General features: G+C 65.8%; 43 protein-coding genes and 1 tRNA gene (2 of these 44 cut by a window edge). 17 read left to right on the top strand and 27 right to left on the bottom strand.

Annotated features, from left to right (window positions below; all coding sequences use genetic code 11):
* The 4 genes from CYJ22_RS05755 to CYJ22_RS05740 all read right to left on the bottom strand — a co-directional run.
* Positions 1–1,279, bottom strand: partial view of a sugar porter family MFS transporter gene (locus CYJ22_RS05755; protein ID WP_101601737.1) — the 5' portion only. Its footprint begins 188 nt before the window's first position; only the first 1,279 of its 1,467 coding nucleotides appear in the window; it begins with the start codon at positions 1,277–1,279; its stop codon lies beyond the left edge, outside the window.
* Between the two features lie 220 nt (positions 1,280–1,499).
* Positions 1,500–2,522: a GNAT family N-acetyltransferase gene (locus CYJ22_RS05750; RefSeq protein ID WP_101601734.1), complete on the bottom strand. Its 1,023-nt coding sequence runs from the start codon at positions 2,520–2,522 to the stop codon at positions 1,500–1,502.
* Between the two features lie 18 nt (positions 2,523–2,540).
* The gene (locus CYJ22_RS05745) at positions 2,541–3,479 is read right to left on the bottom strand and encodes a GNAT family N-acetyltransferase (protein ID WP_101601732.1); all 939 of its coding nucleotides are present in this window, start codon (positions 3,477–3,479) and stop codon (positions 2,541–2,543) included.
* 185 nt (positions 3,480–3,664) lie between these two features.
* Positions 3,665–5,785, bottom strand: coding sequence for a DNA gyrase/topoisomerase IV subunit B (locus CYJ22_RS05740; RefSeq protein ID WP_007590499.1), 2,121 nt, complete (start codon positions 5,783–5,785; stop codon positions 3,665–3,667).
* Positions 5,786–6,020: 235 nt separating this feature from the next.
* Here CYJ22_RS05740 and CYJ22_RS05735 point away from each other — a divergent pair, with 235 nt between their 5' ends.
* From CYJ22_RS05735 to CYJ22_RS05725, 3 genes are all read left to right on the top strand, one after another.
* Positions 6,021–6,236: a DUF7455 domain-containing protein gene (locus CYJ22_RS05735; RefSeq protein WP_007590381.1), complete on the top strand. Its 216-nt coding sequence runs from the start codon at positions 6,021–6,023 to the stop codon at positions 6,234–6,236.
* Between the two features lie 256 nt (positions 6,237–6,492).
* On the top strand, positions 6,493–7,593 hold the full coding sequence (locus CYJ22_RS05730; RefSeq protein ID WP_007590460.1) for an FtsX-like permease family protein: 1,101 nt from the start codon (positions 6,493–6,495) through the stop codon (positions 7,591–7,593).
* 1 nt (position 7,594) lies between these two features.
* A complete protein-coding gene (locus CYJ22_RS05725; RefSeq protein WP_101601730.1) occupies positions 7,595–8,278 on the top strand; it encodes an ABC transporter ATP-binding protein in 684 nt (227 codons plus the stop codon).
* Between the two features lie 20 nt (positions 8,279–8,298).
* On the opposite strand, the gene smc is transcribed toward CYJ22_RS05725, so the two are convergent.
* The 6 genes from smc to CYJ22_RS05695 all read right to left on the bottom strand — a co-directional run bounded on the left by smc (position 8,299) and on the right by CYJ22_RS05695 (position 16,575).
* Complete coding sequence (gene smc / locus CYJ22_RS05720) at positions 8,299–11,886, bottom strand: chromosome segregation protein SMC (protein ID WP_101601728.1); 3,588 nt, start codon at positions 11,884–11,886, stop codon at positions 8,299–8,301.
* 20 nt (positions 11,887–11,906) lie between these two features.
* Complete coding sequence (gene ndk, locus CYJ22_RS05715) at positions 11,907–12,377, bottom strand: nucleoside-diphosphate kinase (protein ID WP_003792595.1); 471 nt, start codon at positions 12,375–12,377, stop codon at positions 11,907–11,909.
* Positions 12,374–13,126: a dihydroxyacetone kinase phosphoryl donor subunit DhaM gene (gene dhaM, locus CYJ22_RS05710; protein WP_101601725.1), complete on the bottom strand. Its 753-nt coding sequence runs from the start codon at positions 13,124–13,126 to the stop codon at positions 12,374–12,376. Before dhaM ends, ndk begins: the two co-directional genes overlap by 4 nt.
* Complete coding sequence (gene dhaL, locus CYJ22_RS05705) at positions 13,123–13,764, bottom strand: dihydroxyacetone kinase subunit DhaL (protein WP_101601723.1); 642 nt, start codon at positions 13,762–13,764, stop codon at positions 13,123–13,125. Before dhaL ends, dhaM begins: the two co-directional genes overlap by 4 nt.
* Positions 13,765–13,792: 28 nt before the next feature.
* Complete coding sequence (gene dhaK / locus CYJ22_RS05700) at positions 13,793–14,785, bottom strand: dihydroxyacetone kinase subunit DhaK (RefSeq protein ID WP_101601720.1); 993 nt, start codon at positions 14,783–14,785, stop codon at positions 13,793–13,795.
* A gap of 119 nt (positions 14,786–14,904) precedes the next feature.
* Positions 14,905–16,575 (bottom strand): bifunctional folylpolyglutamate synthase/dihydrofolate synthase, encoded by a 1,671-nt coding sequence (locus CYJ22_RS05695; protein WP_101601718.1) that lies wholly within the window; start codon positions 16,573–16,575, stop codon positions 14,905–14,907.
* A gap of 233 nt (positions 16,576–16,808) precedes the next feature.
* Between CYJ22_RS05695 and CYJ22_RS05690 the strand changes: the two genes are divergently transcribed.
* Positions 16,809–17,183, top strand: coding sequence for a 50S ribosomal protein L7/L12 (locus tag CYJ22_RS05690; protein WP_207760514.1), 375 nt, complete (start codon positions 16,809–16,811; stop codon positions 17,181–17,183).
* Between the two features lie 314 nt (positions 17,184–17,497).
* Positions 17,498–17,977: a hypothetical protein gene (locus CYJ22_RS05685; protein WP_007588590.1), complete on the top strand. Its 480-nt coding sequence runs from the start codon at positions 17,498–17,500 to the stop codon at positions 17,975–17,977.
* Positions 17,978–18,098: 121 nt separating this feature from the next.
* Here CYJ22_RS05685 and ileS read toward each other — a convergent pair whose 3' ends face one another.
* Positions 18,099–21,374, bottom strand: a complete 3,276-nt coding sequence (gene ileS / locus CYJ22_RS05680) for an isoleucine--tRNA ligase (protein WP_101601716.1) — start codon at positions 21,372–21,374, stop codon at positions 18,099–18,101.
* A gap of 364 nt (positions 21,375–21,738) precedes the next feature.
* Here ileS and CYJ22_RS05670 point away from each other — a divergent pair, with 364 nt between their 5' ends.
* From CYJ22_RS05670 to CYJ22_RS05645, 6 genes are all read left to right on the top strand, one after another.
* Positions 21,739–22,740, top strand: coding sequence for a permease (locus CYJ22_RS05670; RefSeq protein WP_101601712.1), 1,002 nt, complete (start codon positions 21,739–21,741; stop codon positions 22,738–22,740).
* Positions 22,737–23,588: a TIGR03943 family putative permease subunit gene (locus tag CYJ22_RS05665; RefSeq protein WP_101601709.1), complete on the top strand. Its 852-nt coding sequence runs from the start codon at positions 22,737–22,739 to the stop codon at positions 23,586–23,588. Before CYJ22_RS05670 ends, CYJ22_RS05665 begins: the two co-directional genes overlap by 4 nt.
* Positions 23,589–23,717: 129 nt before the next feature.
* The gene (locus tag CYJ22_RS05660; RefSeq protein ID WP_101601707.1) at positions 23,718–25,238 is read left to right on the top strand and encodes a sulfatase-like hydrolase/transferase; all 1,521 of its coding nucleotides are present in this window, start codon (positions 23,718–23,720) and stop codon (positions 25,236–25,238) included.
* A 155-nt stretch (positions 25,239–25,393) separates the two neighbouring features.
* Positions 25,394–26,611 carry an ROK family transcriptional regulator gene (locus CYJ22_RS05655; protein ID WP_101601704.1) on the top strand — a complete coding sequence of 406 codons (1,218 nt, stop codon included), beginning with the start codon at positions 25,394–25,396 and terminating at the stop codon, positions 26,609–26,611.
* A complete protein-coding gene (locus CYJ22_RS05650; protein ID WP_101601701.1) occupies positions 26,608–27,867 on the top strand; it encodes an anaerobic sulfatase maturase in 1,260 nt (419 codons plus the stop codon). Before CYJ22_RS05655 ends, CYJ22_RS05650 begins: the two co-directional genes overlap by 4 nt.
* Positions 27,868–27,870: 3 nt before the next feature.
* Positions 27,871–28,671, top strand: coding sequence for a sulfite exporter TauE/SafE family protein (locus CYJ22_RS05645; RefSeq protein ID WP_101601699.1), 801 nt, complete (start codon positions 27,871–27,873; stop codon positions 28,669–28,671).
* Positions 28,672–28,712: 41 nt separating this feature from the next.
* On the opposite strand, the gene CYJ22_RS05640 is transcribed toward CYJ22_RS05645, so the two are convergent.
* Complete coding sequence (locus CYJ22_RS05640; protein WP_101601697.1) at positions 28,713–29,435, bottom strand: hypothetical protein; 723 nt, start codon at positions 29,433–29,435, stop codon at positions 28,713–28,715.
* Positions 29,436–29,634: 199 nt separating this feature from the next.
* Between CYJ22_RS05640 and CYJ22_RS05630 the strand changes: the two genes are divergently transcribed.
* Positions 29,635–30,744, top strand: coding sequence for a hypothetical protein (locus CYJ22_RS05630; protein WP_133124157.1), 1,110 nt, complete (start codon positions 29,635–29,637; stop codon positions 30,742–30,744).
* A gap of 105 nt (positions 30,745–30,849) precedes the next feature.
* On the opposite strand, the gene CYJ22_RS05625 is transcribed toward CYJ22_RS05630, so the two are convergent.
* The 4 genes from CYJ22_RS05625 to glpA form a co-directional block, all read right to left on the bottom strand.
* On the bottom strand, positions 30,850–31,605 hold the full coding sequence (locus tag CYJ22_RS05625) for an SDR family oxidoreductase (protein ID WP_101601691.1): 756 nt from the start codon (positions 31,603–31,605) through the stop codon (positions 30,850–30,852).
* Positions 31,606–31,668: 63 nt separating this feature from the next.
* Positions 31,669–32,952 carry an anaerobic glycerol-3-phosphate dehydrogenase subunit C gene (locus CYJ22_RS05620; protein ID WP_007589857.1) on the bottom strand — a complete coding sequence of 428 codons (1,284 nt, stop codon included), beginning with the start codon at positions 32,950–32,952 and terminating at the stop codon, positions 31,669–31,671.
* Entirely contained in the window at positions 32,949–34,199 is a 1,251-nt protein-coding gene (glpB, locus tag CYJ22_RS05615; protein WP_101601689.1) for a glycerol-3-phosphate dehydrogenase subunit GlpB, read from the bottom strand. The genes CYJ22_RS05620 and glpB overlap by 4 nt, the downstream gene beginning before the upstream one ends.
* A complete protein-coding gene (gene glpA / locus CYJ22_RS05610) occupies positions 34,196–35,782 on the bottom strand; it encodes an anaerobic glycerol-3-phosphate dehydrogenase subunit GlpA (protein ID WP_101601687.1) in 1,587 nt (528 codons plus the stop codon). Before glpA ends, glpB begins: the two co-directional genes overlap by 4 nt.
* Before the next feature lie 266 nt (positions 35,783–36,048).
* Here glpA and CYJ22_RS05605 point away from each other — a divergent pair, with 266 nt between their 5' ends.
* Together CYJ22_RS05605 and pepN are read left to right on the top strand one after the other, a co-directional pair.
* Complete coding sequence (locus CYJ22_RS05605) at positions 36,049–38,070, top strand: M13 family metallopeptidase (RefSeq protein WP_101601685.1); 2,022 nt, start codon at positions 36,049–36,051, stop codon at positions 38,068–38,070.
* A 115-nt stretch (positions 38,071–38,185) separates the two neighbouring features.
* Positions 38,186–40,750: an aminopeptidase N gene (gene pepN, locus CYJ22_RS05600; protein ID WP_101601683.1), complete on the top strand. Its 2,565-nt coding sequence runs from the start codon at positions 38,186–38,188 to the stop codon at positions 40,748–40,750.
* A 361-nt stretch (positions 40,751–41,111) separates the two neighbouring features.
* Here pepN and CYJ22_RS05595 read toward each other — a convergent pair whose 3' ends face one another.
* The 11 genes from CYJ22_RS05595 to CYJ22_RS05545 all read right to left on the bottom strand — a co-directional run bounded on the left by CYJ22_RS05595 (position 41,112) and on the right by CYJ22_RS05545 (position 53,097).
* Positions 41,112–43,097: a CAP domain-containing protein gene (locus CYJ22_RS05595; RefSeq protein WP_101601681.1), complete on the bottom strand. Its 1,986-nt coding sequence runs from the start codon at positions 43,095–43,097 to the stop codon at positions 41,112–41,114.
* A gap of 266 nt (positions 43,098–43,363) precedes the next feature.
* A tRNA-Ala gene (locus tag CYJ22_RS05590) sits at positions 43,364–43,436 on the bottom strand.
* Between the two features lie 136 nt (positions 43,437–43,572).
* Positions 43,573–44,307: a histidine phosphatase family protein gene (locus CYJ22_RS05585; protein ID WP_101601678.1), complete on the bottom strand. Its 735-nt coding sequence runs from the start codon at positions 44,305–44,307 to the stop codon at positions 43,573–43,575.
* Positions 44,304–44,729, bottom strand: a complete 426-nt coding sequence (rsfS, locus tag CYJ22_RS05580; protein WP_007588685.1) for a ribosome silencing factor — start codon at positions 44,727–44,729, stop codon at positions 44,304–44,306. Before rsfS ends, CYJ22_RS05585 begins: the two co-directional genes overlap by 4 nt.
* Before the next feature lie 13 nt (positions 44,730–44,742).
* On the bottom strand, positions 44,743–45,453 hold the full coding sequence (nadD, locus tag CYJ22_RS05575) for a nicotinate-nucleotide adenylyltransferase (protein ID WP_101601676.1): 711 nt from the start codon (positions 45,451–45,453) through the stop codon (positions 44,743–44,745).
* The gene (locus CYJ22_RS05570; protein ID WP_007588687.1) at positions 45,450–46,730 is read right to left on the bottom strand and encodes a glutamate-5-semialdehyde dehydrogenase; all 1,281 of its coding nucleotides are present in this window, start codon (positions 46,728–46,730) and stop codon (positions 45,450–45,452) included. Before CYJ22_RS05570 ends, nadD begins: the two co-directional genes overlap by 4 nt.
* Positions 46,731–46,767: 37 nt before the next feature.
* Positions 46,768–47,895, bottom strand: a complete 1,128-nt coding sequence (gene proB / locus CYJ22_RS05565) for a glutamate 5-kinase (protein WP_101601674.1) — start codon at positions 47,893–47,895, stop codon at positions 46,768–46,770.
* Positions 47,892–49,415, bottom strand: a complete 1,524-nt coding sequence (obgE, locus tag CYJ22_RS05560; protein ID WP_007588672.1) for a GTPase ObgE — start codon at positions 49,413–49,415, stop codon at positions 47,892–47,894. The genes proB and obgE overlap by 4 nt, the downstream gene beginning before the upstream one ends.
* A 75-nt stretch (positions 49,416–49,490) precedes the next feature.
* On the bottom strand, positions 49,491–49,748 hold the full coding sequence (rpmA, locus tag CYJ22_RS05555) for a 50S ribosomal protein L27 (protein ID WP_003792637.1): 258 nt from the start codon (positions 49,746–49,748) through the stop codon (positions 49,491–49,493).
* Between the two features lie 34 nt (positions 49,749–49,782).
* Complete coding sequence (gene rplU, locus CYJ22_RS05550) at positions 49,783–50,103, bottom strand: 50S ribosomal protein L21 (RefSeq protein ID WP_003796298.1); 321 nt, start codon at positions 50,101–50,103, stop codon at positions 49,783–49,785.
* A gap of 219 nt (positions 50,104–50,322) precedes the next feature.
* Positions 50,323–53,097: an Rne/Rng family ribonuclease gene (locus CYJ22_RS05545; protein ID WP_101601671.1), complete on the bottom strand. Its 2,775-nt coding sequence runs from the start codon at positions 53,095–53,097 to the stop codon at positions 50,323–50,325.
* 363 nt (positions 53,098–53,460) lie between these two features.
* Here CYJ22_RS05545 and CYJ22_RS05540 point away from each other — a divergent pair, with 363 nt between their 5' ends.
* The 3 genes from CYJ22_RS05540 to cydD all read left to right on the top strand — a co-directional run.
* Entirely contained in the window at positions 53,461–55,008 is a 1,548-nt protein-coding gene (locus CYJ22_RS05540; RefSeq protein WP_101601669.1) for a cytochrome ubiquinol oxidase subunit I, read from the top strand.
* A 14-nt stretch (positions 55,009–55,022) separates the two neighbouring features.
* Entirely contained in the window at positions 55,023–56,144 is a 1,122-nt protein-coding gene (gene cydB, locus CYJ22_RS05535; RefSeq protein ID WP_101601668.1) for a cytochrome d ubiquinol oxidase subunit II, read from the top strand.
* A 120-nt stretch (positions 56,145–56,264) separates the two neighbouring features.
* A protein-coding gene (cydD, locus tag CYJ22_RS05530; protein ID WP_207760513.1) for a thiol reductant ABC exporter subunit CydD crosses the window boundary here: on the top strand, positions 56,265–57,671 show its 5' portion. Its footprint extends 270 nt past the window's final position; the window shows 1,407 of its 1,677 coding nt (coding positions 1–1,407); the start codon lies at positions 56,265–56,267; its stop codon lies beyond the right edge, outside the window.

The raw sequence follows: 57,671 nt of genomic DNA, 5'->3' as shown, positions 1-57,671 counted from the left end.
AGTGCGTGAGGGATCCCAGGGACTGGCCACGGGCACGCACGCGGTTCGGGAAAATCTCCGAGATGAACACCCAGATGACGGAGCCTTGGCCGAAGGCGTGCGAGGCGATGAAGCCGAGCAGGCCGAGGAGGATGAGCCACACGGGGGCAGCGCTGCCTTCCTGGAAGACGCCGCCCTCGTATGCGAACATCATGCCGGCGAGGAAGCCGAGGGAGATCAGGTAGCCGATCGATCCGACGATCATGAGCTGGCGGCGGCCGAGCTTGTCGATGACGGTCAGGGCGGCCATGGTGGCGATCAGGTTCATGAGGCCGACGATGACGGAGCCGATGTAGGGGAAGGCGTCACCGAGCACCTCGGCGCCGCCGGCGAGCTTCATGACCTTGGGCGCGTAGTAGAGGATCGCGTTGATGCCGGAGAGCTGGTTGAACATCGCGATGCAGAAGGCCATGAGGATGACCTTGCGGTAGCGGCGCGTGAAGAAGGCGACCTTGCCGCCGGTGGCGTCCTCGGCGATCTGCGCCTTCATCTCGGCGATCTGCTCGCTGCTTTCTTCCTGCGTGGAGGTGAGGCGCTCGGAGATCTTCACGGCGCGTTCCTCGTGTCCGTGAGCCAGCAGCCAGCGCGGCGTCTCGGGGACGGTGGCCAGGAAGATGAGGAAGAAGACGGCGGGGACGGCCATGACGCCGAGCATCCAGCGCCACGCGGTGTCTTCGTGCGCAATCTCGCGGATGACCGCGTTGGAGGCGTAGGCCAGGAGGATACCGAAGACGATGTTGAACTGGACCAGGCCGACCAGGCGTCCGCGCACGCGGGCGGGGGCGATTTCGGCGGTGTAAATGGGAGCGACCACGGAGGACAGGCCGACGCCGACGCCGCCGAGGAAGCGGAACACCATGAAGAAGGTGATCGGGAAGGCGGACGAGGCCGAGACCGTGCCGTCAGCAGCTGTCACCAGGGTGGGCACAGGCGCCAGGGCCGTGGCCAGTGCACCCACGCCGAAGAGGATGCCGATCCAGAAGAGAATGGGTTTACGGCCAAAGCGGTCGGCGAGTTTTCCGGCGACGATTGCACCGACGATAGTGCCAATGGTTGCAATGGCAACGATCATGCCCTCACCCATAGAGGAGAGCGCGTAGAGCTCGGTGAGCTTTTCTTCCGCGCCGGAAATGACCGCTGTGTCAAAGCCGAAGAGCAGGCCGCCGAGGGAGGCAACGATGGCGCTTCGAATGACCAGAGGCGGAATGGATGTGGATGATGCTGACGACTTGGAAGTCATGCTGGCTCCGCACTGTGGGGAAGGGACGCGCGTGGCGCCGAGGCCGCTCGTGGCCTCTGCTGGGAGCCTAAGAAATTAATTGGTCAGACAATTAGGACCTAGGAAGCAGTTATGCGAAAACTGAAAAGAAAACGAGAGGAAAACCGCCCCACAGGAGAAGAAAAAGTAACGACGCTAACACAAGAGGATGCGCGCAACCATCCGCCATGTGAAACGACGATCAAATCTCGATCGCGTAGAGCCTGGTCTGGCCGACCGTGCGGAATCCGAGGTAGTCGTAGATGGCGAGAGCACCCGTATGGTTCGCAGACCCCACTCCCGTACCCGCACGATCCATACCGTCGCGCTTCTGCGCCCACATCGACGCCAGGATCAGGGCATCCGCAACACGGCTCTCACGCCACTGGGACAGGACGCACAGCTGGTCGATGTACCCCTCGCGCCAGCCCAGAGCCGCCCAATCCTGCTCGTACCGCGATGCCAGCAGGAAACCGGCGACACGGGGACGATCGCCCGTCCGGTCGACGGCGACGAACGACCATTCGGGAGCGAAGGCCGTGCGCCCCTGCATCCACTGCTCCTGGGTGAGCGGAGGCCGACCCCACTCGGACTCGTTGAGGCGGTTCGCCGCGCGCAGGGCGGGTTCCTCCCACTGGGGGCCCCAGGCCTCGACACTCATGTACGAACCCAGGGCAGGAACCGGCGGAAGACTATCCAGGGAGGCACGCAGCTCGTAGTAGGTGCGCGCCCAACGGAAGCCGTGCACCTTCAGCTGAGCCTCAAGATCGTCCTGGCCGGCCTCGACGTGGCAGGTGATCTGAGCCGAGGCATCGCCCTCAACACCAGCGAGCATCTGTCGGGCGGTACCCTCCTGCCAGTCGACGATCGCATTGCCGAGGCCGATGCGCCGGAAGTCGGGATCCACTCCCCCGACGCACACGCACTCCACGCGCCCGGGGAAACGAAGGACCACCTGCGCAAAGGCGACGATGCGACCGGCCGCGATACCCTTGCGGGCGATGCCGACGAGGCCTCGCCACTGCGATGCACCCGAGAGCATCTCCTCAACCTCGTCGGGGCTAGTGCGATACGGCGGGTTGTCGCGAGCCTCCATGCGGGCGAAAAGAGCAGAAAGACCGACGTGGTGAGCTGCCGTCAGCTGCTCCCACTCGATCCCATGATGCTCGCCCGGGAAGGGGACGAACTCGGGGGCATTTGCTCGCTGCGCGAGAGGAATGCTCATGCTCGCCTCCTTCCGTCTCTACTGGTCGATCGTGTAATAAACCTCGGCGGCTTCATCGACGAAGCCCAGGTGCTCGTAGATATTATGCGCGCCATCGGGACTCGACATGTCGACATCCAGGCCAATACGGCACGCTCCCGAGGCCGACGCTGCCGCGACCGTGTGCCCCACGAGGGCCGTCGCCACAGAACGACCGCGGTGAGCCTCGGCGACGCCCAGCAGGTAGATGTAGGCCTCCGGACGTCCCGTTGCCACCCAGCGCTGCGCGGGGCGACCCGTGATCGCGTAGCCGACCACCTCGCCTTCAGAATCGACGGCGACGAAAGACCACCTCGGGTCGAAGTGGTTCATCGCGTCGTCCCACCACAGGGCACGCAGTGGGGAACGGAACGCCTGCTGGAAGGCCTCCATGTGGATGGCACGAATCTGATCCTGCGGAACCTGATTCCACGGCAGGATCCCGTAGCCGTGGCGCGGCTGCGGTGCGACTTCACCGCCGGCAAGGTCGCGGTACATCACCTGATAGGTGCGCTTGGCGAAGAAACCGGCCGCGATGTAGAGGCGGCGACGGTCGGTCATGTGCGCGTCGACGAGATTCGAGATAGATACCGGCACCTCGGACTCGGCGCCGAATTCCTCGACGAGCATCTGGCGGGCACGCCCGTCCTGCCAGTAGAGCAGGGCGCGTCCCACGCCCCGACCACGCCAATGCGGGTGAATGAAGGCGCTGACGACGGCGGTCGCAGCCTCATGGATACCGCGCAGCACGCGCACGGACGCCACCGCGCAGATGTTTCGTTTCGCGTCGAGGCCAACGATCGTGTCGACCCAGTCGCGTCCGTTCTCGCCCTCCATCATGTCCGCGATGTCCTCGACGGAGGTGCGCCGAATGGCGTTGTCGTCGTCTTCAATCAGGGAGATGAGTGCGTACACGGCGGGCGCGTCGCGGCCAATCATGGGCCGCCAGCGCAACCCGAGGTGATTGCCCGGGTACGGGACGGACCCGGGCGGCGTGAGTCGCTGCGCAAGTCCTGTCATGCGTAACATCCTACCGGCTGATAGGGCCTTTAGTCACACTGATGCTTGACATATGGTCAACACACATGAACGTTTGTGCAGCACGCGGGCAATTATGCCCGTCATTACGCGTCGATGCGCGTACGATCCAGCCCCGCGGACTCCTCGACGATAAACTCCTTGCGCGGCCCCACGGTCGAGCCCATGAGCAGCTCAAACACGTCCTCGGCCTGACGCAAGGCTTCCTCGTCGGCCAGCGTGATACGACGCAGCGACCGGTGCGCCCGATCCATCGTGGTCTCCGCCAGCTGGTCAGCGTCCATCTCACCCAGACCCTTGTAGCGCTGAATGGGTTCCTTCCAGGTACGGCCCGAGCGACGCAGGGCGGCGAGCTTACGGTGCAGCTCATCCTCGGAGTAGGTGTAGATGTACTCGCGCTTCTTGCGTCCCTTGCCCGCGACCTCAATGCGGTGCAGGGGCGGGACGGCGGCGTAGATGCGGCCGGCCTCGACCATGGGGCGCATGTAGCGGAAGAACAGGGTGAGCAGCAGGGTGCGGATGTGCGCGCCGTCGACGTCGGCATCGGTCATGAGGATGACCTTGCCGTATCGAGCCTGAGACAGGTCGAAGGTACGGCCCGAGCCCGCGCCGATCACCTGGATGATGTTGGCGCACTCGGCGTTGGCCAGCATGTCCGCGGTCGAGGCCTTCTGCACGTTGAGGATCTTGCCTCGAATCGGGAACAGCGCCTGGTAGTGGGAGTTGCGCGCGGCCTTGGCCGTGCCCAGGGCGGAGTCGCCCTCGACGATGAAGAGCTCGGTCTCCTCGACGTCCTCGAGGCGGCAGTCCGCGAGCTTGGCGGGCAGCGAGGAGGTTTCGAGCGCGTTCTTCTTGCGCGAGATCTCCTTGTGCAGTCGCGCGGAGACGCGCGCCTTCATTTCGCCGACGACCTTCTCCATGAGGAGGGAGGTCTGCTGCTTATCATCGCGCTTGGAGGAGGCGAACTTCGCCTTCAGCCAGTCGGAGACCACGCGGTTGACGACGGTGCGGATCTGGGGCGTGCCCAGTGTTTCCTTGGTCTGGCCCTCGAACTGGGGCTCGGGGAAGCGCACGGTGATGACGGCGGTCATGCCGGCCTGGACGTCGTCCTTTTCGGGGCGCCCGTCCTTCGCGCCGACCTTGAGCTTACGGGCGTTCTTGTCGATCGCGGCGCGCAGGGTCTTGAGGACCGCCTGCTCGAAGCCGGTGACGTGGGTGCCACCCTTGGGGGTGGCGATGATGTTGACGAAAGACTGGACGGTCGTGTCGTAGCCGATGCCCCAGCGCAGCGCGATGTCGACCTCGCAGGTGCGCTCGACCTCGGTGGCGCGCAGGTGCCCGGTCTCGGAGTCCAGAGCCTGCACGGTCTCGTTGTAGGTACCCTCGCCCGTGATGTGCCACGTGTCGGTGACGGGGCCGTCGGAGGCGAGCCAGTTCGCGAAGTCGACGACGCCGCCGTCGAAGCGGAAGCTCTCGTGGAGTTCCTCTTCGCCGCGCTCGTCGTAGCAGTTGATGGTCAGGCCGGGCACGAGGAACGCGGTCTGGCGGGCGCGCGCCAGCAGGTTCTCCCAGGAGAAGCCCTCGGTGGACGGGAAGATCTGGAAGTCCGCCCAGAAGCGCACACGCGTGCCGGTCTGGGTTTTCTTCACCTTGCCGACGGTCTTGAGGGTCGAGCCGTCCACGAAAGGCTTGAAGGGCGAGTTGGGGGTGCGCTGCTTCGAGTCGTCGAATTCGCCGGGTTCTCCGCGACGGAAGCACATCTCGTGGGTCTTGCCACCGCGGTCGACCTGCACGTCGAGGCGGGCCGACAGGGCGTTCACGACGGAGGCGCCGACGCCGTGGAGGCCGCCCGAGGCTGCGTAGGAGCCGCCGCCGAACTTACCGCCGGCGTGGAGCTTGGTGTAGACGACTTCGACGCCCGTCAGGCCCTGTCCGGGCACGATGTCAACGGGGATGCCTCGGCCGTTGTCGGCGACGGAGGCGGAGTGGTCGGGGTGCAGGCGCACGTCGATCGTGTCGCAGTGGCCTTCCAGGGCCTCGTCGACCGCGTTGTCGATGATCTCCCAGAGGCAGTGCATGAGGCCCCGGTGGTCGGTCGAGCCGATGTACATGCCGGGGCGCTTGCGCACGGCCTCGAGCCCCTCGAGGACCGAGAGGTGCCGTGCGTTGTAGTCGGATGCGTCGGTAGGAGTCACGATGTGCATCATATGTGGGTGGGCGCTCGTTTGTGGCCAACGGTGCGCGTGGCGCGGGTTCTGGGACGCTTTCCACGATTGACGAGGCCGGGGCACGATCGCGCTAGTGGGCGCGCTTTCCGGGTCCGTTGGGGCTTATTGAAGGAGGGTTTGCGCTCCCCGTTTCGTTGTATCGGCGTGCGGGCGGTCGATTGCGCCCCGGGTGAACAGGGGTGCGCGGGGCGGAGTGATGGTGTGTGATGGAAGCATGAACGCACAGACTCTTGAACGCCCCGTACTGGACGAGCCGCAGCTGAATGCGGCAAATCGTTGCGATGCCTGCGGCGCTCGCGCCTGGGTTCGTGCGACGATGCCTTCGGGTGGCCAGCTCTACTTCTGCGGCCACCACGCAAACGAGCACCTGCCCTCGCTGGTGGGCGGCGGCGCGCAGATCCTGGACGAGCGTCATTTCATGAACGACTGATAGCGAGCTTCCCGCAGCGGCGGGACGCACGGCGTGAAGGCGCGGGCGGGGACCGACGGGGTCCCCGCCCGCGTTTTTCTTGTGCACATCATTGACTCAGCCCTCCCTGATGACTACGTCACGAAACCACCCCTGACCCGCTCTGTCGCACATCTCCCTCGCGCGCCTGTCAAAAACCGCGTGGTACAGTTGCGAGCCGCTTTCGGGCACAAAAGGTGGCGAACTGACATACTTTCGCCCGCATTGGAGCATAGCCATGAAAATAGCGTGGAACGAAATTACATATCAACCAAAGAAGTTCGTTCTCATCGAGTTCCTGATCGCCACGCTCATGTTCATGGTCGTGTTCCTCTCGGGCCTCACCAACGGCCTCGCCGCCTCCGTGTCCGCGCAGATCGCGAACTACGGTCCCCTCACCTACGTCCTGTCGACGGACTCCGATGGCGTCATCCCCTATTCGTCGGTGACTTCCGACGACATCGACGCCCTCGAAGCGGCCGGGATGCGCGACTACGCGAGCCTCGTCATCCAGCGCGCGACTATCACCCAGGGCGACGACTCGAACACCCTGGACATCACGTACTTCGCGACGGATCACAACGACGGTAACGTTCTCCAGCCGACCCTCATCGACTCCGACCTGACGATCTCCATGCTCGGGGATAACGAAGTCATCCTCGACAGCGCGTTTGAAAACGAGGGCGTCCGCGTCGGCGATCGAGTGATTGACAAGATCTCGGAGCAGGAGCTCACGGTCGTCGCCTTCGCCAAGAGGGCTAACTACGGATACAGCGACATCGGCTTCGTCAGCTCGCAGACCTACGCGGGTATGCGTACCAAGACGGATCCGAACTACCGGTGGCAGGCCCAGACGGTCGTGACCTCGGATGAGATTGCGGAGGACGCCCTTCCCACTCACCTGATGACCGCCGACCGCCAGCAGGTCATCGACAAGATCCCCGGCTACAAGGCCCAGAACCTCACGCTCAAGATGATCACGTGGGTACTCCTCGTGGCCTCGTCCGCGATCCTGGGCGTCTTTTTCTACATCCTCACCCTGCAGAAGCTGCGCCAGTTCGGTGTCCTGAAGGCGATTGGCATGCCGATGCGCACCATTACCTACATTCAGATCTCCCAGCTGACGATCATCTCGATCATCGGCGTCGTGATCGGCCTCGGCCTCGCCGCCGCCATGGCGCCGTTCCTGCCGAGCACCGTCCCGTCGATCATGACTCTCGCAGACAGCGTCACCGTCGCGATCAGCTTCGTCGTGACGTCGATCCTGTGCGGCGCGCTGTCGCTGCTGAAGATCAAGAAGGTGGATCCCATCGAAGTCATCGGCGGAAACGGAGAATAAAGTGGCAATCATCGAATTGGATTCGATCGGAAAGTCCTACGCCGACGGCGACCAGACGCACCGCGTGCTGAGTGGCCTGAGCCTGAGCGCCGACGCCGGTGAGTTCGTGGCGATCCTGGGGCCCTCAGGTTCCGGAAAGTCGACGCTCCTGTCCATCGCTGGCCTGCTGCTGTCGGCCGACGAGGGGCGCATTTCCATCGCCGGCCAGGACCTCACACAGCTGAGCCAGAAGCAGTGGACGCGCAAGCGCCTGGAGCTGCTGGGCTTCATCTTCCAGGACCACCAGCTCCTGCCCTACATGCGCATCGGCGACCAGCTCGAGCTGGTCGCGAAGCTCAAGGGCGAGAAGGACAAGGCCGCGCGTCAGGCCGAGGTCCGTTCCCTCATGGAGGACCTGGGTATTGAGGCTTCCTACGTCAAGTATCCGCGCCAGATGTCGGGTGGCCAGAAGCAGCGCGCGGCGATCGCTCGCGCCTTCATCGGCAACCCGCAGCTGATCCTGGCAGACGAGCCGACCGCGAGCCTGGACCCGGATCGCGGCCAGGAGATCGCCCAGCTGATCTGCAAGGAAGTGAAGTCAAAGAATAAGAGCGCCATCATGGTGACGCACGATCGCTCGATCCTGCCCTACGTGGACACGATCTATGAGCTCACGCACGGGACGCTGACCAGGCTCGAGGCCTGAGAGCGGCCTGAGTATAAGGTCTAGTCCGCCAAGCGCTGGGACACCACCGTCGTGACGCCGTCGCGCATCGTGACGCCGTAGAGGGCGTCCGCGATCTCCATCGTGCGCTTCTGGTGGGTGATGACGATCAGCTGCGAGGTCTCCTGCAGTTCCTTGAAGATGGCGAGCAGGCGCGTCAGGTTCATGTCGTCCAGGGCGGCCTCGACCTCGTCCATGACGTAGAACGGGGACGGGCGCGCCTTAAAGATCGCCACCAGGAACGCGATCGCGGCCAGGGAACGCTCGCCGCCCGACAGCAGCGACAGGCGCTTCACCTTCTTGCCCGCAGGCCGAGCCTCGATCTCGATGCCCGTCGTCAGCATGTCGTCCGGATCAGTGAGCACCAGGTCGCCCTGTCCGCCCGGGAACAGCACGCCGAACACGTGCTCGAACTGCTCGCGCGTCTCGGCGAACGCCGACGCGAAGGCCTCCTCCACCAGGCGATCCACGTCCTGCACGATACGCAGCAGATCCGCCTTCGAAGCTTTGAGGTCCTGGACCTGATCCACCAGGAACTTGTGCCGCGAGGCCAGCGCCTCGTGCTCCTCGAGCGCCAGGGGGTTCACGCGCCCCAGCTTCTCCAAGTCCTTCTGCGCCTTCGCAAGGGCACGCTCCTGCTCGGCGCGCACGTACGCGCTCGGCTCGGCGGCCGCAGCCTTCTCGACCTGGTCGGGGTCGAGCGGCAGCATTGGCACCAGCGTCTCCGGACCAAACTCCGCGAGCAGCTGCTCGGGTTCGAGGGACAGCTCCTCCAGGGCGCGACGCTGCAGGTCCTCGACGCGCAGGCGCGTCTGTTCGGCGGCGATCTGCCCCTGGTGGGCCGAGGCCGTGGCCTCCGACAGCTCCGCGCTCAGTCGGTCCAGGGCGCGGCGTGCGTCCGAGACCTCCTGGGAGACCTGGGAGCGACGCTCACTCAGGCGATCGCGCTCCGCGGCGGCCTGAGCGAGGGCACGCTCGGCGGCCTCAAGGGCGAGGCGGGCGGCTGCCTCCACGTCCGAGGCCGTGGCCAGCTCCGTCTTGCGCGCAGCCTCGCGCCGGGCGTAGCGGGCGCGCTCCTCGCGCTCGGCGGCGGCGGCCTGGCGCAGGGAGCGGGCGCGGGATGCGGCGCGCCGCGATTGTTCTTCGAGGGCGCGCAGTGATAGGCGCGCCTCGTTTTCGGCCTCGCGGGCCTCGCGCGCGGCGCGGGATGCGGCGTCCGCGCGGGCCTGAGCGTCTTCGAGGGACTCGGGCGGGGCGATGGTGTCGGCGCCGTCGAGGCGTGCGCGCGCGGCAACGTCCTGCTCGCGGGCCCAGGTCACCTGCTCGTCGGCTCGGCGGGCCACGTCGTGGGCGCGCTCGGCCTCGGCTCGGGCGGCCTGCGCGGCCGACTGGGCGCGGGCGAGTTCCTGGGCTTCCTTGGCACGCTGCGCGTCTTCCTCGCGCAGGGCCTTCAGGGCGTCGTTTGCCTCGCGAATGCAGCGGTCCAGGTGGGCGTTTGCCTCGCTGAGCTGCTCGGAGACCTCGGCCATGCGAGCCTGGGCGGCCTCAGCCTGCGCGCACGCCTCCTCGTAGTCTGCGCGCACGGAGAGCACGGAGGAGGCCTGGCGCCCACCCTCCACCGACCACGAGCGCAGCACATCGCCGCCCGACGTGACAACGGCGCGCACGCCGGGCACGCGCAGCACCTCAGCCGCGGCATCGAGGGAGCACGAGACGACCCCTTCCAGCAGGGACGCGAGGGCCGCGGCTGCGCCCTCGCAGGTAACGACATCGGACAGCCACGTCGCTCCCTCGGGCAGGTCGGCGCGGACGGCCCCGCTGGTCCCATCCGCGGAACCGTCGGAAGGGCCGGAAGAATCAGATGCCACGACGAGCCGCAGCGAGCGCCCGGCCGCGCGGGCGGCGTCCAGCTCGCCCAGGCCTCTGGCCAGGGAGTCGACGACGACTGCGTCGGCGAAGGGGGCGAGCGCGGCGGCGACGGCGTCCTCGAAACCGGGGGTGACGTGCAGGAGGGGCGCGACCTGGCCGAGCACGCCGGGGCGTCCCAGCAGCTCGGCGGTGCCGTCCTCGCGGGCGAGCAGCTGCTCGAGGGCGTCGCGGCGCGCCTCCCAGCGCGCGCGGTCGGCCCGTGCCTCGCGTTCGACGCCGAGCAGCTCGTCCACGCGGGCGCGCGCGGCGTCGCGGCGGGAGGAGGCCTCGGCGTGTGCGCGGGCTGCTCCCCCGCCGGCTTCTTCCTGGGACAAAGACCCCTCAGCAACAGAAGCGCCCGCACCAACAGAGCCCACAGACGACGCGGGCACGGCCTTCTCGGCGGCCTCGGCACGCTCCTGAGCCGCACGGTAGGCACCCCACGCGCGGTCGGCCTCGGCGATCGCGGCCTCCAGGCGAGACGCGGCCGTGGAGGCGTCGCCCGTCAGGCGCGCGACCTTCTCGCGGTGGTCGGCGATCACGCGGTTGACGCGGGCCAGCTCGCGGGACGCGGAATCGTCGGCGTCCTCGGCGGCCTCGCGCGCACGAGTCGCTGCGGTGAGCGCAGAGCGCGCGGCTTCAACCTGGCCGGCCAGGGCCGCGTCCTCGGCCCCGGCGACGCGGGCGCGCTCGTCGAGCACATCGGGGTCCTCGCCGCCCGGGGGCAGCTCGGGAGTCGCGCGCAGGGAGACCTTCTGGGTCGCGGCCATGAGTGTGCCGCGCAGGCGCTCGGTGATCGTGGTCAGCGCCTGCCAGTCGGAGGATGCCTGCTCGAGTGCCGGCGAAGACGCACGTTCCGCATCCTCCAGGCGCGCAAGCTCGGCGCGCGCGGCAGCTATCTGTTCCTCGAGCGACGCGCGGCGGGCTTCGGCAGACTCGTCCGATGCCTCAAGCACGGACAGCTTCGACAGCGCAGAGGCCAAGTCGTCGGCCAGCAGGCGGGCCTTCGCGTCACGCACGCGCGCCTGAATGAGGGACGCGCGACGAGCAACCCGCGCCTGGCGGGCCAGAGGCCCCAGCTGGCGGTGAATCTCATTCGTCAGATCCAGGACGCGCACGAGGTTCGCGTCCATGTCGGCCAGCTTCTTGAGCGCGCGCTCCTTACGCCGACGATGCTTCAGGACGCCCGCGGCCTCCTCGATGAACCCGCGACGCTCCTCGGGCGTCGAGGACAGAATCGCGTCGAGCTGCCCCTGGCCGACGATGACGTGCATCTGACGGCCCATGCCCGTGTCGGAGAGGAGCTCCTGCACGTCCAGCAGCCTCGCCGGAGTGCCGTTAATGGAGTATTCGGAGCCGCCCCCGCGGAACAGGGTGCGGCTGATCGTCACCTCGGAATACTCGATGTCGAGCAGCCCGTCGGTGTTATCAATCGTCAGGTCCACCTGGGCGCGCCCCAACGCCGCGCGCCCAGATGTCCCCGCGAAAATCACGTCCGCCATGTTCCCGCCACGCAGCGCGCGGGCACCCTGCTCGCCCATGACCCAGGCGAGAGCGTCGACGACGTTGGATTTACCCGACCCGTTGGGGCCGACGACGCACGTGATGCCCGGTTGGAGGGCGAGCGTGGTCGCACTGGCGAAGGACTTAAAGCCCCGCAGCGTCAGGTTTTTGAGGTACACCCTTGCAGGTTAGCCGTGTCTCAGTAAATCTCCGGGAACCACAGGGAGATTTCGCGCGTTGCGTTGTCCACAGAGTCCGAGCCGTGGATCAGGTTCTCCATGTGGGGGCTGTTCCACGCGCGACCCAGGTCTCCGCGGATCGTGCCCGCGGGGGCCGTCGTCGGGTCGGTCGACCCCATGAGGACGCGCATGCCCTCGACGACGCGCTGGCCTTCGACGATGATGGCGACGACCGGGCCGGAGCTCATAAACTCCAGGAGGCCCTCGAAGAAGGGCTTGTCCTTGTGGTCGGCGTAGTGCTCGGCGAGCAGCTCGCGGGAGGCGATCATGAGCTTGAGGCCCTTGATCGTGTAGCCTTTGGCCTCGATGCGGCGCAGGATCTCACCGGTCAGGCCGCGGGCGTAGCCGTCGGGCTTCACGACGATGAGGGTGTGCTCCAGGGTGGGGTCGAGAAGGTGCTGGGGCTCCAGCAGAACACTCTTAGCGCTCACATTGTCTCCTTTGATTCTGGCGTTTGTGGTGTTGCGCTTTCCAGCATATCTGTCAGCGCCGCGACCGCCGCTGTGGCGTCTGCCCCATTGGCTTCGATGTGGACGCTCTGACCTTGGGTGATACCCAGGGCCATGAGCTCCAGGACCGACCCGCCGTCGGCCCCGTTGACAGTGACCTCGGCGTCGAAGGTGCCCGCCAGGCGCACGAAGGCGGCGGCGGGTCGCGCGTGCAGACCGACGGGGTCTGCGACGACCGCGTCCCCCTGCGCCCACGTCGACGAGGCCGGGGCCCCTCCCCCGCTGAGCTTCGCGGGAGCGGGGCTGGGCGCCTCCTGGGCGGGCACGTCGTCCACGCGGGGGGCCAGGGCGGCTGCAACGTCGGCGACCTGGTCGAGGTCTTCGCCAAGCTGGGCCCGCACGGAGGATGCCACAGCTCCTTCGACGAGGCAGGTGTCGACGAAGCGCACGCGCTCGGGCTCATCGCTCATGTCGATGACGGATTCGACGGTCATCGTGGCCGAGCCGAGGTCGGTCAGGACGATGACGCCGCTTCCCTCACCGTCCACGGCAGCAAGGGCGGCCTCGACGGCACGCTCCACGAGGTCGTAGGAGGTGCCGATGCGGCCGTCGTCCGTACCCCCGGCGGCCTCGAAGTGCACGTCGGGGGCCATCTGGGCGGCCAGCTCGCAGACTCCGTTGGCCAGGGAGGCCGAGTGGGAGACGATGACGTAGGAGACGCGCACGCTCATGCCGCGCCGGCCTCGCCCGCTGCGCGCACGGCGGCGCGCAGGATGAGGGAGGTGGAAACCGCGCCCGGGTCGAGGTGTCCGATGGAGCGTTCGCCCAGGTAGGAGGCGCGTCCCTTCGTGGCCCGCATGGGTTCCGTCGCGGCGGCGCCGGACTCTGCGGCGGTGGCGGCGGCCTCGAGGACGGCCGCAGGATCGCTACCGGCCTCGGCGGCCGCGCGGGCGGCCTCGAGGGCCGGAGTCCACGCGTCCACCATGGTTTTTTCGCCCGTGGTGGCCTTGCCTCGCGCCTGGATTCCGTCGAGCGCGCCCGCGATCACCGCAGCGACGCCCGCGCCGTCGAGTTCACCGTCACCGGCGGCCTTCGATGCGCGCAGGAACGCGGTCCCGTACAGGGGTCCGGCGGCGCCGCCGACCGTGGACATGAGGGTCTTGGCGACCGTCTTGAGGACCTCGGCGACGCTGCCCGGCTGGGCCTGTCCCAGTGCCTCGACAGCGGCCTTGAATCCGCGGTCCATGTTTTCGCCGTGGTCGCCATCCCCGATGGCTCGGTCCAGGTCCACCAGGTAGTCGCGCTGCTCAGCGACCTGCGCCGCCGCCAGCTCGATCCACCGCAGTGCCCACGCTGCATCTAGGCTCATCGTGTTTCTCCTTGTTCTGCCTCGTTGCTTACTTCCAGGCGACCGTGTTCACGGGCGCGTCGAAGAGCTCGAGGAGCTCATCGTCGGCGCGCATGAGGGTCACGGACACGCCGGGCATCTCCAGGCTGGTGACATAGTTGCCGACCATCTGGCGGGCGATCTCGATACCGTCCTTCTTGAGGAGGGCAGCGAGGGCGCGGAAGCAGATGTAGAGCTCGGAGACGGGGGTGCCGCCCATGCCGTTGACGAGGGCCACGACGCGCTCGCCTTCAGTCAGGCCGAGGTCTTCACGCACGCGCTCGTAGAGTTCGGCGACGAGGCTGTCTGCGGTCTCCATGGAGCCGCGGCGGTATCCGGGCTCACCGTGGATGCCGATGCCCAGCTCGATCTCGTCCTCACCCAGGTCGAAGGAGGGCTTGCCGGCGTGGGGCACGGTGCAGGGGCCCAGGGCCAGGCCCATGGAGCGGGTCTGGTCGTTAACCTTGGTGGCGATGCGGGTGACTTCCTCGAGGGAGTCTCCGCGCTCGGCGGCAGCGCCCGCGATCTTCTCCACGAATATCGTGCCGGCGACGCCGCGGCGCCCCGCTGTGTAGAGGGAATCCTCGACGGCCACGTCATCGTTGACGACGACCGATGAGACCTTAATGTCCTCCATGTCGGCCAGCTCGGCGGCGGTCTCGAAGTTGAGGACGTCGCCCGTGTAGTTCTTGACGATGTGCAGGACGCCCGCACCGTGGTCGGCGGCCTTCGTGGCCTCGAGGATCGGGTCGGGGGTGGGCGACGTGAAGACCGCGCCGGGCACGGCCGCATCCAGCATGCCTTCGCCGACGAAGCCCGCGTGCAGGGGCTCGTGTCCGGATCCGCCGCCGGAGACGAGGCCGACCTTGCCCTCAGCCTTGGGGACGTGACGGGTCACGAAGTCGGGCGAGTAATGGACATCGACGAGGTCGGGGTGGGCCAGGGCGAAACCTTCGAGGGTTTCGCGGACGACGGCGTGGACGTCATTGACGAGCTTCTTCATGATGCCTCCTTGCACATTGCTCATCTGTACTTGTATGCGTGATCAATCGTGCCACCTTTGAGCACGAAATCCCAACCGTGGCGGCCGCCACGATGCGGCCGCCTTGGTTGGGTTACATCCTAGCGTGGGCTGTGACCGGCGAGGGCCAGCATTTCCCCGGCCAGCATGACCGAGCCAAACACGAGAACTCCGCTACGATCCGCGGGTTCAGCCCCGGCCTCGGCGACCTCGGCTGCACGATCGACCGCGTCGGCCAGCGACTCGCGCACGTCTACCCGGTCAGGACCGAAGACCTCCTCGGCGATCTCAGCCAGGCGCGCGATGTCGGCTGCTCGCTCGCCCGGCATCTGCGTGACGACGAGGTGATCGATGAAGGGTTCGACCTCGGACAGGACGCCTTCGACGTCCTTGTCCCCCATCGCCGCGTACACGCCCGCGATGCGCGCGAACCCAAAGGACGATTCCACGGCCTCGCGCAGGGTGGCCGCACCCGCAGGGTTGTGCGCGGCGTCCACGATGATCGTGGGCGAATGACGCACGACCTGCATGCGTCCCGGGCTGGAGGCGTTCATGAGGCCCTGCTCGACGATGCGACCGTCCAGGCCGCGGCCGCCCATGAAGGCCTCGACGGCGACGAGGGCCGCCGCCGCGTTATGGGCCTGATACTGGCCAAACAGCGGGACGAACACGTCCTCGTAGACCGCGGATGGCGTGCGGATCGTGACCATCTGGCCGCCGACCCCCATCTGGCGATCCACGACCTCGAAGTCGCGGCCCTCGACGCGGGCGATCGCGTCGACGGAGCGGGCCTGCTCGAGCAGGATGTCGAGGACTTCCTCCTCCTGAGCCATGATGACGACAACCTGGCCGGGCTTGATGATGCCCGCCTTTTCGCGCGCGATTTCCTCAATCGTAGAGCCGAGCCACTTCGTGTGGTCCAGGGCGATCGGCGTGATGACGGAGACGCCCGCGTCAATGACGTTCGTGGCGTCCCAGCGCCCGCCCATGCCGACCTCGACGACGGCGGCGTCGACCGGGTAGTCGGCGAAGGCCGCGTACGCCATGATTGTGAACACCTCGAAGAAGGACAGACGGGGGCCGCCCTCCTGCGAGCTGCGCTCGTCCACCATGCCGATGTAGGGCTCGGTGTCCTCCCATGCGCGCACGAAGCCCTCGCGCGTGATCGGGTGGCCCTCGAGCGAGATGCGCTCGCGCACGTCGAGCAGGTGCGGGCTCGTGAAGCGGCCCGTCTTCATGCCGAAAGCGGTGAGCAGCGAGTCGATCATGCGCGACGTGGAGGTCTTACCGTTCGTGCCCGTGATGTGGATCGACGGGTAGGAGTTCTGCGGGTCGCCCAGGATGTCCAAGGCGAGCTTGACGCGATCGAGCGTGGGGTCGATGTCGTGCTCGGGGGCGCGCGCGACGATGGACTGGTAGATCTCCTGCACGCGGGCATCCAGGGCGACGTCCTCCTCGGCCTTCGCCAGCGCGGCCTCGTGGGATGCACGCTCGTCGCGTGCCTCGGCGGCGTCGTCGGCGAAGTCCTCGTCCACCTCGCCCTCGATCTCGGCGAGGACGGACGGGTCGGGGCCGAGCAGCAGCGAGTGCTCGACGAGTGCGCGCAGCGCGGCCTCGCGTTCGCCCTCCTCAGCCTGAGGGTCGACGCCCTCCCCCGCCTCGGTCTCCTCGACCTCGTCGGCCGCTTCCAGGTACGGGATCAGGTCGGCCGGGATGCCGCCCTGCTGGTCCTCGTGGGTGGGGTCTTGTCCGAAGAACGATTCGCCTGCCATGTTTCCTCCGCTGCTCGCAGTGTCTTCGCTATTTTACCGGGCAAGGCGCGGCGGGCGGCTTGTTCCGCCGGTCACGGCGCGTTGTCGCGCACAGTCCGCGCGTCGTCATCGACGAGGCCGGGGCGGGTGTCTCCGGGAACCTTCGTATTCGCCGCAGGCCGATCGACGGCACCGGGTCGGCGAAGACGGATAGGATTGCTTCCATCAAGGTTTTCCCCTCAAGGAGGCAACACGTGGGTAAGTGGTTTGGTCAGGCCAGCGAAATCGAAGAGCTGCGCGCCGAAAACCGCCAGCTGAAGGAACAGGTCGCGAACCTCGAGGCGCGACTGCGTGCCGCTTACGCGGACGCTGGGGTCACGGCTCTCGCCGGCTCCTCCTCCCCCGCCCCCGAGGCAGCGGTCCCGCAGGCCTCAGGTCCCGCCTTTCCAGCCGGTGCACCCAACCCGGCCTCGGCCTCGTTCCCGGAGCTGAGCGCAGCCGAACTCCAGATGATCGCCGAGGGCAGGACTCTCTACGCCGTCAAGGCCTACCGGGACCGCACCGGCGTCGGCCTGAAGACGGCGAAGGCAGCAATCGACGCCGCCCGCAGCGCGTCGGCACATAGGTGACCGTTTCTCCGGTGACGCTCGCTCATGCGGATAGGTTGTGCGCTTGCGGATAGGTTATGCAGATACGGATAGGTTATTAACCTATCCACATGCTCGTAACCTATCCGCATCATCGTCACCACCACTTTCCGGAGGCACTGCAGCACTCCGAACGACAAAATGGCCACGAGGATACCTCCACATTCTCAGACTGCTTCACGGGTAAGAACAACACGCCGTCACAACAGTAATTACACATTAACTATTCAGGTTAGGGTGTCATCATCCACGCAGGCGCGTGACCCCATCACGCATCAATTGCCACGGAGGCACCCATGAAACAAGCGATCATTGCTGGAGCGTGCATCATTGCACTCGCTACCCTCGGAGCATGCTCAAACACTACTGAAAGCTCGGCTTCGAACACGCCAAACCAGCCAGTTAGCTCGGCCGCACCTACTACCGAATCCCCGGCCACACCGGCGAACCTGACGGGCACCTGGAAAGAAAAGAACCCGAACGAAGACAGCTACCAGATCGCTAGAGTCACCGCTGACACCATCGAGATCTACTGGCACACGTCCGACAGTGACGCTCTGTACTGGGCGGGTAGCTACATTGCCCCGACAGATTCGAAGACACCGTACACGTGGGATTCCGTCAACGATACAGAAAAAACCGGATCTGCAATTCTTGCATCCTCTGACGAGACCAAGACCTTCACCTACTCCGACGACACTATCTCCTACAGCGTGACAGCGCTGGGAGTCACCAAGAAGGTCATCTTGGAGCGTGCTGACATCGATGTTCCCTAACGAAATTTCCATCTGATCAACGCACAAGGTTGGGGCCGGGAGATTTTCCTCCCGGCCCCAACCTATGCATGCGGGCGGGCCGCGCTTTCGCGCAGCCCGCCCGCCTGAGTAGCGACAGCACTCAGTGCTTGGCGACGCTCACGGTGAGCTTGTCGCCGGCCTCGACCTCAAGCGACAGAGCGAGGGTCTCGGCGGCGATCATGTCGCGCCAGGTCTCCACGTCGGCCACGTGATCGGCGGGAACCGTCAGCGACAGGTCGATGCGGTCCGCGATGTGCAGGCCGGCGTTCTTACGCTCGTCCTGAACGGCGCGCACGACGTCGCGGGCGTAGCCCTCGGCCTCGAGCTCAGGGGTCAGCTCCGTATCGAGCACGACGAAGGTGCCCGACGCCAGAACGTCCGCGACCTGGCCCTCGGCGGCGTCCACGGAGGTGGACACGGAGAACATGTCGCCCGTGAGCACCAGCGGCGCCCCATCCAGCTCGACGGAGGCGAAACGGCACTCGCCATCCACGACCTCCCACTCGCCGGACTTCTGAGCCTTGAACAGCTGGCTCGTCAGCTTACGGACAGCCGGATCGAAGGCGCGCGGGTTCAGCGCCAGCTCGGTACGGACGCTCAGGCCCGAGTCCTGCGGCGCAGAGAAGACCACGGACTTCACGTTCACCTCGGAGGCGATCAGATCCGCGAAGGGCTCCAGCGCAGCGAAGTTCTCCGACACGACCAGCAGCGAGGCCAGCGGCTGGCGCACGCGCAGCTGGTGCGTCTTACGCAGCGCGTGGGCTGCCGACACGATCGAACGAACCTCATCCATCGCGGCGACCAGCTCGGGGGCGTCCACGGCCTCGTCAATGACGGGGAAGTCAACGAGGTGCACGGACTCGCCGCCCGTCAGGCCGCGCCAGATCTCCTCGCTCAGCAGCGGCAACAGGGGCGCCGCCAGCTCCATGAGCGTCACGAGGGCCGTGTACAGCGTGTCGAATGCGGCGCCGTCCTCGTCCCAGAAGCGCTGACGCTGGGTACGCACGTACCAGTTCGTCAGAACATCCAGGTAGTCGCGGATCGCCTCGCACGCGCCGGCCACGTCGTAGCCGTCGAGCGCGCCGCGCACGTCCTCGGCGAGGGTGCGGGTGTGGGCCAGCAGGTAATGGTCCATCTGCGCCAGCGCGGCCACGGCCTCGGGCGACGACAGATCGATGCTCGAGGCCTCGTAGCCCTCGCCCTTGTTGCAGGCACCCGCGTACAGCGTGAAGAAGTAGTACGTGTTCCAGATGGGCAGCAGCACCTGACGGACGGTATCGCGGATCGACTCCTCCTTGACGATCAGGTTGCCGCCGCGCACGACCGGGCTCGACATGAGGAACCAACGCATCGCGTCGGAGCCGTACTTGTTGAACACCTCGGCCACGTCCGGGTAGTTACGCAGCGACTTACTCATCTTCAGGCCGTCGTCACCCAGGACGATGCCGTGGGAGACGCACGAGCGGAACGCGGGGCGATCGAAGAGCGCGGTCGCCAGAACGTGCAGCGTGTAGAACCAGCCGCGCGTCTGACCGATGTACTCGACGATGAAGTCGCCCGGGTAGTGGTTCTCGAACCATTCCTGGTTCTCGAAGGGGTAGTGCACCTGCGCGAAGGGCATCGAGCCGGACTCGAACCAGCAGTCAAACACGTCGGAGATGCGACGCATCGTCGACTTGCCCGTCGGGTCGTCCGGGTTCGGGCGCGTCAGGGAGTCGATGAAGGGACGGTGGAAGTCCGTGACCTTCACGCCGAAGTCGGCCTCGAGCTCCGCGATGGAACCGTAGACGTCGGTGCGTGGGTATGCCGGATCATCCGAGACCCACACGGGGATCGGCGCACCCCAGAAGCGGTTACGCGAGATCGACCAGTCGCGGGCGCCCTCCAGCCACTTGCCGAAGATGCCGTCCTTGGTGTGCGCGGGGGTCCAGGTGATCTCCTGGTTGAGCTCCACCATGCGGTCGCGGATCTCGGTGACGCGGACGAACCACGAGGACACGGCCTTGTACATGAGGGGCTTGCGGCAGCGCCAGCAGTGCGGGTAGGAGTGCACGTAGGACTTCTCGCGCACCAGCACCGCGCGGATCTCGGGGGCACGACGCGCGATGGGGCCACCCTGCTCGCGCAGGTCGGCGACCACGTAGCGGTTCGCGTCGAAGATCTGCATGCCCTCGTAGTCGCTCACCTCGGAGGTGAAGACACCGCCCTCGTCGACGGGCATGACGAGGCCAATGCCGTACTCCATGCACGTCCACATGTCGTCCTCACCGAAGGCGGGAGCCTGGTGGACGAGGCCGGTGCCGTCCGTGGTCGTCACGTAGTCGGCGGCGATGATCGACCAGCCGTTGGGGCCGGGAGCGCCACCCTCAGCGCGGCGCTCGGGGGTGTCGAAGTAGTCGTAGATCGGGTGGTAGTGGGTGCCCACCAGCTCCGAGCCCTTGTAGGTGGCCACGACGGCGGGTTCCTCGCCCAGCTCCTTGGCGTAGGCGGGGATCAGGTCGGTGGCGATGAGGACGCGCTCGCCCGCGAGGACACCCTCGTGGTCGGAGGCGACCTCGACGAGGGAGTATTCGATCTCCGGGCCCACGGCGACGGCCGAGTTCGAGGGCAGGGTCCACGGCGTGGTCGTCCAGATGAGGGCCAGCTCGGGGCGCGCCGAGTCTTCGCGCAGCTTCGTCTCGAGACGCAGGCCCACCGTCACCGTGTTGTCGGTGCGGTCCTGGTACACGTCGTCGTCCATCTTGAGCTCGTGATTGCTCAGAGGCGTGCGGTCGTTCCAGCAGTAGGGCAGGACGCGGTGGCCCTGGTAGGCCAGGCCCTTATCGTAGAGCTGCTTGAACGCCCAGATCACGGACTCGGTGTAGGACATGTCGAGCGTCTTGTAGTCGTTCTCGAAGTCCACCCAGCGTGCCTGGCGGGTGACGTACTCTTCCCATTCCTTCGTGTAGCGCAGGACGGAGGAGCGGCAGGCAGCGTTGAACGCCTCGATGCCGATGCCACCCTCGCGGGTGATCTCGGTGACGTCCTCGATGCCGAGCTGGCGCTGCGCCTCGAGCTCTGCGGGCAGGCCGTGCGTGTCCCAGCCGAAGCGGCGCTCGACGCGGTGGCCCTTCATGGTCTGGTAGCGGCCCACGACGTCCTTGACGTAGCCGGTCAGGAGGTGACCGTAGTGGGGCAGGCCGTTGGCGAAAGGCGGGCCATCGTAGAACACGAACTCGTTGGAGCCATTCTCGCCGGCGTCGCGCATCTCAATGGACTTGCGGAAGGTGTCGTTGCTGGCCCAGAACGCCAGGGTGCCCTCTTCCATCGTGGGGAAGGAAGGGCTGGGGTCCACCTCGTCTTGCCGGTGGCGGGGGTAGAAGCCGTGCTTCGTCATGAGTGTCCTCGTCTCGCGCCTATACAGGGACGAGGACCGGCGTCGCCGGCACCCGCGGTACCACCCCGCTTGCCGCTCCCTCGCCGGGTGCGGCCGCTTCGTTGGGGCTGTGTCGGGCCCTCCCGTCCGGTTCTACTGGAGGGTACGAGGCCGTGGCCGGCTTTCGCGTTCCTCTTTCTTCCGGATGCTCCCCGGTGATACCCCGCTGAAGCGGGCCGGATCGTAGCGAAAAACCAGTGTAGCGAAGAAACATCGGTACGCCCACCGGGCGGCGAGTCTCTCTGCCCACAGCGCACAGAGTGTCGCCCGGCGCGTGGTCGGCCTCGGCCCGCCGCCACTGCCCTAGAGTTGTGGGGTGAGTGTGATGGAAACGAAGAGCCCGGCGCGCCCGTGGGGCGCACTGATCGGCGCGTTTGTCCTGGTGGCATTGATCACCGTGTGGGCGGCGCAGGGCGTTCTGGCCGGAACAGGCGTGCCCATTGGCCGCGCTGCGACGATCGCCGTGGGCATGACTTTGCAGGCGATCCCCTTTTTGCTCTTGGGCGTGTTCGTCGCAGAGCTCATCGAGGCCTTCGTTTCCCCGTCACTCATCGCCCGCGTATTCCCGACGAACCCGGTCGCCTCCGTGTTTGCCGCCCTCGTCGCGGCATTCCTCCTGCCGGTGTGCGATTGCTCGGCGGTGCCGATTTTCCGTTCGCTGCTACGCAAGGGTGTTCCGCTGTCGGCTGCAACAACCCTCATGCTGGCGTCCCCTGCAATTAATCCCCTGGTGATCGCCTCGACCTATTACGCCTTTGGGTCGTGGTCGTTAGTGGTGGCGCGTATCGGGTTGAGTATCATCGTCGCGCTCACCGTCGGCCTGTCCATGTTGTTCTCCGCTCCGCGCGCACTGCGCGAGGATCATGATCTCCATGAAGGCGATACCTGCGGGTGCGAGGGCGGCTGCGCGGTCCCAGATCGATCGTTCTCGGGCGTGCTGGGCGCAACGGGTCAATCTTTCGGCAGGATTCTCCCCTACCTGCTGGGCGGAGTCGCCGCCTCGACGCTTGCTCAGGTCTTCTGGCCGGTGTCATCTCTCCTCGCAGGCATGCCGGCAGCTGGTGCGCTGGCGCTCATGATGGGTGCTGGTTTCGCCCTCTCCCTGTGTTCGTCTTCTGACGCGGTCATCGCCCGATCCCTCGCATCTCTCGCCCCAACCGGCGCGCTCATGGGATTCATGGTCTACGGGCCGATGATGGACGTGAAGAACGTGGCCCTCCTCGCTTCGCAATTCCGCGGCGCTTTCGTGGCTCGTTTGTTCATGACGGTGACGGCGGTAGCTGCGCTCGTGATTGGCTGCGCCTGGTGGGCGGGGGTGCTCGCATGAAGCTTCTTGATCGCCTCGCTCCGGTTGCGGAGTCCCTGTCGCTGGCCGGCCTGGGTGCCGGACTGCTCTGGCTGTCGCTGTCGGGCCGCTACGCGTCCTTCGTTCCCCCATCCGCACGCCTGGGGATCATCGTCTCGGGGGCCGGCTTGCTTGCCTGTTCGCTCGCCTTGTCCGCTCGGCTTGGGGCGGGCGAGCACGAGCACACCGACACCGAGCACGGTCGTCGCGCACTGACGCGTGCCCTGGTCGCGCTTCTGGCGAGCGCTCTCATCGTTCTCCCCTTCCGAGTCTCTCCGTCGGAGTTGGCGTCCACCGCGTGGAGCGCCCGCGGGGCCGATGCGGGCCCGGCCTCCGGCCTCGACGCCGGGGATGACGAGGGCACCTCCGCGTCATCTTCCTCTTCGGAGGGCGACGCTTCCCCCGCCACTACTAGCCAGAGCGGGAACACGTCTCAGGTGCCATCGACGGGGACGCTTGAGCTGACGACGGATAACTTCTACAGCCAGGTTGAGGAGTTGATCGCCAACGGGCGCGCCCACGACGGCCAACACATCGACCTCGTCGGTTTCGTGGTGAGCCCGGAGGCGGCGCGCGGGCAGGCCTCGATCCCCCGAGTGACGGAGGAAGAGAGCTTCGCGGTGGCGCGCATGGCGATCTGGTGCTGCGCGGCTGACGCCTACCCAGTCGGTTTCGCGGTGCGTTGGAGCGGCCCCACTCCCGAGGCGGACAGCTGGGTGCGCGTGAGCGGCACGCTGCGGGTGCGCGGCACGAAGGCGCTCGTCATCGAGGCCGATTCGGTTGAGGTGACAGACGCTCCAAACCCGGAGTTCGTCATCCAGTCACGATAAACCCAATTGGTAATGCGGCTCACTCTGAGTCTTTTTGTCCGTCTCAGTGGACGCAAAACCATGCGCGTACAGTGAAGTGTGAGCGAGCGTACGCTGTTCGTCGCCCGCCACTGGGAGAAGGAGTCACTGATGACCCACACACCGCGGGATATCCCCGACAACGTACGCAACGTCCTGGTCATCATGACCGACCAGCACCGCACCGACACAATCGGCTGCCTGGGCAACCCCCACGCGCAAACCCCCGTCATCGACGCGATGGGCGAATCGGGCTTCGCCTTCACCCACTGCTTCACCCCCACGGCTATCTGCACGCCGGCGCGCGCCTCGCTCCTGACCGGCAAGCGCCCGGGCAAGCACCAGGTGCTGGCCAACCCCGAGTGGAACATCGCCTACCAGGTCTCGATCCCCGAGGGCACGTGGACGTACACGCAGGAGCTGCGCGATGCCGGTTACAACGTCGGCATCGTCGGCAAATACCACTGCGGCTACAACCTGCCCGACAAGTTCGGCGCAGACGACGACACCTACTGGGGTGCCGAAAACCCGGTCGCCAACGAGAAGTACGTCGCCTGGCTCGAGGCCAACAACCTCCCGCCGGTGCGCGCGCACGACCTGTGGCGCGGCAAGCTGCCCGGCGGGCGCGATGGCCACATCATCGCCGCACGCCTCGACCAGCCCGAGGAGGCCACCTTCGAGCGCTTCCTGGCCGACCGGGCGATCGAGAAGCTTCGCGAGTACGCGGCCGACTGGAAGGACTCGAAGCAGCCCTTCTGCCTCGACGTGCACTTCTTCGGCCCCCACCTGCCCTACTTCCTGCCCGACGAGTGGTTCGACCTCATCAATCCCGACGACGTCGAGCTGCCGGAAAACTTCGGCGACTCCCTCATCGGCAAGCCCCCGATCCAGGAGAACTACGCGACCTACTGGTCCACGTCCTCGTTCACGAACGAGCAGTGGAAGAAGCTCATCGCGGTCTACTGGGGCTACACGGCCATGATCGACTTCGAGATCGGGCGCATCATGGACGTGGCGCGCGAGCTAGGCATCCTGGACGACACGGCGGTCTTCTTCTGCGCGGACCACGGTGAGTTCACGGGCTCTCACCGTCTCAACGACAAGGGTCCGATGATGTACGACGACATCTACAACGTGCCCTTCATCGCCCACATCCCCGGCGTCTCGACCGTGGGACGCTCCGACGCATTCGTCTCCCTCATCGACCTGCCGGCCACGGTGCTCGACATCGCTGGCCTGGACACCTCGCTCGTGGAGGACGGTCGCTCGATCGTGGACCTGACGCGCGGCGGGGACGTCGAAGGCTGGCGCGAGGACATCGTGTGCGAGTTCCACGGCCACCACTTCCCCCTCCAGCAGCGCATGCTGCGCACGCGGGACTTCAAGCTCGTCATCAACCCCGAGTCGATCAACGAGCTCTACGACCTGCGCCTGGATCCGGCCGAGATGAACAACGTGTACACCGTGCCCGTCTACGACGAGATCCGCAGGGAGCTGGCCACCAACCTGTACCTGCAGCTGCGTGAGCGCGGGGATCACTCCTTCGCCAAGTGGATGGCGGCGATGACGGACTTCGACATCCCGCTGGTGAACACGGCTCGCTCCGACCTCGACGAGGTCACGAGCGACTAACCCCCTGCCTCGGCGGCGGGAGGACACGCATGATCCCGCCGCCGAGGCCAACGCGCGCCCTGCACACCCCACACAGTGACGCGTATCATAGCAACTGTCAACGAGGCCGGAGCCCCCAAGCGGACACCAACGACGAAGCGCCGGGAAGGAGAGGCATGCACTACCCCACACGCAGACCACTACCCACCCTCGAAGACCGCATCGTCGCCCACCTGGCCAAAGCCCCCGCAACGCGCTCCCAGCTGTGCGAGGCTCTCGACACCTCGCGCACGAACCTGGGGCGTGCGCTCACCACCCTCCTCGACGAGGGATCGGTGACGCCCGTGCGCACGAACGCCCCCGGACGAGGCCGCCCCACCCAGCTCCTCACCCTCAACTCCTCGGCAGCCCACTGCGTCGGCCTGAACGTCACGCGCACGTCGTGCGCGGGCGTCATGCTCTCACGCGCTGGCACCGTCCTGGCGGCCGTCCACATCGTCTCCCCCGCCTCCCCTTCCCTCCAGCTCTCTCTCGAGCAAACCTGCGAGGCATTGGCCGCGAGCGCAGCCCGTCAAGGGATCGACACCTCGACGGTGCGCGCGGTGGGCGTGGGTGTTCCCATTCCGATGGGGCGTAACGCCAGGCTTTCCTCGGACGCGTACCCGACTATGGAGGAGCTCAGCGAGCTCACGCGTCGCTGGTGGGATCCTCTCCCGATCGTCGACAACACCGTGCGCATGGCTGCGCTTGCGGAGGCCCTGTGGGGCGCGGGCGCGGACACGTCCTCGTTCATCTATCTGCGCCTGTCGGGAGGCGTAGGCGGCTGCGTCGTCTCCGATTTCCGCCTCGTTGGCGGGGCGGGCGGCCTGGCCGGGGAACTCGGACACATGACGGTAGGCGCCAATGACTCACCCTGCGCCTGCGGCAAGCGCGGTTGCCTCGAAACGCTGGCGTCCGTCCCGGCGCTGTGCGAGCGCGCGGGGGTTCGCGACGTCGCGGAGCTTCGCGCCGTCGTCCTCTCGGGCGATCCGCGCGCACGCCAGGCCCTGGATCGCGCGGCACAGGCTGTCGGCTATGTCTTAGGTTCGGCTGCGCTCCTCATTAACCCGCGGGCCATCATCGTGGCCGGCGAAGTCGTCGACGCGTTCCCGTCCCTGCGAACAGACATCGCAGCTTCCATGTACAAGGAGCTCCTTCCCGTCATGGAGTGGGACATCGACGTCGTCGGTGCCGCACTCGGACCGTTGGGGGCCGCTCAGGCCAGCGCCTACATCGCCGCCCACCCCTTTGAGGAGGACGGCGCAGCCGCCCACCACCCCGAGGAAGGCTCACCCCGGGAGGCGGGGCCATCCTCGTCAATGGAGGCGCGCAGCGATCATGGGGGCAGGCCGTGACGCGCTCAATCCCCTTCTCCGTCGTCACCAAACCGACGGGGGCCGCGTGCAACCTGGATTGCCAGTACTGCTTTTTCCTGTCCAAGGAACTGCTCTACGACGCGGCGGCACAGACCATGTCGGAGCAGACCTTGGAGCGCTACGTCGAGGCGTTCCTCGAGTCGAGCCCCGACGGCGAAGTCACGATGCTGTGGCAGGGCGGGGAGCCGACCCTGCGCGGCCTGCCTTTTTTTGAGCGGCTCATTGAGCTGTGTGAGCGCTACCGTCGCCCCACCCAGCAGGTGCGTCACGCCCTCCAGACGAACGGCACGCTGGTGACCGACGAGTGGGCCCGCTTTTTCACCGACCACAACTTCCTCGTGGGCGTGTCCATCGACGGGCCCGCGCCCCTGCACGACGCCTACCGGCTCAACCGTGGCGGGCGCGGCACCCACGCGATGGTTGTGCGCGGCTGGGAGGCCCTCACCCGCGCGGGCGTGGAGACGAACATTCTGTGCACGGTCAACGCCGCGAACGAGGACCACGGGGAGGAGGTGTACCGCTACTTCCGCGATGATCTGGGGGCCCGCTACCTGCAGTTCATTCCCATCGTCGAGCGCGTGCGCGCCGCGGACCTGGCCCAGGCCGAGCGAGGCTGGCGCTCCGGGACCTCTGCGCTCCTGTACCGCCAAGACGGGGACTGCGTCACCAGCCGTTCCACGTCCCCCGCTTCCTACGGGCGCTTCCTGTGCGAGGTATTCGACCAGTGGCTGGCCGCCGACGTCGGCGAGGTCTTCATCCAGGACGTGGATTCGACACTGTCGGCCATGTTTGGATCGGCCACGGTGTGCGTGCATGCGCCCCAGTGCGGGGCGAACATGGCGATGGAGTTCAACGGGGACGTGTACGCCTGCGATCACTGGGTGGAGCCGGATTGGTTGGTCGGCTCGATCGACTCCTCGTCCTTCGCTCAGTTGGCCTCGTCCGACAAGATGCGCGAGTTTGCACGCCTCAAGCCCGGCCTGGACGACGAGTGCCGCGCATGCCCGCACCTGCGGCTGTGCTGGGGAGGGTGCCCGAAAGATCGTTTCGTGCGCCGCGGGGAGTCCACGCATAACTACCTGTGTGAGGGATACCGGGCGTTCTACGCGCATGCCACCCCTGCCCTGCGCGCGATGGGCATGCTGATCGCGGCGGGCAGGTCGGCCTCGGACATCATGGACCCCGCGGTTTCATCCTCCCTTGGACTATCTCTCACCACACCTATTCGGAAATGACCAATGATTGTTGAAGCGCTCCTCATCGGCGCATTCGTCGGCATCGTCGTCGGCTCGCTCGGCGCGGGAGGCGGCATCTTGTCGGTGCCGATCCTCGTCTACATTCTTGGGCAGGATCCGCATCAGGCGACGGGCTTGTCCCTCATCATCGTGGGGCTGACAGCTACCGTCTCGCTGGCGACGCGCGCTCGCAGCGGGAACGTCGCATGGCGCGAGGGCGCTCTGTTCGCCCTGGCTGGCCTCGTGGGCACGTGGGCGGGATCGGCTCTCGGCCCGCTCGTTTCGGCGCGTGCCCTCATGCTCTCCTTCTGCGCTCTCCTGGGAGCGGTCGCGGTCTTCATGGTGCGCTCCCAGATGCGCCCATCTGCCTCGTCCTCTTCAGACGAGGCCGGGGGTGCCGCTGACGTTCAGGGGTCCTGGACGCTCGCGACCGTGTGCCGGGTCGTCGCTCTGGCGACGCTAACGGGTTTCCTCACGGGATTCTTCGGTGTCGGCGGAGGCTTCGCAATCGTGCCCGCACTGCATCTGGCGCTGCGATACCCGATGAAGCGGGCCTCCGCGACATCCCTGCTGGTCATGGTCATCACCGCCGCCTTCGGGCTGGCGTCGCGCACGGCCGCCGGGACCCTGACGATCACCGCCGAGGCCGGGGTCATGGTCGCGCTCTTCGCCGCAGCATCGATGGGAGGAGGCATCGTGGGAGCCAGGCTCACCAAGAGAGTCTCGAACCGGGCTCTCGGCCTTGTCTTCGCCACACTTCTGGTGTGCGTGGCCGCCTCGACGCTGGTGGCCACACTCGCATAAAAGGCGCGCGAGACGAATGTCGTCTCGCGCGCCCTCATCGCTCAGCTGGCGGTCGTTCCTTCGCCCTGGGTTGAGGTATCCCCACTGCCCGGGTTTCCATTCTTACTGCCGGGGCCTCGGCCACCCTCCGGAGGAGGTCCCGGTCGAGTGCTGCCAGTGTCTCCCTGCTGCGAGCCCGGCCCCTGCTGGCCATTACCGGGGCCCTGCTGCTGACCACTACCGGGACCTTGCGGACCATTACCGGGACCCTGCTGCTGACCGTTACCCAGTCCTTGCTGACCATTACCCGGCCCCTGCTGGCCCTTGCCGGGGCCGAAATCCTCGTCCTCGTCACCGTCACCCTGGTCGCTGACACCGTCCTCGTAGCCCTGCTCGTAGAAGTCCTGACCATCGCCCACAACGGCCGCATGCGTGATGATGCCCGCGCCGAAGCCGACGGACAGCACTGCTGCTGCGGCGCCGGCGATGGCCGCGCGCTTGCCCCACGAGGTCTTCTTCGATGCAGGCTCGACTGTCGCGGCGCTCGCAGCCACGGCCTCGTCACCCGCCTGATCGTCGGCAGAAGCCCCCGCGACAGACTCCAGGGGCGTGCCAGCAAACGCATTGCTGGTTTCCTGCTGAGTAACGGGAGGCATCTGCGTCGTTTCCACCTGAGACGCATGGGTGGGTAGTACCTCGGTCTGCTCCGCAACCTGAGGCTCTGACTGGGGCAGGATCGAGGTGCGCTCGGTGTCACTTGACAGGTTCTTGTTGTCGTCCGCCATGGGGACGCTCCTTTCTGCTGATTTGTGCATCATTGCTTCGCAGATTAGGAGCGATACATAAGCGGACGTTATGGCGATACTGTGAAAACACTATGAAATCTAATGTGTTACACATCACTTGATTTGGCTTGCGCGATGCACCACCTCACATCTATTCTGCAACGTTCGCCTCCCGACGATCCCAGTGAAGAGGTGTCCCATGTCTACGAAGACTCTGACCATCACCACGCTTGCCGCAACGTGCGCACTCGCCCTCAGCGCCTGCGGCTCCTCCACTCCCGAGCCGAGCGAGACCCCAACCTTCACCCCCGACACCCCGACGAGCACAGCTCCAGCACCAGAACCCTCCAATTCACCCACACCGGACAGCAATTTCGCCGAGCTAGAGGGAAAGCCCATGCACGGCATCATCATCGAAGAAGAGCTGGACGGACAGCACCGCGTGCGCGCAATTGACCCAGTCACCTACAAGTCGGTAGCGACACGCACCTTCCCCCCAATCGACAGACTGGCGGAACAGCCGTTTCAGTACCACTGCTTCTATAACAGCTGCTACTCCCCAGACTTCACGTACGCGACCAGACGCAAAATGAACCCTGTCAACGAACGACTGTCATACAACACGGGCTTCATCGATACCACGGGCACCTTCACGGATGTCAGCGCGATGATCCCACTGACGGACGACGACAGGGATGTCAACGACGGCTACGGAACATTCTCAGCCGACGGATACTTCTACCTACAGCGCGTCTACACCACGCGAGACGGCAACACCTCGATGATCTACCGACTCAAGCCGGGAGAAACAACTCCCGAGCTCGTCAGCACTGTCGGGCAGGAGGACGAAAAGAACCTCTACTTCAATCTGTTGAAGGGAACCGAGTTGTCGACGAACAAGAAGTATGTCGACACACATACGAACGACGGCAACCTCTTCTGTTGGAAAGCCAACGAGACAATCTCCGTTGACAACATGTGCTACCAACTACATAAAGAAAAGGGACTCGTCGCTTTCCAGGCGACCACGCTCGACAACAAGCCTCGCCGCGAGGAAGACCGCATCGGAGAGAAGGTCATCTTCAAGCCAGAACTGCAAATCGAAGAAACCATCAGGGAGTACAGGCCATTCGTCAGCCCAGACGGGTCTCAAGTCGTCTTCGATCTGTACCTCAAGAATCCCACCGGCAATGATTGGCTCCCCATCAGATCCATGCACATCATCAACGCCGATGGTACCAACGACCGTACGCCCGATCCGACCGCAGAACAATGGGGCGCATTCCAGGTGATCGGATGGGTTGAGTAAATCAATACACGTCGGACACACAGACCCGAGGCCGGGACCGCAACGCGCACCCCATCGCGCGAGCGGCCCCGGCCTCGTTCCATGTATGCAACCTGGGAGCCTGCCCTACTCTGCGGTGGTATTCCGAGCCACGAGGGTGTTCGTTGCCTGCGCAACCGGGCGCACGATCATCGAGTCGATGTTGACGTGGGAGGGGCGCTCCAGGGTCCACACGATCGCCTCGGCGACATCTTCGGCGACGAGAGGGGCGGCGACGCCCTCGTAGACGCGGTCGGCGGCCTCCTGGGAGCCGAGCCGGTTAAGCGAAAATTCCTCGGTGCGCACCATGCCGGGTGCAATCTCGATGACGCGCACTGGCTCGCCCACCAGCTCCTGACGCAGCGTGTTCGCGATGATGCGTTCGGCGTGCTTGGCGGCGACATACCCGCCGCCACCCGGGTAGGTGTCGTGGGCCGCGGTCGAGGTGAGGAAGACGAGGTCTCCCCCGCGCTCGCGCATTCCCGGCAGGAAGGCGCGCGAGCAATGCAGGGCGGTGAGCACGTTGCGATCGAACATCGCGCTCCACCGGGCGGGATCACCCTCGGCAACACGGTCCACGCCGATGGCTCCGCCAGCATTGTTAACGACCGCATCCACGGGGCCACCCTCGAGGACGCGGGCCGCCATCTCCTCCACCTGCGCCTCATCCGTCAGGTCGACAGCCCAGTACTCGCAGCCAATCTCGGCGGCGAGGGCCTCCAGGCGTTCGCGGCGCCTGGCCACGGCGACAACCCTCCACCCCCTCTGCGCCAACACGCGGGCGGTGGCCTGCCCGATTCCGGTGGAGGCTCCAGTGACGACGACGCGGCGAGAATTGCTCATAGGACAACAGTAATATCCCCGGGTACGCACCGTCGTGCACACCCGGGGATACTCGCTGGTGTCTCAGCCGTTGGGCAGGCCGTAGGCCTTGTGGATCAGCCAGATCGGGTGGACGACGTTCGCGCCCGTGGCCGTGCGCAGCTGCCAGCGGCACGTCTCCGTGTCGCAGGCGGCCAGCTCGGCGTTGACCTGCTTGATGAAGTCGAAGACGGGGGCGCCCACGGCCTGGGCGATCGCGTACTTCTCCTTCTTCATGCCGTAGGTGCCCGCGATGCCGCAGCAGGGCTGCTCGGAATCCTTGACGGTCACGCCGGGGATGAGGCTCATGAGCTCGATCGCCGGCTTGCCCAGGCCCTGGGACTTGACCTGACAGGGGGCGTGGTATGGGATGGTCACGTCGATGCGCTGGAAGTTCGTATCCAGTTCACCCTTGTCGTACAGGTGCAAAAGGAACTCGCTGATGTCCCAGGTACGGCTACCCACGTCACGCAGCTCCGGGGTGTCCATCTCGAGGATCTCGTGAGCCTCGTGGCGCAGCATGCCGCCGCACGAGCCGGACGCGGAGATGATCGGGGCGTTGCGGTTGACGCTGCGCAGGTCGTTGGTCAGCTTGGAGACGTACTTGCGCGCGTCGTCGTACAGGCCGTTGGACTGCAGGGCCAGGCCGCAGCAGCCGTGCTTGGGGACCAGGACCTCATAGCCCAGGTGCTCGAGGACCATGACCGAGTGGATCGAGGTCTCGACCTCGAAGTACTGGCCGGCGCATCCGTGGAAGAAGATCACCTGGCCGCGCGTACCAGAGTTCGGCAGGGGCGTGTGCTTCTTGAACCAGGATTCGAAGGTACGCCCGTAGGCGCGCGGCATGGGGGCGGAGCGATGCACACCAATGATTGCCTCCATCACCATGCGAATGGGCTTCACGTCGAGCGCCCAGTTCGCGATGGGGGCGACCGGGGTCATCATCGTGCCAATCAGCGAGGTGCGCCCAATGAGGCGGTCGCGCATGGGGATGCCGTGGGCTTCCTTCATGGCGGTGCGGCGGTGGTGGATGATCTCGGTGACCTTTACGCCCTGGGGGCACACGAGCGAGCAGGTGCCGCACGAGGAGCAGTAGTCGATGGACTTGTCCACCATCTGCCCGTCCTTGCGGAAGCGCTCGGCCTGCGGGCCGGAGTACTTGGGGCCGGCGAACAGGTCGGTGACGCGCATGACCGGGCACTGGGTCTCGCAGATCGTGCACTTGACGCACGAGTCGAGGCTCGCGCGCAGCGCGGCGTCACCACTCAGGGCGAAGACGTCCTCTTCCTCCACCCCCGGGCCCATCAGCGTTGACATTTCCAGGGTCATTTCAGTTCCTCCACGATCGAGTCGACGGCCGCGAGCGCGCTGGCCAGCGCGATTCCTTCGCCGCTCTTTTCGCGCCAGCGGGTGGCGCCGGCCAGGTTGCCTCCGGCCGCGTACAGGTTCGGGCACACGGGCGTGCCTTCCTCGTCCAGGACGCGCATGTTGTCGTCGACGGCGAGGCCGGACAGGAAGAGGGGCTGGTCTTCGCCCCAGAAGTCGGCGTGCAGGAGCTGTCCGGAGGCGCCCATGACGGGCAGCCCGCAGATGGTTTCGCGCACAGTGCCGTAGGAGTCCATGTCCAGGGCACCGGATTCGAAGCCGCCGGCGGCGAGGATCAGGGATCGGGTTTCCACGATGGTGGAGCGTCCCGCGCTGGCGTATTCGACTGCGCTGACTCGTCCGTCTGCCGTGTGCACGGCCTTGATCGGGGATCCGAGGATGACGCGGCACTTGTCGGAGGCGATGCGGGTGAGCAGGGCGTTCAGGCGCATGCCGGGCACCGACGGGGGTTGGATCGGGATCTCGAAGACGGGGTGACCAAGCTTATCCGCCAGGTCGCGCCAGGCATTCGCGTCGTCGAGGCCGAGGACGGCGGGCAGGCCGACGATCTCTCCGTCTTCGAGGAGCGGGCGGATCTGGCCTGCCAGGCGCGCTCGGTTGTCCTCGTGGTCGAGGCTGCGCGCGTGGTTGGTGCCGGTCGAGTCGACCTCACCCTCGCGCACGACATAGTCGACGGACAGGGCGCGCGCCTTGATGGGGGCGCCGTCGGGGCCGTTCTGGCGCGTCAGGTTCTCAGCGACGAGGCCGGGGTAGAAGTCCTTGAATCGCGTCAGTCCCACGATGGCGTAGCGCGCGCCCGCCTGTGGGATGCCGGCCTCCATGGAGGGCGGGATCAGGCAGGTGGGGCGCAGCGCGCCAACGCCGGTGGGGATGCGCACGTTGCGGGTCTCGTCGCCGATGAGCACATCGGAACCGACCAGGTCTCGCAGCCACGCGACGGATGCGCCGACGAAGTCGGGGGTGACGTGGCTGTAGGGGTGTGTGGGGCGGGATGCCACGTGGCCTTCGAGAGCCTCCAGGGGTGCCTCGACCGGCTCGGGGCGGTAGCCGAGGATGTCGACCGTCCCCGTGCCGAGCTGAATGCCGCCGACACCCTTCGTGACGAGGGTGACGCTCAGTCCGGAGTCAGCTGCCTTGATTGCGGCGGCCAGGCCTGCCAGGCCAGCGCCGATAACGACGACGTCTCTCATCGAACAACCTCCTCGCTGGGTGCGGGCAGGTGCTCGACGTCGAGCGTGCCCTCGTGGATCCAGGCATCCAGTGCGGCCTGCCTGGCTTGCTTGCCGAATATGATGGGCCACAATCCGATCCAGCGGTTCTTCAGGAAGAGACGCAGGAGGGAGTTGGCGCGCATCGAGTCGATGTCGCCGCGCTCGTGGGCGATGCCCGCGGCGCGCTGGGAGCAGAAACCGCCCTGGCAGGGTCCCATGCCCAGGCGCATCTGGCGGCGAACGTCATCGAGCTGGCCCTTGGGCAGGGTGTCCATGACGTTTTCGAGCATGGCGCGCGTGGCCATCTCGCACTCGCAGATGATCTGCTCGTGGGAGGGGGATTCGTTACGCGATTCGACATTGTCGAGGCGGTGGCCGATCGTGTAGAGGCGCTCTTCCTTGGCGGGCGGGACGGCCTCGTCGGCGGTCTTGCAGGCGCGCTTCTCGCCCATCTCCTCGCACATGATGTCCACGATGCGCTCGGCCATGAGACGGTAGGTGGTGAGCTTGCCGCCCGCGATGGTGAGCATGCCGTAGACGCCGTCGCGCGTGTTGTGGTCGATGATGCTCATGCCGCGCGCCATGTGGCGGGTGTCGGTCGCGGACACCCGCGAGTCCTTAACAAGGGGGCGCGCGCCAGCCCAGGCATGCACGGCACGGGACTTGCGGAAGCCGGGGATCATGGCCTCGCCGGAGTCGAGCATCTGCTGGACCTGGTCGGCGGGGATGGAGAGATGATCCGGGTCGTCGGCCTTGAGGTCAGTCGTGCCGATGATACACACGGTGTGGTCGGGCACGAGGATGTCACCGTCGGCGGGCCACACGCAGCGGTTAATGACCGAATGGCTCAGGCGGTGGTTCATGGCGATCATGATGCCGGCGCCGGGAACGACATCGACGCCGTGGCAGTCGGCCATGGCAGCGATCTGTCCGGCCCAGGGGCCGCCGCAGTTCAGGACGAAGCCGCACTCGATGCGCACGTCCTCGCCCCCGCGCTCATCGTGGACGATGACGGCGCTGATGCGCTCGCCCTCGCGTTCAATCGAGGTGACGCGGTGGTAGGTCAGGACCTGTGCCCCGTAAGCCTGCGCGGAGCGGATCGCTCCCCAGGTCATCTGCCAGCCATCGACCGTGCCATCCTGGACCTCGAAGGCGCGCTTGATGCGCGGGTCCAGACGAGGTTCGCGGCGCAGCGCCTCGGCGATGGAGATTTCGGCGGCGGGCACCTTTGCAGCCGCTGCGCGGGCCAGGAACTGATCCGCATACTCCTCATCATCCTGGGCGGTCACAACGAAGAGGCCGCCGGTGGCCTCGACCGCGTTAGCGTTGATGCGCTGGACGATCTCGTTTTCTTCGGCGCACTCGGTAGCCGACTCGGGATCGGATGCGATGTAGCGGCCGCCCGAGTGGAGCAGGCCGTGGAAGCGACCGGAGGTTCCCTGAGCGATATCCGCCCGGTCGACGAGGACGGCTGAGAAGCCGCGCATGGCGACGTCGCGGACGACGCCGGCACCGGTGGATCCGCCACCGATGACGCACACGTCAGTGCGAAGTGTCTTCACCGTTAAAAATCCCTTCACCTCTTGATGAGGAAGTGCCTCATTGCTCCCTCCATGATGCCCTTTCCCCACCCATTTGCACGAATGTACACAAGACTCTGCACATATGTGCACGATGAGTGTGAGTCACACTCACATTCGCACTCAACCGCACAATTCCTGCCAAAAATAACGAATAACATCCCATGAACATTACGTAAATATGGGTGGATGTTGCCCGGGGACCACTCACCTCACCCCATCCCCGTTTTTCCCCCTAGAGTTAAGGCATGACGAACACACTGTTGGCCCGAGTCCTCGACACCGCGTACACCGATTCAGCGGTGCGCCCCCAGGATGACTTCTACCGCCATGTCAACGGCACTTGGCTGGCGACGCACACGATCCCCGCGGACCGCCCCATGGACGGGGCCTTCCACACGCTGCGCGACGCCTCGGAAAAGTACGCGCGCGTCATCGCCCAGGATGCCGCCAATGGCACTCTCGATGATCCGGACGCACAGCGCATCGCCACCCTGTGGACTCAATTCCTCGACCGGGACACCATCGAAGAAGCAGGAGCCATTCCCCTGCGCCCCGACCTCGACGCGATCAACGCCTGCGCGTCCCACGAGGAACTCGCCCGCGAGATGGGTCGGCTCATGCGCGAGGGCATCGGGGGCCTCGTCGGCGCATACGTGGGCACCGACCCGCACGACTCGTCGCGCTACATGATTTCCCTCGTCCAGTCCGGTATCGGCCTACCCGACGAGGCCTACTACCGCGAGGAGGACTACGCACCGATCCGCGAGGCCTACGTTGCACACACCGCCCGCCTCCTCGGCCTCGCCGGGATGCCCGACTCCGAGGGCGCAGCGAAGCGCATCATGGAACTGGAAACCGCGATCGCCTCGCACCACCGCGACTCCGTGAGCAACCGTGATCCTCTGCTGTCCGACAATCCCACGCCGTGGGAACAGCTGGCCACGCAGGCTCCCGGATTCGACTGGGACGCATGGGCGCAGGGCGCGCGCATGCCCGTCGCCGGCCTCGTCGTGAACGTCGACCAGCCCGACTTCCTCTCGGCCGCCGCCGCCCTGTGGGCCAACACCGACCTGTCCGTGCTCAAGGAGTGGCTGAGCGCCTCGGCGATCGATTGCCACGCCTCCCTCCTGTCGAGCGATTTCGTGAACGAGAACTTCGACTTCCATGGCCGCACCCTGTCCGGCACGGAAGAGCTGCGCCCGCGATGGAAGCGCGCCCTGGGCCTCATCGAGGCCTACCTGGGCGAGGCCATGGGCCGCGCGTGGGTGGCCCGCCACTTCCCGCCCAACGCCAAGGAAGCGATGGACGCCCTGGTGCGCCGACTCCTCGACGCCTACGGCGAGTCGATCCAAGGCTTGGACTGGATGAGCGAAGACACCAAGGTGAAGGCGCTGGACAAGCTCGCGACCTTCAACCCCAAGATCGGCTACCCCGTCAAGTGGCGCGACTACTCGACGCTGCACCTGGACCCCGAGGCCACCATCGTCGAGAACGTGCGCGCCGCCAACGCCCACGCCACCGACCGCGAGTGGGCCAAGCTCGGCCGCCCGGTGGACCGCGACGAGTGGTACATGACCCCCCAGACGGTCAACGCCTACTACAACCCGACCCAGAACGAGATCGTCTTCCCCGCCGCGATTCTTCAGCCTCCGTTCTTCGACACAGAGGCCGACGACGCGGTGAACTTCGGCGCGATCGGCGCGGTCATCGGTCACGAGATCGGGCACGGCTTCGACGACCAGGGATCACGCTACGACGGGGAGGGAAACCTGTCGAACTGGTGGACGGACGAGGACCGCGCCGCCTTCGAGGAGCGCACACACGCCCTCATCGAGCAGTACGACGCACTCACCCCGGCCATCCTCCTTGAGCAGGGCGAAGAGTCGGAGGAGGGCGGAGAACGCACGCTCCCCCACGTCAACGGTGCGCTCACGATCGGCGAGAACATCGGTGACCTCGGTGGCCTGACCATCGCGTGGAAGGCTTGGGCCGCCTCGCTCGCCGAGCAGGGGCTGACCCCGAGCACCGCTCCCGTCATTGACGGAATCTCGGGTCCGCAGCGCTTCTTCTACTCGTGGGCCCGCGCCTGGCGCACGGCCACGCGCCCCCAGTTCGCGCGCCAGATGCTGGCCATCGACCCTCACTCCCCCGCGGAGTTCCGTTGCAACCAGGTACTGCGCAACCTTGACACTTTCGCCGAGGCGTTCGACGTCACCCCCAGCGACAAGATGTGGCTGGAGCCCTCCCAGCGCGTCACCATCTGGTGAAAGCGTGTCCCAGCCGACAAAATGCGGCGCGCCCCGCGCAATCACACCCAACACATGACAACATAGGAATGTTGAGCGCAACAGCGCTCCCATTCCATCGACGGAAAGGCAACCCATGCCAGGCCTGAACCTGACTCGCGAGGAAGCGACCGAGCGCGCCTCGATCATTTCCTCTGTGACCCGCTATGAGATCTCCCTGGACCTCACGCGCGGAGACACCGACTTCGGTTCATTCACCCGCATCGAGTTCGACGCGCGCGAAGGTGCTTCCACGTTCGCTGACCTCGTGTCCAACAACGTCCACTCGATCACGCTGAACGGCAATGCTCTGGACCCCTTCTCGGCCCACCAGGACAATCGCATCGCGCTGGAGAACCTTGCCGAGCACAACGTCCTCGAAGTTGAGGCGTCCTGCCAGTACATGCACACGGGCGAAGGCCTGCACCGCTTCGTCGACCCCGCCGACGGCCAGGCCTACACATACTCCCAGTTCGAGGTTCCCGATGCCCGTCGCGTCTACACGACCTTCGAGCAGCCCGACCTGAAGTCCACCTTCACCCTGACGGTCAAGGCCCCCAAGGGCTGGAAGGTCTTCTCTAACGCGCCGACCCCCGCCCCCGAGGAAGAGGGCGAGGCCTGGGTCTACCGCTTCGCGACCACCGAGGTCATGTCGACCTACATCACCGCGATCGTCGCTGGCCCCTACGAGGGCACGACGGCCACGCTGACTTCCTCCGACAGACGCACGATCGACCTGGGTGTCTACGCACGCGCCTCGATCGTCGAGCACCTGGACGCTGACGAGATCATCGAGATCACCCGTCAGGGCTTCGAGTTCTTCGAGGGCGCCTACGGCATCCCCTACCCCTTCACCAAGTACGACCAGATCTTCGTGCCCGAGTACAACGCGGGCGCGATGGAGAACGCCGGCTGCGTGACCTTCCGTGACGCCTACGTCTTCCGCACGCGTCCCACCGAGGCTCAGATGGAGGCTCGAGCCAACACGATCCTGCACGAGCTGGCGCACATGTGGTTCGGCGACCTGGTCACCATGAAGTGGTGGAACGACCTGTGGCTCAACGAGTCCTTCGCCGAGTTCATGAGCCACCTGGCTCTGGCCGAGGCCACCAAGTACACCGAAGGCTGGACGGGCTTCATGGTCCGCAAGGACTGGGGCCTCAAGCAGGATCAGCTGCCCACCACCCACCCGATTACGGCCGAGATCCGCGACCTGGCCGACGTCGAGGTCAACTTCGACGGCATCACCTATGCCAAGGGCGCCTCCGTGCTGCGTCAGCTCGTCTCCTACGTGGGACGCGACGCCTTCTTCGCGGGGCTGCACGAGTACCTGACGAAGCACTCCTACGCCAACGCCACGCTGGACGACCTGCTCTCCGAGCTGGCCGCCGCCTCGGGCCGCGACCTGGCCTCGTGGTCGAAGGTGTGGCTGGAGGAAGCCGGCGTCACCCTCCTGCGTCCGGTCATCACGACCGCCGAGGACGGCACGATCGAGCGTCTCGAAATCACTCAGGAAGCCTTCTCCGATGGCGCCTCCCTGCGCCCGCACCGCATGGGCGTGGCCGGCTACTCGCTGACGGAAGAGGGCACGCTGGCCCAGGTCTTCCGCGAGGAGCTCGACATTGACGGCGCTTCCACGGTGATCGAGGCCGCCGCGGGCATCGCTCGCCCAGACTTCATCCTCGTCAACGACGGAGACCTCGGCTACGCCAAGGTCCGCCTCGACGAGCAGTCCCTGGCCTTCGCGATCACCAACATCACCAAGTTCACGGATTCGCTGACCCGCGGCGTCGTCATGGCCTCCGCGTGGGACATGACCCGCGACGGCGAGATGCCGGCACGCGACTACCTGAACCTGGCCCTGCGCGCCGTTCCCGTCGAGGACAACATGAGCCTCCTGACGCTCACCCTGCGTCACATCGACGAGGCCGTGCGCACCTTCGTGGCACCGAAGTACCGCGCCGACGCCGCAGAGGACACGGGCCGTCGCCTGCTCCTCCTGGCTCGCACTGCCGCCTCCGGCTCCGACGCGCAGCGCATGCTCGTCGCCGCCGCGGCCCGCAACGCGACCAGCCCCGAGCAGTTCGAGGCCATCCGCGCCCTCTACGACGGCACCCAGACCCTGGACGGCCTGGATCTCGACGTCGACCTCAAGTGGGACCTGCTGATCGCCCTGGTGCGCGGAGGCGCCGCCACCGAGGAGGACATCGCAGCCCTGGAGGCTACTGACGACACGATGACCGGCCACCAGAACGCGGCCGCCGCTCGTGCGGCCCGCGAGGGCGAGTGGATCAAGGCCGACGTGTGGGACAAGGTCCTCACCGACACCTCGATCCCCAACGACACCCGCTGGGCAATGATCTCGGGCTTCTGGGCGCAGGCGCGCACCAACCCGTCGGCATACGCCCGCTACGTGGGCGAGTACTTCGAGGCCCTGGCGGGCATCTGGGAGACCTTCACCTTCCACACCGCCGAGGATCTCACGACGCTGCTCTTCCCGAACGCGCTGGCGGGCTACGCCCCCGAGGTCGACGTGGTCGCCTCCGGCAAGGCCTGGATCGAGGCTCACTCGGATGCCTCCGCCGGCACGATCCGCATCATCCGCGAGCTCATCGACGTGTGTGAGCGCCAGATCGCCAACCAGGCGGTGGACGCGGACTGATCCGTTCCTCGTAGACGCCAGGGGGCGTGGCCATGTGGCCACGCCCCCTTCGCTTGCTCCCCCGACAACACGCTGGAACAGAATGGCCAGCAGCCAACAGGGAGCTTCAACCTGTTGGGGAGGATTCAACCCGATCAGAAGGGGTTCAATCTTCCTGATCGGGTGTACCGCCACTGAGCAACAGGCCACCATGCAGGCAATCCTCATGCCCGCCCGAAAAACCGCCCGGTCCACTCCCCCAGTAAACGATCATGCTTCAGACACAGATCCACAGGTACGAAAAGCCTCCCGTTTCTTGGAGATCTCCAAGAAACGGGAGGCAGTTCAATGAAGGATGAAGCCGAGGCTGAAGAGCGTTGCGTCAGCGCTTGGCTCGACGCGATGCGACGACCGCACCGATACCGGCAACGAGGACGGCGACCGCACCAACGCCAACCCACACGCCCGAGGCACCGGTGGCAGCCAGCGTGTCACGACGCGTCTCGGCCGGGGTCGAGGCCGGAGCATCAGGATGCGCGGGACCAGAAGCAGCCGGCGTCACCGGAACCTGAACAGAGGGAACCTGGGTAGCAGGATCCTGGGTCACAGGGTTCTGCGGGGCAGGAGCCTGGGTGGCAGGATCCTGCGGGGCGGGAGCATCAGCTCCGGGGGCAGGCGTCTGCCCGCCATCAACGGAGGGATTCGAAGGCGCGGGAGCCGGAGTGCTCGGGTTCTGCGGGGCCGGAACCTGGGTCACAGGGTTCTGCGGGGCCGGAACCTGGGTCACAGGGTTCTGCGGGGCGGGAGCCTGGGTGGCGGGGTCCTGCGGGGTGGGAGCCTGGGTGGCCGGATCCTGCGGGGCGGGAGCCTGGGTGGCCGGATCCTGCGGGGCCGGAGCCTCGATACCGGGGGCAGGCGTCTGCCCGCCCTCACCGATCGACGGGTTTACAGGGCGATCCGAGGCATCGACGGACAGCGTCGTGCAGCGCGTCAGAGCCTCGCGATACTCAGCGGCGGTCAGGTAACGGCCCGCCTGGCCGCCAGCCTTCAGAGTCACGCCACCATCCTTTTCAGGACGGACGGAGGTCTGGGCGGCGATGGAGTCAGCGACGCGATCAAGCTCCGCATCAATGTCGGCGAGGCTCACTGACGGCTTCTCATCAGCCATGGAAGCGAGGTAGGCGTCGAGCGCACCCTGGGCCTCGTTCACGGAGGCCTGAGCGTCGATTACCGCCTGCTGCTTATCGGCATCAGCGGTGGTCTCAGCGGGAGCGGGCGTCGAAGTCGAGGGAGCAGCAGATCCAGCCTTGGCAGGAAGGCTCGACACGTCGACAGGGAGGGCGACACCGGGAAGCGAGCCCACCTTGTTCTGCCAGGAGTGGGCACGCTGCGCATCGCCGCCACCAGCCAGACCGGAGACGTAGTTCGTGTTGTCAGCATTGAAAGCGCCACCGTTGAAACCGTAGGCGGAGGCGGTGTCGCCCGTGGTGTGGAAGCGGGAGACGTTAGGCGAGCCGCCGGTGATCGCATAGAACTTCTGCGTGCCGTAGATGCGGGTGAACTGTCCGTGCTTGGCAATGTGCACGCCCACGCCCACGACATTGTTCTGAGCGAGCATGTTCTTGTCATGGCCCGAGGAGTTCTTCCACTGATCGAAGAGTGCGTCCGCAGCCTGCATCGGGTTCTTGGTGGTGCCGTAGGCGCCCCACTTGTCCCCGAAGTTCTCACGGTGATTGTAGGCAATGTTCTCGCCCGCGTAGGACGTATCACCACCGTCGAGCTTGCCCGCACCGAAGTACTTATAGTCGGGGTCATGATTGAAATTGTCCGTGTCGGACATATGCTGGCTCCACGCGCGCGCATCCGTGGTCACAGTGTCAGAAACAACCAGCTCAGGCAGGCCAGCGTTCGCACGGTAAGCATTCATCTTCTGAACGATGAGCGCTTCAATGATGCGCGCCTGGGTGGCATCGTCGACCTGAGACCAGTCAACCCAGTCGAGGCCGCGATCGGTCGTGGCCGACGTTGCGGCAGCGGCATCGCCAGCCGAGGGAGTGGACTGGAGCGCCGCCTGCTGAGCGGCCTCGAGGGCCGCCTGAGCATCAGCCAGAGCTGCACGAAGCTCAGCCTCGCGCGCAGGATCGGCGGCGGAAACAGAGGAGCTGCCTGCCGCTGCAGCAGCGTAGCTGGCAAGCAGAGGGTTATATTCCGCGGTAATGCGGCCTTCCGCACCGGACAGAGAGTTGCAGAACGCATCCTCGGACGTCGCCGTCCCCTCAGCGAGGGTGGGGATAACAACGAGGGATGCTGCTATTGTCGTGGCGGCGAGAACCACCGAGGTATGGGTGCGAGTGAGCTGGAACGACATTGGCAACCGGCCTATCACTATGAGACAAATACAGATAAATCTTTCCATGCGGTACGCTGTTTTTCAAGGTTTTTTGAGTAAATCATTACAGGCAAATACACCATTTTGCAACGCTTTTTAGGTTTGACAGATTTTGAACATCCCACATGCCGATACCAAAACGTTATATTTCAGATAAAACAACTGACCAAGCTGCAACCACAAGCACGACCACTGCTCAAGCAATAAAAAAATCGACATCCGAAACCGGATGTCGAAATTTTCTGTGGAGCTAGGGGGATTCGAACCCCCGACCTCTTCCATGCCATGGAAGCGCGCTACCAACTGCGCCATAGCCCCGTTATTTAGTTCGTCGCCCTGGCGACCTGATAAATAATAGCGAACACTCGGACAATTGCGCAAATCCAATGCAGTGCCCCTCGTCACAACTGATAAAAACCTTGGTAATCTGCGGCAACGAGGGGCCCGAGCGTCGTCATGCTCCGAGGATGTCCTCACGCGAGCCAATATTGTGCGAGGCAAGCCTCCACCCGGTCACAGCTGCGCTCTTGGAGGTCGACATCCCTACGGGCACGAGTTCCGACCAGTGGCAGTTGTCCACGCCTCGCAGTCCGTTGAAGACCGCCGGATCCAGGCCCAGCAGCGACACGATGCCACGCGCGATCGCGGAGCCGTGCGAGACCACGATCAGCGACTGATCATCGCGGCACACCCGCGCGGCCTCCAAGACAGCATCGCGCACGCGCGCACCCACCACCTCGGAGCGTTCCACCTCGGCGAGGTCACACTCCCCCTGCGCGCGGTACTGGGCATAGGCCTCGGGCTGCTCGCTGGCGATCTCCTCGTAGGTCTTACCCTCGAAGCTTCCGTAATAGCGCTCCGTGAGCCGTTCATCGAGCTCCGGCCCTTCGCAGGGGTAGCCCGCGATATCGAACACACGGGCGACGATTGTCGCGGTATCGACCGCACGCCCCAGGGGCGAGCTCACGATACGCACTCCCCCGTCGTCGTAGCTGCGCCCATCTTCGGCGGCAATCATGCCAACCTCGGCGCTCGGCTCGCACAGGCGGCTCACCAGCACACCGGCGGCGCCCGCTGCCTGGGATCGTCCGGCCTCGTTCAGGGGCTTATCGATGCGCCCTTGGAAGCGCCGCGCCAGGTTGAAGTCCGTCTGCCCGTGGCGCATCAGGACGATTCGCGAAGCACTCACTGCGCGGCCTCCGCACCGTGTGCAGCCGCACGCTCCGCGGCAGCGGCACGAGCCTCGTCAGTGTCAACGTCGATCGGCACGGCCGGGCAGTCGCCCCACAGGCGCTCGAGAGCGTAGTACTCGCGCTCGTCCTCGGACAGGACATGGACGAGCAGATCCGAGTAGTCCAGGAGCACCCACGTGCCCTCCGCACGCCCCTCGATGTGGGCGGGGCGGCGCTGATGCTCGGCCCAGATACGATCCATGATGTCCTCGGCGATGGCGCGCACCTGACGGTCCGTCGGCGCCGAAACAACCACGAAGGCATCCGCCAGGGCGAGCTTGCTGGTCACGTCGACAAGCACCGGGTTGATGCCGCCGCGGTCGTGCGCGGCGCGAGCAACCAGGCTCGCCAGTTCTGCGGTAGCGTCGGGAAGGCTCACGTTTCTCCTTGGGTTAGGACCGGTACAGGCCGTATTTGTTGATGTATTGGACGACGCCGTCGGGCACCAGGTACCACACCGGCTTTCCCTCTTCGACGCGCGTACGGCAGTCCGTCGACGAGATCGCCATGGCGGGGACCTCCAGCAGCGACACGGACTCGTGCGGCAGGCCGGGATCCGACAGGTTGTGCCCGGGGCGCGTCACGCCGATGAAGTGCGCCTGCTCAAAGAGCTTATCGGCGTCCTTCCACTGCGCGATCTGCGCCAGTGCATCGGCACCCGTGATGAAGTAGAAATCCGAGTCCGGGTATTCGCGAGACAGGTCCGCCAGCGTATCGATCGTGTAGGTCGTTCCACCGCGGTCAATATCGACGCGCGACACGGCGAAACGCGGATTCGATGCGGTAGCGATAACCGTCATCAGGTAGCGATGCTCGGCCGAGGTCACGCGTCGACCCGCCTTGAAGGGCTGCATCGCGGCCGGAACGAACACGACCTGGTCAAGGCCGAAGACGTCCATGACCTCCGAGGCCGCAACGAGGTGACCGTGGTGGATCGGATCAAAGGTGCCGCCCATGATGCCGATCGCGCGGCGCCGACGCAGCGCGCGCGGGGGATGCTGGGGCGAGGCCGGGGCTGCGGTGGCCCCTGCTGTGGCCTCGGTGGTCTTTTCGATCGAGGCCTCGTCGGAGGCCTGCGCCGTGTGGTTATCCTGCGCGCTCACGGGCGGATCGTTCCTTCTCCCTCGTAGATCCACGTGGTCGTGGTCAACTCGGTCAGGCCCATGGGTCCGCGCGCGTGCAGCTTCTGGGTCGAGATACCAACCTCGGCGCCCAGGCCCAGCTGTCCGCCGTCCGTAAAGCGCGTCGACGCGTTCACAGCAATCGCAGCCGCGTCAACGCCCGAACGGAACGCACGCACGGCGGCGACGTCGGAGGCAACGATTCCCTCGGTGTGGCCCGAGGAATAGCGACGGATGTGCTCAATCGCCTCGTCAACATCGGTGACGACGCGCACCGCCAGGTCCATCGACAGGTATTCGGTCTCCCAGTCGACCTCGGTGGCGTCAACAATCATGTCCGCGTCAATCGACGGCTGGCCATCGACGATGGCCCGTGTGGCCTCGTCAGCGTGAATCGTCACGCCCGCAGTCGTTAGGCGAGTAACGGCAGCGACGAGGAAACGCTGAGCGATGTCGGCGTGAACCAGGAGTGTCTCCGCCGCGTTGCACACGCCCACGCGCTGCGTCTTGGCGTTCATGATGATGGCCTCGGCTGCCTCCAGGTCGGCGGAGGCATCCACGTACACGTGGCAGTTCCCGGTGCCGGTCTCGATGACCGGAACACGCGACTCCTCGACGACAGCGTTAATGAGCCCCGCTCCCCCTCGCGGAATCAGCGCGTCAATCGCACCGCGTGCACGCATCATCGCACGCGCGCCCGCGCGGCCCCACGGATCCACAGTGGTAATCGCATCAGCAGGCAAGCCAACAGAGGTCAGCGCATCGCGACAGACCTCAATGAGAACGCGATTCGAGGACTGCGCGGCGCTTCCGCCGCGCAGCACGACCGCGTTGCCGGCCTTAATCGCCAGTGTCGCGGCATCAATCGTCACGTTCGGACGGGCCTCGTAAATGATGCCAATGACGCCCAGAGGCACTCGCTCCTGCGTGACGCGCAGGCCGATGTCGGTGCGCATTCCGCGAACGACCTGACCGATCGGGTCGGGCAGACCCGCGATCTCGCGGACGGCCTCGGCGATTCCACGAATACGACCGGAGGTCAGAGCGAGGCGATCCAGCAGGCCCTCGCTCATCTGCTCCGCGCGACCGCGGGCGACATCTTCAGCATTAGCGGCCAGGATCTGGTCACTGCGCTCCACCAGCGCAGCGGCAATCGCCTCAAGACCGCGATTCTTCGCCTGCGTGGTCGCATTCGCGAGAGCGCGAGCAGCCGTGCGGGCGGCATCCGTCACCTGGGAAATATCTGCAGCAGTATTCACGTGGCCATGATGACACACGTCAGCACCTCAAGCCGCGTCAGTCAGCGCTCAGCGCAGAAAATACGTCGCCCAACACCGCCAGGTCATCGCGGTGAATCGCGGGCCTGGGATGCTCGTGTCCGGCTGCTGCCAGCTCGGCAGTACCCGAACCGGCAATCTCGGCCAGCGTGTCGGAGTCGTATCCAGAGACTCCACGAGCGACAAGACCCGTCGGCGAGGCAACATCCACGACATCGCCCGCCTCGAAGTGACCGAGCACCGAGCGCACGCCGGCCACCAGCAAAGACTTCTTGCCGACCGTGATCGCGTGCGCAGCACCCTCGTCAACGATGATCTCGCCGCGTGACGGTGCCACGTGGGCAATCCACAGGCGGCGCGAGGCCGGACGCTCCTGGGAAGGCTCGAACCACGTGCCAACCTTCTTGCCCGCGAGCACCGACTCCAGAGCATCGGCGCAGGCGAGCTGCACGCCGATGCCGCTGGTGGTCGCCAGCATCGCGGCCTGCACCTTCGTTGCCATGCCGCCCGTGCCCACGCGCGAGCCCGCACCCGTCACGAGCACGCTCATGAGGTCGTCCGCGCTCTCGACACGTTCGATCAGCTTCGAGCCCGGGTGGTCCGGAGGAGCCGTGTAGAGGCCGTCGACGTCCGTCAGCAGCACGAGGGCGTCGGCCTTGATCATCTGGGCAATGAGCGCGGCAAGACGATCGTTATCGCCAAAACGCAGCTCGCGGGTGGTCACCGCGTCATTTTCGTTGAGAATCGGGACAACACCGAGCCCGAGGAGTCGCGTCAGCGACGCGCGCACGTTCGTGTAGTGGTCGCGGCGCATGACATCGTCGGTCGTCAGCAGCACCTGAGCGGCATCCAGGTGGTGCGCCTGGAAGGCGGCTGTCCACCGTGCCATCAGGAGCCCCTGCCCCATCGCGGCGGCGGCCTGCACACTCGGCAGGTCCTTCGGCTTGGAGGTAAAGCCGAGCGGATCAAGGCCCGCCGCGACCGCGCCCGACGACACGATGACGACCTCGCGGTCCGCCCCGCGCCAACGCGCCACGAGGCGCGCGACCGAGTCGATACGATTCAGATCCAGGCCGCCGTCCTCGCGCGTGAGCGACGACGAGCCGATCTTAACGACGATGCGAGAAGCCGCGGACACTCCGCTCATGACTGATCCGACGCGTCGGTCCAGTGCCCGGCCTGGCGCTCCGTCCATAGCTCGTCACGGGCAGCGGTCTTGGCATCCATGACCTGGTGGTACACCTCGCGGCGCTCCTTACGGCTCGGACGCGCGTTCTGATCCAGGCGCAGGTCGGTGCCGCGCGAACCCAGCAGCTCCGGTCCGGTTGTGAGGGTCGGCTCCCAATCGAAGACGACGCCTCCGTCCAGGTCGCCGATCACGACGGTGTCGCCGGCGACCGCGCCGGCCTTCATCAGCTCGTCCTCGACGCCCGCGGCGTTCAGGCGATCCGCAAGGTAGCCCACGGCCTCGTCATTCGCGAAGTCGGTCTGACGCACCCAGCGCTCCGGCTTGTCGCCGCGCACCTGGAAGACCTCTTCGCCATCCTTACGGGTCTTGCGCACCGTGATCTCCACGCTACGCCCGACGGCCTTCGGACGGATGACGGGGCGGGCGGCCTCGAGGGCGGGACGCTTCGCGCGTTCCTCCTCAACGATCGCGGCCAGAGCAAAGGACAGCTCCTTGAGGCCCTCGTGGGACACGGCGGACACCTCGAGGACGGGCCAGCCGAAAGACTCCAGGTCCGGGCGCGTAATCTCGGCGAGATCACGCCCGTCCGGGATGTCGATCTTGTTCAAAACGATGACGCGGGGGCGCTCCATGATCGGCACGTAGCCCTCGACCTGCGTCAGGTCACCCTGGTAAGCCTCCAGCTCTGCCTCGATGATGCGCAGGTCCTCAACCGGCTCACGATCGGTCTCGAAGGCGGCGGTGTCGAGCACGTGCACGATGACGGCGCAACGCTCAATGTGGCGCAGGAAGTCGAGGCCGAGGCCTCGGCCCTGAGAGGCACCGGGGATCAGGCCGGGGACGTCGGCTACCGTGTAGCGCGTATCGCCGGCCGACACCACGCCCAGGTTCGGGACCAGCGTCGTGAAGGGGTAGTCGGCAATCTTCGGGCGCGCCGAGCTCAGGGCCGCAATCAGCGATGACTTACCCGCCGACGGGAAGCCGACGAGAGCCACGTCCGCAACGGACTTCAGCTCAAGGATGACGTCGCGCTCCTCGCCGGGCTCGCCCAGCAGGGCGAAGCCGGGGGCCTTACGAGCCTTCGATGCCAGCGCAGCGTTGCCCAGGCCGCCGCGGCCGCCCTCGGCGACCACGTAGCGGGCACCCGCACCCGTCAGGTCGGCGAGCAGCTCGCCCGACATAGACTTGACGACCGTGCCCTCGGGAACCGGCAAGATGATGTCTGCGCCGGTCTTTCCCTGGCGGAAGTCACCCATGCCGGGCGTACCGTTATCCGCACGGCGGTGCGGGCTGCGGTGGTAGTTCAGCAGCGTGGTCTCCTGCTCGCTCACCTCTAGGATGACCGAGCCGCCATTACCGCCGTCACCGCCGTCAGGGCCGGCCAGCGGCTTAAACTTTTCACGCTTAATCGAGGCAACGCCGTTACCGCCGTTGCCACCCATCGCGTGCAGAGTCACGCGATCCACGAAGTCTGCCACTATTGCTCCTGACGACTGAAAATGAATGTTGAAAAGGGCGCCCGGCAACGCCGGACGCCCTTTATGCGCGCGGTCTCAGGCAGAGACCGGCGAAACGCTGACGACCTTGCGATCGCGCTTGCGGCCGAACTCAACCGCACCGGCGCGCAGGGCGAACAGGGTGTCATCCTTGCCACGGCCAACGCCGTCGCCAGGGTGGAAGTGGGTGCCGCGCTGACGAACGAGGATCTCACCAGCGTTGACCAGCTGGCCGCCGTAGCGCTTCACGCCGAGGCGCTGCGCGTTCGAGTCGCGACCGTTACGGGAGGAACCAAGGCCCTTCTTATGTGCCATCAGTTGCTACTTTCTGCTCGTGGGAACGTCGGGTTCAGGCGATCTCGGTGATCTTGACGACCGACATCTTCTGACGGTGTCCCTGGCGCTTGCGGTAGCCCGACTTGTTCTTGTACTTAATGATGGAAATCTTGGGGCCCTTGGCCGAGTCAACAACCTCAGCCTTGACGGAAACCTTGCCCAGCTTGGCTGCGTCAACGGTGATGGCGTCGCCATCCACCAGCATCAGCGGCTGGAGCTCGATGCTCGAACCGATTTCTTCTGCCAGCTTGTCGACGACGACGACGTCACCGACGGACACCTTTTCCTGCCGGCCGCCAGCCTTGACGATCGCGTAGACCACGTTGGAGCTCATCTCTTCTCGTATTCGTAACCGGAATCGCGCCTCGAAACTGCCGAGGACTTGTCTCATTGTCATGATTCCGTTGGCGCTTGTTGCGCCGACGATCAAATTTAGCCGATTCGCACGCCGGATTGCAAGCCGGCACGGTCACGGGTGGGTGTGAAGTGCTGTGCGATTCCACACCCTGCGCTCGGGGGAGGGATGATCGCCCCTCCCCCGGCGCCTGGAGCATTAACCGGCGTCAACGATGCCGGTCGATACGGCGCGACGACGACGCTTGACGCGCGGCTGATCGCTCGCCTCGGGAAGCGCAATGTCATCAGTCGACTTGGTCGGCACCGCCGGGGCGCTCACCTCAGCGCGCGCGGGCAAGTCGATGACGACGGGGGCGGGAGCCGCGTCGGGCTCGACAATGCCGGTCGAGACGGCGGCACGGCGCTTGCGAGTCTTGCGCGGCGCGGCGGGCGCCTGGGCGGGAGCCTCCTCCACGGCCGGAGCGTTCAGCGGCGCGGTGGCGGGAGCCTCGTCTGCCTGCACCTCGGGAACAGCCGTCTGCGCGGTGGCGCGGCGACGGGTCTTCTTCGGTGCGGGCGCCTCGGCCGGCTCCTCGGACGAGGCCGTGGCAGCCGTGCGGGATGCGCGGCGACGGGTGGCCGGAGCCTTCTCGCGATGCTCGGGCAGCTGAATCTCGGAGGCATCCTTGGCGGGGGCCGCAGGCTCGTCCGAGTGATCGACCGGCTCGGGCAGGTCGATGTGTACGGGCAGTTCGGGCAGCGGAGCAGACTCGGCGACGCGGCGGCGACGACGAGGACGCTTGGTCACGCCTTCCTCAGCGGGGGCCTCGGGCGCTTCAACCTGCTCGACGGCCGAGGCCTCGGGTTCCTTCACCTCGGTCGACACAGCGCGCGTCCGACGCTTCTTCGTGGGAGTAGGCTCCTCAGCCGCACTCTCCTCTTCCTTACGAGTCGACGCAGCGGCGATGGCGCTCAGGGCTTCCTTGGCGCGCTCATGGTCGGCATTGTCCTCGATACGACGAGGCTCGGCCTTCTTCTGCTGCTTCTTCGACCCCTTCGCACCCTTCGAAGACTGCTCAGCTCCGGAGGTCTCCACCGGATGCTGATGGACGATGAAGCCGCGACCCTCGCAGGCCTCACACGGGGAGGAGAAGGCCTCGACCAGGCCCTCACCCACGCGCTTACGGGTCATCTGCACGAGGCCCAGAGACGTAATCTCGGTAACCTGGTGGCGCGTACGGTCACGTCCCAGGCATTCCACCAGGCGCCGCAGCACGAGGTCACGGTTGGATTCGAGGACCATGTCCACGAAGTCAATGATGACGATGCCACCAATGTCGCGCAGGCGCAGCTGACGGACGATCTCTTCGGCAGCTTCGAGGTTATTACGGGTCACCGTCTCCTCGAGCGTGCCGCCGGCGCCGATGAACTTGCCGGTATTGACGTCGATAACGGTCATTGCCTCGGTGCGATCGATGATCAGGGTGCCGCCCGAGGGCAGCCACACCTTACGGTCCATGCCCTTGGCGAGCTGCTCGTCGATGCGGTGCGCGTGGAAAACATCCTCCGTGCCCACCCACTGTTCGACGCGATCGGAGAGCTCGGGGCTCAGCTCATCCACGTATTCCTTGACGGTCGCGTAGGTGTCGCGACCCTCGATGACGAGCTTCGAGAAGTCCTCGTTGAAGATGTCGCGCACGACGCGCACGGCCAGCTCAGGCTCCCCGCGCAGCAGCGTCGGGGCGCTCTTCGTGTTGGTGCGCTTCTTCTCGATATCCTCCCACTGACGGGTCAGGCGAGCGACATCATCGCGGATCTGCTCCTCCGTCGCGCCTTCCGCCGCAGTACGAACGATGACACCCGAACCCGACGGCACGACGGCCTTGAGGATCTTCTTCAGGCGAGCGCGCTCCTTGTCCGGGAGCTTGCGGGAAATACCCATCATGGATCCGCCGGGGATCAAGACCAGGTAACGGCCAGCCAGGGTAATCTGCGACGTCAGACGCGCACCCTTGTGTCCAATCGGATCCTTCGTCACCTGAACGAGGACGGGGTCACCGGACTTGAGAGCGGCCTCGATACGACGAGGCTTGCCCTCCATACCGACGGCGTCCCAATTGACCTCACCGGCGTACAGGACGGCGTTGCGGCCACGACCCACGTCGACGAACGCCGCTTCCATCGAAGGAAGGACGTTTTGGACGCGGCCCAGGTAGATATTGCCGACCATCGAGGACTGCGTACGGCGCGCGACGTAGTGCTCGACGAGCAGGCCGTCTTCGAGGATCGCGATCTGGTCGAGGCCGTCCTGGTCGCGGATGACCATCGTGCGCTCGACCGACTCGCGGCGCGCGAGGAACTCAGACTCGGAGATCGTGTGACGGCGACGTCCCTCACGCCGTCCTTCGCGGCGGCGCATCTTCTTTGCCTCGAGGCGCGTGGAGCCCTTCAGGGCCTGCACCTGGTCGGCGGGGTCTCCCCCCTCATCCGAGGACGAGGAGGACGAACGGGCGCGACGACGGCGACGACGACGGGTAGAGGACTCCTCGTCATCCGAGGAGTCCGATTCGTCGGCGGAAGCGCTCTCCTTGTTTGCGCCATCCTCAGCGGGGGTCGAGGCTTCCTCCGCTTTCTTGGAGCGACGGCGGCGACGGGTCTTAGGCTCGGCGGGAGCTTCCTCAGCCTGTTCCTCGGCGGCGGGCACCTCAGAGATATCCGCAGCCTCAGCCTCGTCCGCAGCCTTCTTGGAGCGACGGCGACGCTTGGGAGCCGCTTCCTCTCGAGGAGCATCTTCTTCTACGGTGGCAGACTTGCGACGACGCTTGGGTTCAGGCTGGTCCTCAACGATAGCCGCAGGGGCAACCTCGGGGGCAGCCTGGAAAACGGGGGCCTGGAACAGCAGCGAGGCGGCGGGCGCCACGGGGGTCGATTCGGTTGTCACGATTCTCCAATGGTGGGCGCGCACCCCGTGCCTGGACGCACCCTTTTTCATCGCCCGCAAGGGGCGGAAACCTAGTGGAGCGCAGTTGCGCAGCTGCCGGCGGCTCATGAAGACGTCATCGCTCGGCTCTCGTCACGGGGGCACTCCCGTGACATCCATTCACCCCCTATTGTCGCACAACACAACGATCCATCGACGACAGGGTGATCAGAACAACGCGAGACCAGCAAAAATCTATTGGATAAACCCGTAAAAAATAATCGGACACATATGTCACAAAAGCGCCTCAGAACCGGCATTTCAACCACTGAGCATCTCACTTTTGGGCTACATTAATACCAACCCGTGACATAGGTCCCACGGACTTTGGACACGGGACAATCGACCCCAATCCCAACACGAGAAGGTCCCATCATGACCCTCGCGCAGACAGCGCTTGACGCGGTCACCGTCGGACGATGGCAGTTCGGTGTTACCACCGTCTACCACTTCGTCCTCGTGCCGCTGACGATCGGCCTGTCCCTGCTGGTTGCCATCATGCAGACCGCGTGGCACCGCACCGGCAAGGAATACTGGCTGCAAGCAACCCGCTTCTTTGGCAAGCTCCTCCTCATCAACTTCGCGCTCGGTGTCGCCACCGGTATCGTGCAGGAGTTCCAGTTCGGCATGAACTGGTCCGAATACTCCCGTTTCGTCGGTGACATCTTCGGCGCTCCCCTGGCCGTTGAGGCCCTCCTCGCCTTCTTCCTCGAGTCCACCTTCCTGGGCCTGTGGATCTTCGGCTGGGGCCGCCTCTCCAAGGGCATGCACCTGCTGACGATCTGGTGTGTCGCCCTGGGCACCATGTTCTCCGCGGCCTGGATCCTCGCGGCCAACGCGTGGATGCAGCACCCCGTGGGCGCTCGCTTCAACCCCGAGACCGGCCGCGCCGAGCTCGACGGCGTCAGCGGCTTCATGGAGCTCATCACCTCCGGCGTGTACCTGAGCGAATACGCACACGTCATCACCTCCGCCTGGCTGGTCGCCGGCTCCTTCGTTGCCGGCATCTCCATCTGGTGGATGGTGCGCACCGCCCGCGAGGGTTCCGACGAGGCCATGGCTCAGTCGCGTGACATCTGGCGCCCGATCGCCCGCTTCGGCCTGACCGCCGTCCTCATCGGCGGCCTCGGCACCGCCGCCTCCGGCCACATTCAGGGCCAGGAGATGGTCGAGGTTCAGCCCATGAAGATGGCCGCTGCCGAAGGCATCTGTGTGGACACCGAGGGCGCGGCCTTCACGATCGCCCAGTTCGGCTCCTGCCCCCTCGGTGACGACGGCGCACAGCCCACGCAGTTCATCAAGGTTCCCGGCGTTGCCTCCTTCATGTCGCACAACTCCTTCACCGCCACCTCTGAGGGTGTCGCGGACGTTCAGGAGCGCATGGTGGAACTGCTCAACTCCGATCCGAACTTCACCGCCAAGTACGGCGACGCCTCGCAGTACGACTTCCGTCCTCCGCAGATGGTCGCCTTCTGGTCGTTCCGCTTCATGATCGGCCTGGGCATGCTGGCCTTCCTGCTGGCGGCATGGGGCCTGTGGGCCACCCGCGGCGGTCGTACCTCGTCCAACAAGTGGCTGAGCGTCCTCGCCCTGGTCAACCTCCCCCTGCCCTTCGCAGCCGCTTCCTTCGGCTGGATCTTCACCGAGATGGGTCGTCAGCCGTGGGTTGTCGTCCCGAACCTGCAGGCCCTGTCGATGGGCTCTGACCTCGGCTCCGTCAACATGATGACCGACATGGGCATCTCCCCCAACGTTCCCGCTGGCCAGATGCTCACCTCGCTCATCCTGTTCACCCTGCTGTACGGCGTCCTCGGCGTCATGTGGTACATCCTCATGAAGCGCTACGCCGTCGAGGGCATCCACTCGACCAAGGCCGACAAGGCCGAGGACGAGGCTCCGACCGACCTGTCCTTCGGCTACTGAGAGGAACACCGATCATGACTCTGTCTATCCTGTGGTTCGTTCTCATCGCCGTTCTGTGGACGGTCTACCTGATTCTCGAGGGCTTCGACTTCGGTGTCGGCATGCTCCTCCCCTTCGTCGCCAAGGGCGACCGTGAGCGCACCCAGACCGTGCGCACGATCGGCCCCCACTGGGACGGTAACGAGGTCTGGCTGCTCACCGCCGGTGGCGCCACCTTCGCTGCGTTCCCCGAGTGGTACGCGACCATGTTCTCGGGCATGTACCTCGCCCTCTTCCTGATTCTCGTCTGCCTGATCATCCGCGTCATGGCCCTCGAGTGGCGTTCCAAGGTCGCCACCGAACAGTGGCGTCACGCGTGGGACTGGGCGCACACGATCAGCGCGTGGCTCGTTCCGATCCTGCTCGGCGTTGCCTTCGCTAACTTCGTGCAGGGCATGAAGATCGAGGTCGTCGACGTTGCTACCGGCACCGTCATCGACCCGACTCTGGTGGATCAGTCCCTCGCGGGCGCGACCCACCAGCTGACCGGCGGTTTCTTCTCGCTGCTGACCCCCTACACGATCCTGGGTGGCCTGGCTGTCATGGCCGTGTGCCTGGCTCACGGCGCTCAGTTCCTGGCGCTCAAGACGACGGGCGAGGTGCGCGACCGCGCCAACGCGATTGCCGCTCCTGCGACGATCGCCGCGACCGTCCTGGCCGCCGCGTGGCTGATCTGGGGCCAGTTCGTCTACACGACGAACGTTCTGGCGTGGATCCCGCTCGTGGTCGCCGCGCTCGCAATCATCGCCTCGACCGCTCTGTCTCAGGCGTCGCTGCGTCGTGAGGGCTGGTCCTTCGTGGCCTCCTCCGTCGCAATCGCCGGCGCTGTCGCGTGGGTCTTCTCCTCGATGGCCCCCGCCGTCCAGAAGTCCTCGATCAACCCGGCGTACTCGCTGACGATTGATCAGGCCTCGTCGACGACCTCCACGCTGACCGTCATGACGATCGTCACGGTCTGCCTGCTGCCGATCGTCCTGGTCTACGTCTTCTGGTCCTACTGGATGTTCCGCGCTCGCGTGGGTGCCGAGGACGTCAAGACGCAGACGGGTCTGCTCCTCAAGAAGGTTCGCGTCGGCGAAAACTTCCTCGCTGGCTGACCTCCTCGCTGATAGATGCGCCCGGTCCCTCACGCAGGGGCCGGGCGCATTCGTCTACGCCGCGCGCTCAGGGCGGGGACCTTTGGCCCATGACGAGGCTTTTTCAGGCACAATAGATACGTGCGTCCCTTTGATCCTCGTTTGTTGCGTTATGCCCGCTCAGCCCGTGGGCCCATCGCATTGACAGCCCTTCTGGGAACGATCACGGCATTGCTCGTGCTCGCCCAAGCGTTGCTCATTTCCGCGGCCCTCTCCCCCGTCGTCTCGGGCAGCGCAACCCTGCGCGACGTCCTCCCTATCATCGGTGGCATCGCGGCTGTCTTTGTCTGTCGCGCACTTGTCGTCGCTGCTCGTGAGGCCGTCAGTACGCGTGCGGCGGCAGCAGCAGTGTCCGAGCTGCGCGGACGCGTCGTCGACGCAAGCATTGCTCTCGGCCCGCGTTGGCGGGCGACGAACGGCGCTGAAACGACGACGCTGCTGTCGACCGGCTTGGAGGATCTGCGCCCCTACTTCGTCTCTTTCCTGCCGCAGCTGGTTCTCGTCTGCACCGTGACTCCGGCAGCGCTCGGCGTCATTCTTCTCCTCGACTTCTGGTCGGCGCTCATCGCGCTCCTCGTTATCCCGCTCATCCCGATTTTCATGATCCTCATCGGGCGTTTCACGCAGGCAGCCTCGGAGGACAAACTCGCGTCGATGAAGCGCCTGACCGCCCAGCTCCTCGACCTCATGTCTGGACTGCCGACGTTGCGGGCCCTCGGACGAGAAAAGGCCCCGCGCACCCACCTGCGTGCTCTTGGAGCGGCGAACACGAAGGCCACGATGGCAACCCTGCGTGTCGCTTTCCTCTCGGGCGGCGTCCTGGAATTCCTCACGACCCTGTCGGTGGCTCTTGTCGCCGTCGAGGTCGGCATGCGCCTCGTGTTCGGTAACATCTCACTGTTCCACGGCCTCGCAGTCATCATGCTGGCACCCGAAGTCTTCGAGCCGCTGCGTCAGGTCGGCGCCCAGTTCCACGCCTCCGCAAACGGCGTCACGGCCTCGCGCGCAGCCTTCGACATCATCGAAGAGGCTGAGTCGGTCGACTCCCCCGGTGCTGCGACCTGCCCCGACCTCTCTTCCACGCAGATCGTGCTGGACGGTGTCGGCGTGCGTGCGCGCGGCGCCTGGGCCCCCGCCCCGACCTCGGGCATCATCGCTCCCGGCATCGTGACGGCGCTATCCGGCCCCTCGGGTGCCGGAAAGTCGACAATCGTCGCCTGCCTGCTGGCCGATATGACCCCGGATGCGGGTCGCATCATCCTGCGCCAGACGGCCTCGGCCTCCAACGACGAGGGAATTGCGCTGTCAGACATTGATCCCACCTCCTGGCGTGATCAGATCTCCTGGGTTCCCCAGTCCCCCACCCTCGTGCCGGGCACAATCCTGGACAACATGGGTGGTCTGCCCCTCGAGGACCTCGAGACTGCAGCAGCGGCTACCGGCTTTGACACCGTCCTGGCCACCACTCCCGACGGGTGGAAAACCACG

The sequence above is a fragment of the Schaalia odontolytica genome, assembly GCF_002847525.1.
Taxonomy (GTDB): Bacteria; Actinomycetota; Actinomycetes; order Actinomycetales; family Actinomycetaceae; genus Pauljensenia; species Pauljensenia odontolytica_B.
The sequence above is the reverse complement of the archived record's forward strand: the minus strand, read 5'-3'. Positions and strand labels throughout refer to the sequence as shown.

Excerpts from the sequence above, each read along its gene's own strand:
- CYJ22_RS05750 (WP_101601734.1), bottom strand. The coding sequence starts at position 2,522 with ATGAGCATTCCTCTCGCGCAGCGAGCAAATGCCCCCGAGTTCGTCCCC.
- CYJ22_RS05745 (WP_101601732.1), bottom strand. The coding sequence starts at position 3,479 with ATGATTGGCCGCGACGCGCCCGCCGTGTACGCACTCATCTCCCTGATT.
- CYJ22_RS05740 (WP_007590499.1), bottom strand. The coding sequence starts at position 5,785 with ATGATGCACATCGTGACTCCTACCGACGCATCCGACTACAACGCACGG.
- CYJ22_RS05735 (WP_007590381.1), top strand. The coding sequence starts at position 6,021 with ATGAACGCACAGACTCTTGAACGCCCCGTACTGGACGAGCCGCAGCTG.
- CYJ22_RS05730 (WP_007590460.1), top strand. The coding sequence starts at position 6,493 with ATGAAAATAGCGTGGAACGAAATTACATATCAACCAAAGAAGTTCGTT.
- dhaM (WP_101601725.1), bottom strand. The coding sequence starts at position 13,126 with ATGAGCGTGCGCGTCTCCTACGTCATCGTCTCCCACTCGGCCTCCCTG.
- dhaL (WP_101601723.1), bottom strand. The coding sequence starts at position 13,764 with ATGAGCCTAGATGCAGCGTGGGCACTGCGGTGGATCGAGCTGGCGGCG.
- dhaK (WP_101601720.1), bottom strand. The coding sequence starts at position 14,785 with ATGAAGAAGCTCGTCAATGACGTCCACGCCGTCGTCCGCGAAACCCTC.
- CYJ22_RS05695 (WP_101601718.1), bottom strand. The coding sequence starts at position 16,575 with ATGGCAGGCGAATCGTTCTTCGGACAAGACCCCACCCACGAGGACCAG.
- CYJ22_RS05685 (WP_007588590.1), top strand. The coding sequence starts at position 17,498 with ATGAAACAAGCGATCATTGCTGGAGCGTGCATCATTGCACTCGCTACC.
- ileS (WP_101601716.1), bottom strand. The coding sequence starts at position 21,374 with ATGACGAAGCACGGCTTCTACCCCCGCCACCGGCAAGACGAGGTGGAC.
- CYJ22_RS05670 (WP_101601712.1), top strand. The coding sequence starts at position 21,739 with ATGGAAACGAAGAGCCCGGCGCGCCCGTGGGGCGCACTGATCGGCGCG.
- CYJ22_RS05665 (WP_101601709.1), top strand. The coding sequence starts at position 22,737 with ATGAAGCTTCTTGATCGCCTCGCTCCGGTTGCGGAGTCCCTGTCGCTG.
- CYJ22_RS05660 (WP_101601707.1), top strand. The coding sequence starts at position 23,718 with ATGACCCACACACCGCGGGATATCCCCGACAACGTACGCAACGTCCTG.
- CYJ22_RS05655 (WP_101601704.1), top strand. The coding sequence starts at position 25,394 with ATGCACTACCCCACACGCAGACCACTACCCACCCTCGAAGACCGCATC.
- CYJ22_RS05645 (WP_101601699.1), top strand. The coding sequence starts at position 27,871 with ATGATTGTTGAAGCGCTCCTCATCGGCGCATTCGTCGGCATCGTCGTC.
- CYJ22_RS05640 (WP_101601697.1), bottom strand. The coding sequence starts at position 29,435 with ATGGCGGACGACAACAAGAACCTGTCAAGTGACACCGAGCGCACCTCG.
- CYJ22_RS05630 (WP_133124157.1), top strand. The coding sequence starts at position 29,635 with ATGTCTACGAAGACTCTGACCATCACCACGCTTGCCGCAACGTGCGCA.
- CYJ22_RS05625 (WP_101601691.1), bottom strand. The coding sequence starts at position 31,605 with ATGAGCAATTCTCGCCGCGTCGTCGTCACTGGAGCCTCCACCGGAATC.
- CYJ22_RS05620 (WP_007589857.1), bottom strand. The coding sequence starts at position 32,952 with ATGACCCTGGAAATGTCAACGCTGATGGGCCCGGGGGTGGAGGAAGAG.
- glpB (WP_101601689.1), bottom strand. The coding sequence starts at position 34,199 with ATGAGAGACGTCGTCGTTATCGGCGCTGGCCTGGCAGGCCTGGCCGCC.
- CYJ22_RS05605 (WP_101601685.1), top strand. The coding sequence starts at position 36,049 with ATGACGAACACACTGTTGGCCCGAGTCCTCGACACCGCGTACACCGAT.
- pepN (WP_101601683.1), top strand. The coding sequence starts at position 38,186 with ATGCCAGGCCTGAACCTGACTCGCGAGGAAGCGACCGAGCGCGCCTCG.
- CYJ22_RS05595 (WP_101601681.1), bottom strand. The coding sequence starts at position 43,097 with ATGTCGTTCCAGCTCACTCGCACCCATACCTCGGTGGTTCTCGCCGCC.
- proB (WP_101601674.1), bottom strand. The coding sequence starts at position 47,895 with ATGAGCGGAGTGTCCGCGGCTTCTCGCATCGTCGTTAAGATCGGCTCG.
- rpmA (WP_003792637.1), bottom strand. The coding sequence starts at position 49,748 with ATGGCACATAAGAAGGGCCTTGGTTCCTCCCGTAACGGTCGCGACTCG.
- rplU (WP_003796298.1), bottom strand. The coding sequence starts at position 50,103 with ATGAGCTCCAACGTGGTCTACGCGATCGTCAAGGCTGGCGGCCGGCAG.
- CYJ22_RS05545 (WP_101601671.1), bottom strand. The coding sequence starts at position 53,097 with ATGAAAAAGGGTGCGTCCAGGCACGGGGTGCGCGCCCACCATTGGAGA.
- CYJ22_RS05540 (WP_101601669.1), top strand. The coding sequence starts at position 53,461 with ATGACCCTCGCGCAGACAGCGCTTGACGCGGTCACCGTCGGACGATGG.
- cydB (WP_101601668.1), top strand. The coding sequence starts at position 55,023 with ATGACTCTGTCTATCCTGTGGTTCGTTCTCATCGCCGTTCTGTGGACG.